This window comes from Cerasicoccus arenae (genome assembly GCF_014651635.1).
Classification (GTDB): Bacteria; Verrucomicrobiota; Verrucomicrobiia; order Opitutales; family Cerasicoccaceae; genus Cerasicoccus; species Cerasicoccus arenae.
Map to the genome: position 1 here is coordinate 57672 of NZ_BMXG01000014.1, position 49838 is coordinate 107509.

Consider the following 49838-nt stretch of genomic DNA (forward strand, 5'->3'; position numbering starts at 1 on the left):
ATTAAATTCTCATGGAATAGAGAAAAAGAAATTGGCGAAGAACTAACCATTCGCAACTCCTTGGACTTAGTGGAACATAAAGAACTCATGGCAGACGGCCCCAGCTATTTCGCCCCGTTCAAAGAGTATGAAGAATCGCTGTCAGATAAGACGAGGACACACCTCAATAAGTACACTGGCTGGCAACATTTTTACCCAGACTACTCGTTTTCACCCGGTACCTCTGGCCTCCCCTACCAAACGGTGCCCAGTGAGCAAGGCCATGAAGTGCTTGAAACAAGGCTCATCAGTCCTCTTTCCGATAACTACCAACTACAAAGCTGGGTGGGGCCTATCATTTCTCGCCTGCAATTAAGCTTCGGCATTAACGACGGTGATTACGGCTTGGAAATCATTGTGACACCTGTCCTTTCCCTCTATAATCCTTACAACACGACCATAACAATTGAGGAAAGCAAGCTGTTCATGGGTTGGAATTTGAACCCGATTATCACTATCGACGTGGCTGGTCGCAGCTTACCCGCTCCAGTGTCTTTTGGGCTACGTGAAGTCATGCCTACCGTAAGCCAGGGAAGGTCAAGCTACCGAATATATAGCAAGAATGAAGCGAAGGGAGGCACGATTACCTTTAAGCCGGGCGAAACCCGCTACTTTGGTCTTAATGTTGACCACTCATCATACGATGGACGCGAAACCGACAATGGTGTCTATCAACTCTGGGCGGACACCGACGATAATGGAAATATCATTGGCGATATTCACCAAAACGGCGACTATGTCTACATGACCAATTACGAACCTGGCCGGGGCGGCCTCGTTATCCCATTGGAACTCTCTTACCAGCACCATCCCGCAGATAATATAGGCGTTACAGAGCTATATAAGAATCAAGACGGAAACTACGGTAATAATCGCCCCACAAAAAAAAGAAACTGGGGCTTAGCTGATGAGGAAATTGCAGACCTTAGACTACTATCTCAAGACAATAGCGGTAATGCCTCGATCGGTGGTTTCACCATCAGCCTCAGTTTGACGACGGACTTCGGGGCCGGATTCAATATCGACTCTGCAGGGGCCAACAGACTACAGTCCATTTCCAAGGTATTCGCCGATTTCGACGCATCCGACTTCGGGCTTTACGAATCGCAGACTTTCAGTTCCCTCTCTGCTGCCTCCGATCAAGACCAACTCCTAGCGGTTGGCTTTTGGCTAAAAACTGCCGAAGAGTCCAATACGCCTTGGCGTAATCTCGTGGATTCGAATATCCGCGCCATAAGCGCAAATAGCGAATGGGACGGCTTCAACGATACAAATGGTTATCAGGTGCTCAGCACCTACACCACCCAAAGCCCACAAACGAGCCGCGGCATTTTGACCAACGAATACGCTGAAGTCCAGATGGATGACCCCATCCGAGCCAACGGTTTCTGGGGCAACAGTAACGATGTCACTGGCCAGAGCGAAGTCATTCTTTTTGACCGCCCACGCACGCCGCTTCTCTCGTTGGGTAATCTCCAACATGCAAATCTGGGCCGGTACAACTTCGACCCGACTTATATGGTCGCTAATTCCTACGCCAATGTGCGAATCCCTCTTGACGCCACCGAATCCTCTGCCCACAGCGCTTGGACCTACTACGGAGAACCCGGAAAAGAACCCGACTACGGCAACTTCAAGCTCTTTGACACCTCCTACTTGGTGAACGAAAAGCTCTGGGATCGCTATTATTTCTCGGGCATTGTGAGTGATGTCACTGAAGACGAATTCAATGCGTTTAAGAACGGCGAACCGATTTCAGGAAACCAGCGTTATCATTATTCGAGTGAAGTGTCCGAGTTGACCGTTGAGGAACTCGAAGCACGCGGCAACGACGATACTCTCTTTAAATCCCTCGCCGCTTATCTACAGATCGAAGGTGCCTTTAATGTCAACTCCTCCTCCGTTGATGCATGGAAAGCTTTACTTGGCGGCCTCGCCCAAGGAACCCTTCCCATCTACGATTTCAATGCAGGCTTCCAACGCGAAACAGGCGGCCTACTCATTTCACGGTTCACCTGGCCTTACCATGGCAAAGTCAACCTCGACGAAAACGAGGGTGAAGAAAACTTCTGGAAAGGCGTTCGTGAAATCAGCGAAGATGAGCTAAACAATTTGGCCCAGGCGATTGTCAACCAAGTCAAGCTACGCGGCCCCTTCCTTTCAGTCAGCGACTTTATTAACCGCGCCATCAGCGATGATGTCACCGGAAAGTCCGGAGCCTTACAAGCCGCACTGGATGACCCACAACTAGGCGTAAATACAGAATCGAAGCTCAGCGCCGTTTCGCTGCCCGCTGCAACGGACATACCCGGAAGCGGCTTCAACGATGTATTCCCAGAAACGAATATGCAAGCTGCGGGCTTTCCTGGATGCGTTTTGCAAGGTGATGTCCTCCAACGTATCGGGCCGATCATCACCGTGCGTGGAGACACCTTCCTCATTCGTTCTTATGGCGAAAGTGTCGATAAAATATCCGGCAGCGTTAAGGGCAAAGCCTGGTGCCAGGCTGTTGTGCAGCGCACAGCGATGCCAATCGAACCAGACTTAAATGACATAGCCAATGAACTGATCAACCCCAGCAGCCCAATGGGACGAGAATACAAAATTATTGGATTCCGCTGGCTCAGTGAAAACGAAATCTAAACCGCATGCATATTCGTAAATTTTATATAGGAGCATTCGCCCTGCTGTTGGCTTTGGCTACTTTCGCCCAAGCTCAGGACTTCGGGAGAGTCGTAACGACGCAGTTCAGTGCAATCGGCTGGGACAACGCCATACGCAACGTTTATTACCTGAATGGCGATGAACGCATCGACCTGACTATTCCCAATGGGGCACCCTCCTCGCTTTACGAATGCCGGGCCAATCAACCATTGGTCTTCTATCGTGACGGCCCAGCAGGCCCTGATGGTGCCACTCCTACACCAATCCCTGTCGCCAGCACCACACTTAGCGCTGCTGCCCCCCCCTCCCTACTCCTTTTCTTTGATCAAAAGAACGCTAACGTGCCATACCGCATTGTCTCGGTTAAGAACGAGGCACAGAGATCGATGCAAGACATCTACCAGCTCTACAACATCTCGCGCCACAAAATCGTCGCTCAGTTCAACGAGGAGCGTATCAGCATCGATCCTGGTAAGCAGTTAATCATCAATTCGCCCAATATCGACAAACCGAACTTTGGCGTCATGATGGCAATTCAAGCGGACCCAAAAGATTCTGGTGATTGGAAGCTGGTATATAAAGCCTTCTGGCCATACCGCACCGGACGAAGCAGCCTTGTATTCATCACGGACAAACAAGGCCGTGATGACCAAATCAGCGTGCGCCGGTTTTACGTTTCCACACCGACGCCACCAAAGTCATAGCAGCGCAAGGGATTATCCCTTGCCACCTTTCAACGGATAGATTGCAAGGTTGTCGTACTGGCAGCGATGTGCGTGATCCATCTGGCGCAAGCCTAACCACCCAGAGTGCTCCCAAATGGGACCAGCAGTCTCGCCATCGTCCACATACTCCAGCGCCAACTCTCCGTCGACGAAGTAGCGGATCGTACCTCCTCGCTTGTAAAGCCCGACGCGCTGAAACTCATCGGTTGAATCAGCAACAATTAAATCCTGGCCTGCTCCTAAGAGCGTAAAACCATGATTTTTTCTGAGATTAACACCCTTCCTAGCGCCGCTCCAATAGGATAAATGGTATCCGTCCAGATCACCACTGTGATACTGCACAAACGTCCCATCGCGTGGCGCTAGGTCGGGGTCTAGCACGGGTTCCCCCTGAGTCCCCCGTGTGTTGAAAAATATGATGGCAAGCCCTTGTGACTTGTCCTCTGGCCGAAAATCAAACTCCAGGTAGAAATCAGCGGGGATCTCTGGCTTAAGCCAAGCGACGAGGTGATTGCCCGGTGCTGGCCTAGTCTGTAAGCCTTCACTCTCCAGAACAAAGCAACCATCGATCACTTGCATGGACTCTCCACCCTCCAGCACCCAATCGCCTAAGACGGTCTCGTCCGTAAAGTTACTACGGTAAACCGGATACTCCCAATCAATCTCGGATCGGATAGTGGACTCATCGCTGGCCCAGCAAAACGACGCTGTGGCCAACAATGGAGCAAATGACAGCGCAGCTGTTCTAGTCATGGAAATATGTCTTATCGGCTCAACCGGCGACGACGCACGATCACTGCCAGCACTATGCAACCCACTGCCAACGCATAAGCTGATGGCTCGGGCACAACGACCACGTCACCCAGGGTCGTGCCGTAGCGCACTTCATCATAGGTCACAGTCAGCTCGCCGATGTTGTCATAGCTAGTGGCACCGCTATTAAAATCGATGGAAAATTCAGAAGTCGAAATGCGCATAGACTTGGTGGAATCAAATACGATCGTGCTAGAACTTGAGTTTGACGTCGAAAAAAGCGCATAAGTATCCAAGTCGACTTCCAAGCCGCCATTGCTCTGCCAATTGTCAAAACTCACTTCATCAAACATCCACGTATTTGCGGTTCCGCCTCCGGCTAGACCAACGTTTGAAAAGCTATTCACCATCAGATAATTCTGATTCAAGCTAATTGCTTGGCTCCCGCTAATCGGGCCATTGACGATATATTGCGAGCCAGACTTAATGCCGGTTTGCGAGGCACGCTTCACTGCTTCAGCCATGGAGCCCGAGGCATTTCCCGTCAAGTTTGACGTATCTTGTAGGCGTAATTCAGAGACACCTGAATTCGAGGGGTCCTGGCCCAACGTTGGGTTTACGAGAGCGCTCGCAGATACATTGACCAGCATAGTCTGGTAGATGTCACCCGTGGCCGTCGTGGAAAGAGGTATGTGCGTGTAGGCGTACTCTTTTACGTTATCGATCTTAGGCTGGACCGACTGAAACAGCGATCCACCAGTGGTTGCAAGATTACTAAAGGTCAAACCAGTGGGGACGTAGTTCGAGCTCTGCACATTGTCATTACCGGAAGTCCCTGTCACCGTTGCATAGGAACCAGAAAGGCCTGTTGCTCCACCACCAACAGCAACGCCATTGATCGGAATCGTTGAGCCACCGTAGTTGAACCCTTCATAAACGAGTGATACCGCATGCGCAGCAGGAGAAGTTAAAAGGGCGAAAGCCCCGATATAAGAGTATTGGCAAAATACACGAACTGATAATCCGATGAATGTACTCATTGTTTTTTTGGGGGAGGGTGATCTTTAAGCAATACGATGATGGCGAAGGCTTAACTAAGTAAAAATCATGATTGACCGCCTCACTGACTTAGTCAATAGTGATTTTCAATTTTATTACTTCCGCATACATCAAACTGCGCACCAATATGTCGACCCCAACTAGCAACACATTTTCCGCTCCACAAACTCAGTCTGCGAGCACATCAACCAATTCGAGCAACCGCGCCATCCTTCAGGTCGCGATTATTGGCATCTCTGGATTTGGGCGCGTTCATCATGCGATGATTGAAAGCGGAATCCAACGCAACGAATTCAAGCTCGCTGCTGCAGCAATCATCAACCAATCCGAGGAACCGGAAAAATGCGCAAAAATGCTAGCTGAAGGTGTCGAAGTATTTGAGGACTTCCAAGAAATGCTTGATCGCTGGCATGGGAAGATCGACATCTGCTTCATTCCGACTGGCATTCACTTGCATGCACCGATGACCATTGCCGCGCTGCAAGCCGGAGCCAATGTCTTTGTCGAAAAACCTGCCGCCGCCACCATCCAGGAAGTACACGAAATGCAGGCTGCCGAGCAGAGCAGCAGCCGATTTGTTGCAGTTGGCTATCAGACCATCTACGCGTCGGAAACCATGCTCATGAAGCAGGCCATTCTCACTGGAAGGATTGGCAAACTGAAGGCCGTAAAATGCATGGGGCTTTGGCCACGCCTTGAGTCATACTACAGTCGCAATGACTGGGCAGGCCGCCTCAAACTAGGTGAAGACTGGCTGCTCGATTCACCCTTTAACAATGCCATTAGCCATCAACTGAACATGATCTGCTTTCTCGCAGGCCCTCAGCAAAACGAATCAGCTAACATTGCCGACATCCAGGCCGAACTCTATCGATCACGCAAAATCGAGAGCCCAGACACTGCCTGTATCCGCTGCCACAGTGAGTCGGGCGTCCCTCTCTATTTCTTTGGCACCCACAGCTCACGCCAAACCGTAGACCCAGAAATCCACGTTGTGGGCGATGCCGGCAGCATCCATTGGACCTTCGAACAAACCCTGATCCACGACGTCAGTGGCAATACGCAAACCATAGACAACGAGTGCAGAGATGAGCTTCGTGAGCGTATTCTCGATTGTTTGGTAGAACGCACCCATTCGCCCAAAGCATTCATCTGTGATTTAGAAATCGCCAGCGCCCAAACCCGTTGCGTCAACGGCGCACATGAATCCTCTGACGTGCGCGCCATACCTGAACAGTACATTTCGCGCCACGAGGAACATGAAGGCGATACCAAGATTGAAATTAAAGGCATCGATGAGTTAATTTTCAAAGCCTTTGAGCAGGAAAAACTATTTTCGGAATTGGACTGCCCTTGGGCAAAACCAGGACAGACAATCGAACTCCGTAACTATAAACATTTTCCTTCAATTCGCCAATTTTAAGCAATCAAGCCCAAGACCTGACTGCTTTTCGGCTCAGGCTATAGGCATCACTGGGGCGATGTATCAAAGACGCTCGACACTCGGAAAAAATCCATAGGATTCAGCACACAACTTAGAGCGTATTTTCCTCTTGTTCAAAGAGTAAAGAGTTCTAAAGTAATGACTGAGTCAATTACTGTGAGTCCAAACCGAGTATCCATTGTCCGCAACCATATCCTCTCCCTACTGGAAGAGGGCACCATCGGCACCGGCGACCGTATCCCTGCTGCACGCGATATTGCCGAAACCTTGAATATTTCATTCCTCAAGGTTCAACAGGCTGTTGAGTCTCTCTGCCAAGATAGTGTGCTCCATTCGGAATCCCGGCGCGGCACCTTCGTCCAACCCAATTGGCAAACACGCGTGCTGCCGGAGAACATGTGCGTTTACAACCCGGTTGACCATTTTCCATGGATCCCCGACATGCTCCAGCTAATCTCGGATTCCATCCCAGGATTACGCAGCACATACGCCTTCAAGCGCGGAATGGTGGAGCTACGCACCACTAGCCATGTCCTGACCGAATACCACGAATACATGGACCTGTCTGAGGTGCTCGCGGAATGCTATCCTGACCGTGGCCTGTTCTTTGATAAGCCATTTCGTCCGTTTGAGATCAACGGAAAGATTGTTGGCATCCCCTTCGCTTTTTCTCCTCGGGTCATCTACTATAACCCAGCAATCTTTGAGCAGGCCGGATGCAAGCTGCCACAACAAAGCTGGACTTGGAATACCTTCATCAACTGTGTGAAGAAACTGAAAAAGGTATTGCCTGCCGAACGCATCATCAACTGGTACCCCACGCCCCACCTCTTTCTGACCTTCATCAACCGTGCAGGTGGACAGCTCTTTAATCCCAAAGCCGACGACCCGGTTACGATCGATAGCCCTGAGGTTCTTCATGGACTCCAACTCTTTCGGCAATTGGGCGAAATGCTGGACTACGCTCACCATGAAGACGAGGAATTCCGCCAAGACTTTTTTAAGGGTAAGGCAGCAATGCACCTTTCTGGGCGTCATTTCATGGATTTCGTGATCCGCTCCGACTTCGAAGACTGGAATACAGCGCCAATGCCCCTCTTTGAAGGTGGGGTCGATTACACTGCACAGGCCACTGATCTGATCTGTATCCGGAAATCCTGCAACAATCCCCAACTTGCCATGCGATACGTCAGCGAAATGCTCTCTGAACGTGTGCAAGACTACATTGGCCAGTGGAAGCATAACATCCCCATCCGCAAAAGTTCTGCCTACAAAAGCCTCGATCTGGATGATCCGCGTGATGCCCTTTTCGCGATCGAAGTCGCTAAAATATCGACCGAATTCAACCTTGAGCCACCCTATCCGGGCGCACTCATGCTCCAAGGCATCTCAAGAATTCTCCGCGAACGACTCGATCTGGAAGCCAGCCTGAAGGAACTAGCCCAAGTCGCCCGAACCATGCTCGGCATCGAAGGCATTGGCCGGCAAGGCGCTTCCTGCAAAAGCATCTTCTACGCCTCCAAGTAACTTTTTCCAAGAAAAGCATCACATAGAATTTGTGCAGATAATGTTGACTTAGTCAGATTGAGGGATGACTATTCTCACATGCTTGAAATCATTATCCCACGCGTCACACTTCAAAAACGACGACGCATCGCGTCCATTCTAGCCTGCTTCCTCCTCGGCGCTTCAGCGACTTTTGCCAGCAACAATCTGATAACCAACGGCGATTTCGCTGTCTTTACCGCGAACAAGCCTGCCTCTTGGCGTGTGCCCGCCCCTGGCGCATCAACACTGACGTATGAAACCTCCTCAAAACCAACTGGTGCCAACGGCAGCCTCCGCGTCACAATCGATACCGATGGTCAGGGCCTCGGCCAAATTCTTCAAAAATTCCCCGTCAAACCAGGTGGAAATTATCTGCTTGAAGGCTGGGTAAAAAGTGACGGCTCAGAAGGTGGACAACTTCAGATTAAGCTTTATTCGAACAAGAAAGAAATCAAGCGCATCAGCGTGCCCAACAACGGCATCGGCTGGGAGAAGCTCTCCAAGCAATTTGTGGCCGAGGGTGCCGAAGAAGCCGCCATTCTGCTGCGCTACAAACAAACGGGCACCGAGATCGGCAATACGCTCTGGTTTGCTGATATCAGCGTAACCCCAGCGCCAGCAATTGATTCTTTGGCGCAAAGCAAATAACCCCCCCCTCTCTGTCTTAGAATTGTCATTTTCCCAAATTTACCCAAACCTATGCACAACTTGAGAAACACTTTTTTACGCTTTGCCCTGTGCGCGATTGCACTGACCGGCATCGGCACTGCAAACGCAGGCAACCTCCTGGAAAACGGTGACTTCGCCGAATTTAACGGCAATACACCAATTAAATGGCAGTTGCCTTCGAGCGTCCACGCCACACTGAAATACGACACCAGTGAAAAGCCCGAGGGCGCGGTAGGCAGCCTGAAAGTAACCCTCGACAAGGCCAACAGCGGCCAAGGCCAAGTCCTACAGAAATTCCCCATCAAGCCCGGCAGCGTTTACTACTTCGAAGGCTGGGTAAAGTCTGACAAGGGTTTGAGCGGCTTCGTCCAAATCAAACTGTTTAAGGGCGGCAAGGAATACCAGCGCATCAGCGTGAAGGAATCTGGATCGGGCTGGGAAAAAGTCAGCAAAGAATTTGAAGTCCACGAAGCCGACGCCATGGCTGTCCTCTTGCGTTACAATCAGAAGGCTAGCCTAGTTGGCAAGTCCGTATGGTTTGCCAACATGTCTGTGGTCCCTGCCAATGAACGCGTTCGCGAACCCCTGAAAATCTCTCTGCTCGAAGCCATACCGACTTTTAACTCCATTGGCGTTTACGCGGATATCGTTGGCGACATGAGCCAGAACACCGAGGGCCACATGGTCTACCGTGAAAAAGGCGCTACAGAATGGAAGCCCACGCTCGGCGTTGTCTGGCACGATGAGACTAAGCAACTCCGCGGCAGCCTGCTCAATCTCAACGAAAAAACCGAATATGAAGTAAAAGTTTGGATGACCGATGAGAACCTCCCCGATACCCCCCCCCCAGCAGTAGCCACCACCACCACCTGGAGCAGCGATGTGCCAATCGGCAAAACCATTTATCTTGAGCCCGGCGTGAATACCGAGCCATTGGTGATCACTGAAAAAGGCACTGCAGATGCATGGATTCGTTACACTGGAGCACCCGATGGCACCTCTATTCTCGACGCTGGCGGTAAAGCCAATAATGCGATCAAGATTCTGGAATCCGAATACATAGTCATCGAAAACCTGACCATTAAGGGCGGCACCACGGACGCAATCGCCATTGCAAAATCGTCCGACATACGCATTCGTCGCTGTGATATTTCCAACTGGGGTAACCCCGGCACTCTGCTCCCATCCACGAACAAGAGGTGGGGCAAAGGCCCGTTCTACTTAGACGAAGCAGGCGAACGCATCAACTTGCAAGCCGGAGTCCGTGTCAGCGGAGGCGCAGAACGGGTGGTTGTCGAAAATTGCTTCATTCATAGTCCAAACGGCCGTGCGACATCTTGGGCCAATGGTCATCCACTTGGGCCGACATCCATCATACTTTCCAATTCAGAAGGCCATCACGTCATCCGCAATAACGACCTGATCGGCGCAGAAGAGCATCGTTTCAATGATACCATCGAAGGTGCCTACAATAACAAGGTAAAGGGCGGGCCTTATCGCGACACCGACGTGCAGGGCAATATCATGTTCTTCAGCAATGACGACGGCATCGAGCTCGACGGCGGTCAGATGAACGTGCGTATGTTTAACAATTGGATCGAAAGCAGCTATTGCGGTATCAGCACGGCACCAACGCTCTACGGGCCATCTTATATTTTCCGCAACTTGATCGTCCTCGAAGGCGAAGAACGTGGTGCCACGAACTTCGCGTTCAAGATCGGTGGAAATAAGTCACCCGAACCCGGAATAAACTACTTCTTCCACAACACGATTTACAGTAACAGCATGGGCCTCCGAGGGAGCAACTGGGGCAAGGGGCCAACGCCAGTCCAGACCCGCAACAACCTCTTCGGCCTCGGCGTAATCCTTTATCCACAAAAGGCACTGGGAGATTTTGACTACGACATGCTGCGAGTCAATTCCATGGATCCCGCGATCGATCCCTGGCAGGCCAATGGTGTCGTGGGTGTAGAGAAATTTAAGGATCGAGAAGCTGGCGATTACCGCCTTTCGGATAATTCCGCTGCCATAGGCAAAGGCGTGAAGCTACCCATGGTCAACGATGACCACCGTGGCTCAGCCCCAGACATTGGTGCCTTTCCCGTTGGAGCAGACCCAGTCTTCCCTGTTCGCAAGGATTCCATCTCGCTGCTCCCCATGAGCGGAACCATTGAAATGGTTATTGGCGAAGGCAACAAAAAGACCGAAAAACTCACGGTTAACGCACCGGCCTCCCTCGGCAAGCACTGGCGTGTAATCACGAGCTCGCCATGGCTCAAGGCAACACCAGAAACCGGTCCTTGTGATGGCCAACCACACGAGATCACCGTCAGCTTTGATCCGAAAAATGACAAGGACGGCCTCCTCCAAGGCGCTGTCACTGTTCGCACGGATGGCGGCTATAATCGCTCTTCATTCATCAAGGGCTACGTCAAACCGAAGAATGAGTTCATCAAAATCGCAAACGCAGTCGACCTCGAATACGCTGGCTTCACCGTCCTTGACGTAACAAACGGGCCAGTGCCGCAAGTTCTCCAAGCACCAGACCGCCGCGATGCCTCTGCCGCTTCTTATATCAAGCTCCCCGTAACCATTGACAAGGCTGGCACGTATTACATGCACGCACTGGCCTATATTCCTGGTCCAGGGTCACCCGGGCACGACAGCCTACGCTTACAGATTGACGATGGCGAAATCACCTATTGGCCTTTTGGAAAATCTGCACCATCTGTGTGGAGATGGCACACTGCCGACATCAATAAGGAGCAGTATCCGCAAAAAATCGAACTAAGCGCAGGCGACCACGTGCTGACAGTCTGGGGGCGTGAAACCTTGACCCAAGTCGCCAAGGTTGCTCTGAGTAATAGTTCCATTCCGCCGGAAAAGCGTCTCATACCCGGCTTAGCTTCTGCTCAGTAAGGATTTAGGAGCTGTAGTAGCCAACGGGCTAATTTCACATGGCGATGGGCGAATGCCCATCGCCATTTTTTGTAATGGAGTCCATATTTTAGTGAGTCGAGACCGAGGTCTTCATTGGCTGAAAACCATACAAATTGCATCATGCCCGTGGATGAGCATGCTTGTGCGCCTCTTGCAGACGAGAAACGCCTACGTGTGTATAGATTTGCGTTGTCGAAAGACTGGCATGGCCGAGGAGTTCCTGCACGATGCGCAAATCCGCTCCGTGGTTGAGCAAATGCGTCGCGTAGCTGTGACGAAGCTTGTGGGGCGATAAGTCCATGGGCAACTCTGCCAGCGCAAGGTAGCGCTTGAGCGTCAACTGGACCTGTCGCACGCTCAGCCTACGGCCTTTCTCGTTGATTAATACTGGTGCATCACGGTCGGTTGCGGTGGCGTGCTCGTTCTTAAATTTCTGCATGCAGGCTAGCGCAACACGACCAATTGGGCATAGACGCTCCTTCTGCCCTTTGCCCAGCACCCGTGCAACGCCCGAGGCGTCAATTGATCCGTAATTCAACGCCACGAGCTCGCTAACGCGCAATCCCGCGCCGTAGAGTAACTCCATCATCAGGCGATCGCGCCAAGCGATGAAAGGCTCGATGGCCTCGTTATCCATTTCGCGCATCGGTGCATCGAGCAGCGCTTTCATCTGCTTTTCGTTCAGGAACTTGGGCAGAGATTTAGGCAGCTTCGGCAAAGTCAGGCCAGCCAACGGATTAGTCGTTGCCCCGCGCTCCCGTCGCCATTGGAAAAAATTCCGCAGGGCCGAGAAATGGTTATGCACCGTTCGACGTGAGAGACCCTGTTGAGATTCAATCAGATAACCGCGTGCCTGTGCGGGAACAACCGCGCCCCAGTCTCCAGCCCAGTCAGATTTGCGCAGCCAGTCAGCAAAGCGACGTAGCGCCTGCCCGTAATTGCGAACCGTATAGGCCGAAACACGCCGTTCGCTTTCCAGACAACGTAGGAAAGCAGCAATGGCTACGGCTTCCGGGCGTTCAGACTCTGCGTTGGCGTGATCTTTCACCGTTATCCATCGTTCAAATATCCCCTTGCAGAGCAATGTCCAATGTGAGCCAACGCTTGATCTTCCCGCTAAGCCTACTTACTATCTTCACATGAAAAAGCAGGTTCACGATGCGGTTGAGGGTGTGGGTAAGAGCGTGAGCAAAGTCGGCAAAGGCGTCGGCAAGGCCGTCCACGCATCAACGGACGCAGTCACGCACGTCATGACGGACGCCGCAGGTGCAATTGGTAGAGGAGTAAAAAGTCTCGGCTCTACGGTGCTGGGCCTGGTTGAAGCCCCCATAGCGCCATTTCTGGAACGCTCCACGCCAGGCTCATCGCCAGGCATCGAGCACTACCTTGAGCGACAGTCGACGGTGGAAATCCCCGTCACCATCTCATGCATCGATTATGGCCCCGAGCTCCACGCGGTAACGCAAATCGACGACTTGGAAGCCTTTCTGGCCATGCCACGGCCAGAGGGTGCCCATGTACGCTGGCTAAACGTAGAGGGCCTGAACCCGCAAACTGTGGACCGCCTTAGAAAGCACTACAACTTCCACACGCTCGCGGCGGAAGACGTTATCCAGCCCTTACAACGACCAAAGTGCGAAGCCTACGAAGGCTATCTTTTTATGGTAATCCGGATGATTCAGATCAGCGGAGGCCACATGCGCAATGAGCAGGTCAGCATCTTCTGCTTTGGCGATACACTTCTCACAATCCAAGAAATGCCGGGCGACGTCTTCGACCCAGTCCGCAAACGCATTGAAATCAAGGGGGCGCGTTTTTTTCAAAACAAAGCCGATTACCTGCTATACGCCCTGATGGACTCCGTCGTTGACCATCTGTTTCCGCTGCTCGAGGGCTATGGTTCAGTCCTCGAAGACATGGAGGAAGAGATTGCCTCCAACCCCAAACCAGCGGCCCAACGGCGCTTGTTTGCGATCAAACGCGACCTCTCGCAACTACGCCGCACACTCTGGCCAATACGCGAAGTCGTCGATAGCATTTACCGCGATGAATCCGGTTGCATGACCGACCCAGTCAAGACCTTCATCCGCGACGTTTACGACCACACCATGCAAGTAATCGACATTGTCGAGACCTACCGCGAAACGGCTTCAAGCCTCAACGACCTCTATCAGAGCGCCGTTGGCAACAAAATGAATGAGATCATGAAAGTGCTAACAATCATGGCATCGTTCTTTATTCCAATTACATTCGTGGCCGGAGTGTATGGGATGAACTTTGAGCACATTCCTGAGCTGAATTGGCAATATTCCTATTATGTGTTCTGGGGAGTCTGTCTGAGTGCAACGACCTGTCTGGCCATTTTCTTTTGGCGCAAAGGCTGGATTGGCGGCAACGATTAAAGCCGCTTAATGCAATACGTGGCAGCGAGAAAAACAGCAGAATCTAGCGGCCCATCATTTCGCTGGCTGTATTTTGCTGGCGAGCAATGTCATGCAAGGTCAGCACACCAATCAGTTTCTGCTCGTCCTTCTCGGAGACGACTGGAACCTGGAGCACATCTTCCTTGATTAGCTTTGCCGCCGCGGCGCGGATAGAGGTATCCGGAGTAACACTGATGATATGGCGCTTGGCCAGTGCATCCGTTAAAGTGGACTCATCTCCAGCGACAACAAATTCCTCCATTTCGTGGTGGCAAATCACGCCAACCAAACGGCCTTCTCCATCGACAACTGGATAACCATGATGCTTCTGTGCCGGGGTAAGATCGTCCAGATTATCCTTAGCGTTCTTATCTCCGTTTGCCGTCACCGCATCATAAGTCATGATGGTTGAGACTGGCAAATTCCGATAGTCCTGAGCACCTTGATAGGCAGGCATCTTACGCAGGTTCATGCCGTCCTGCAGAAGCAAGGAGTTGTAGAGCGGCACACGCAGTAGTCGGCTGGCCAAGTAATAAGAAATCATATTGCCAGCCATCAAGGGCAGGATCAGTGCGTAATTGCGCGTCATTTCGAAAATGATCAGCAGCGAGGTAAACGGACAGCGGACGATGGACGCAAACAGCGCCCCCATGCCCAACAACACACAGGCACCGACCACTTGGTTGGCTTCCGGCAGCGTAAACAAGCCCGTCGATTGACTCAGCGACACTAGGCCCGTGCCAACAATACCGCCCAACATACCGCCCAAAAAAAGCGTCGGCGAAAATAGACCTCCAGAGCCGCCCGACGAATAACAGATGATGACCGCGAGGAATTTGAAGACGAACAGGATGAGCATCACAGTGACGACCAAGTTGTTCTCAAAAGCTTCCGTGAGGCTGCCATAACCAATCGAAAATACGCCCTTTTGCTCGTCCCCAAAGAGACCCGTCATGTAGTAAGCAGTCACACCGATCAGGCCCATTGCCAGACCACCCGCCGCTGGCCGCAGCCAGATCGGCATCTTGCTCTGCCTCATTTGGCCCCGTGTCCAGAGCAGGCTTTTCACAAAACCGTGGCCGATGATTCCACTTAACAGGCCAATTGGAAGCGCTACGAGCATCCACCAATTAGTGTTAAAGTCCTGATGAATATGCACCGTGAGCACCGGATCTTCCCCCAAAATCACCCGCGATACCGCCGCAGCCACCACCACCGCAATCACGATACCGCCCAAGGCCTTGGAGGAAAAGTCGTCCAAGAGTTCCTCAAACACAAAGGTGATCGCCGACAGCGGTGCGTTAAAAGCCGCTGCGATGCCTGCCCCCATGCCCACCGGCACCAAAGCCTGAATGCGCACCTTGGCCAAACCAAAAACTTGCCCGAGCTTCGACGAAATAGCCGCACACATGTGGACAGTGGGGCCTTCTCGGCCTAGCGCATTACCCAAGCCCACATAGAACACGCCCAGCACAAAGCGCCAAACGCCGTCGCTCAGCTTGATCACGCCGAATTCATTGTAAAAGGCAGACTTCGTTTGCGGAATGCCGCTACCCACCGCATTGGGTGCCCATCTGGAGAGGATAATCCCCACAGCAAGGCCGCCAATAGCGGGCGCTAAGCCTAAAATCACTGGAAACCACCACCAATGCGAGGCCTTCGCGTGCTCCGCCGATTCCCATAGCCACTCAAACACGTGATGAATGGCAAGGTGAAAGGCCACAGCCGCCAAACCGCAAAGTACACCAGCGACAGTGCACAAAATCAGGAATCGCTGCCCATCGGTAAACCGCGCCCGCATCCAGTCGGGCAAATTAAAAATCCTGAGTTTTCTCATGTAGGTTTTTTCTCAGAGGTCTCAGGCGTCTCCGCTGCGCAGCTTGAGGCACGCAGGAAGTTGAACGCCAGCGCTTCATAAAGCGCTGTTGGGCAGACCAGCCGGGAAACCTCATAAGCCAGCATAGCCGTCAAAGCTAGCGGGAGCGCAAACATTGTGACTCCAGTCATCTCCAACAGGATGATAAACGAGGTCATTGGGCTCTGTACCACGCCCGAAAAATAAGAAACAATAAACAGCAATAGCACGGCCTGCATCGGCGCACCAGTCCACTCCAACATTGGAAAAAGCGTGTGGCCCAGCCCAGCACCCACCGAAAATGACGGGTCGAAAAGCCCGCCCGGAATCGCCGTCAGCAACACCAGAAAACTCGCGATAGCGCGCCAAAGGAAGTAAAACGGCGTCACGCGCTCACCGGCCTCCATCAGACGGTCTTGCTGGTCCACGGGGATCGTTGCGAGAAAGTCTGGGCTGCCCTGGAGTAGCAATGACCGCGCCTCCACGTAACCACTGCCCAATGTGCCACCGTGCGTGAAAAACGCCAGTGCCGCACAAGCCAAGCCAATCGCGCCCGCAGTCAGCACGAAGTTCTTCTTAATCGCCCGATTCACATAGGGCATGCAAATCAACAGCGTTTTTGAAAAGAGCCCACCCAATAAGCCACCGATTACGGCAATGATCGGAATCAAAAGCCATTGCGTGAAGGAATCGAAAACAAGCGGATCTCGCCCGTAGTCCAGCTCGCCGTAGAAGTAATAATTCCCTAAAAACAACACGCAGACCATACAGGCCAAGATCACCGTGCGCACCAGCGTGCCCATGTTTTCTTTGTCGAAGCGGCGACCAATCTCCTCCAGCGCGAAGACAACGCCCGCGATTGGCGCATTAAACGCTGCCGCAATGCCTGCGGCACCGCCAGCTAAAATCAAACCCCGCTGCACAAGGTGCGCCGGGAATTTGGCGAAGCGATTACAACAGCGCATAAAGCACGCCCCGAGCTGCACCGACGGGCCTTCTCGCCCGATTGATAAAAACGCACACAACCCCAACGTCGTCAGGATCAGCTTGCCCAGAGCAATCCGCATCGAGAGCACTACATCACGCGCCGGACCGTCTCGCAGCTTGAGCGCGGCAATGGTCTGCGGGATGCCAGTGCCATCCGTGCCGCAAAAATAATGATCGCGCAGCCAGATAATTAAAATCAGGAAGCCCGGCATCACCAGAAAAGCCAGCCAAGGCTCTTCGTTGTGCCAGTCGCGCAATAGCTCGACGGTAAAGATCTCCACCCCGGCAAAATATAAGGCTCCCAGCCCAGCTGCGATCCCCCCAAGAGCAACCACCAGATACCCCCACCAAGCTTCTCGGCTTAATAGAGCATGCCGCCAGTCAATCGTCTCCTCTGTATCAGGTTCGCCCGTTGCCATAATTTAATTGCGCGCGATGACTGTTAGCGCTCCCCGTAAGCCTGTCAAAGTCAATCCCTTAACTAAACGTGGAAGTGCGCCACAACACCGATCCCACCACCACCTTTGCTCCCTCTTTCAGGACTCATATAAACCACTAAACATTCGGCAGATGTCTTTTTTCCAAAAAAAACGCTTGGCAATGTCGTCTCGAACTCTACAACAGAGCGTTTTCCTGATGGCCGTTTCACAATGGCTTCAAAAATCGGTGGGATATGCAAGTGGCTAAAGCACGCAGACTGTAAATCTGTTCGGGTAACCGTTCGCTGGTTCGAATCCGGCTCCCACCACCACTTTTCAATGCGGAATTTTCGCAAAACCTCTCCAAATGTGAGAGGTTTTTTTTTGCGACGAACTTCCGGTTCTCAGTGGCTTACTGGAATGGCAGGGGAACTGACCGAGCCACCAAATCTGGAAACTTGCATACCACGTGCGACATTGCTGCACAGTGGTAACTTCCGACACGCCTATAGCGACACATTGTCTCATTTTAGAAGCATGTAAAATTTCACATTCAATTGATTATCAACAATATATAAATTCAACAAACATTGGCGTACTATATGCATTTAATCCGGTGTAACCAACAACCATAAGAGGAAAAACATTATGCACCTAATTAAATACGACAACTTCTGGAATGACCCGTTCGCTGAAATGGACCGCTTGCTTGACCGCACGCTGGGCAACAACCGATGGACGGGATTATTCGATAGCCAAAACAACGCCACCCGCAGCTTTCGGGTCGACGTTTTTGATGACAACAACGAAGCCTACCAAGTAGTCGCTGAGCTACCAGGCGTCGACAAACAGGATGTCAACATTCAGCTCGAAAATGCCGTGCTCACCATCACCGCCAAGCGCAACGTGAAACAAGGCGAGGAAGAGCAAAAAACAGAGTTTTCGCGCTCACTGACCATCTCCGACGACATCGACGCAGACAAGGTCACGGCGAAGCTCGAAGACGGTCTCTTGCAGGTCACCCTGCCCAAAGCCGCCGCCCGTAAGCCCAAAGCGATCACGGTCAATTAAAGGCATCACCAGTAACCAATTCAACCAATAGGAAACCACTTATCATGAGCGAAACACAAATTGCCGAAAAGAAAACGTCCACGCCCGCACCCAAGCGCGCTGCATACCTGCGCCCACATTATGAAATCGCGCAGAACAAGGACGCCTACACCGTCCGGGTCTATGTGCCCGGCGTCGCCAAAGATGGCGTAAAGATCACAGTCGAGAAGGACACCCTCGCAATTGAGGCTGCCCGCAAGACGGATGCCAACGAAAATTGGCAAGCCCGCTACCGGGAAATCCCCACTGCGGATTACCGACTCCGACTCGATCTCAATGTGCCGGTGGACGCGGATCAGATCTCCGCCCAAACCGCTAATGGCGTGCTAACCATTACCCTGCCGGTCGCTGAGGCCGCAAAACCGCGGCAAATCGCGGTCAACTAAGCACCCCAGCTCCGGCAGACAATTACAGGGCCGGGCAGGTAAAACCCGCCCGGCCTTTTTCACGGTCTTGGCAACCATCCCGAATTTTGATCGCCAGCGCGGCCAAGCTTCGGAACGATTGCGTGGAGAACCCAACATGCCTGTGGATTTTAAAGACTACTATCAGACCCTCGGAGTCAAAAAAGACGCCACCGCCGACGAAATCAAGAAGGCGTTCCGTGCGCTTGCACGTGTACACCACCCGGACAAGGCCAAACCCGATGACCGCCCAGCCGCAGAGGCCAAGTTTAAGGAAATCAGCGAGGCCTACGACGTTCTCGGAGACGCGGAAAAACGCACCAAATACGACCAACTCGGTGCCAACTGGAACCAATATGGCTCCGCTGGCCCCGGCCAGCGTGGCGGCTATCGCCGTGCCGGAGGTGGCCCGCAAGACTACGATTTTCATTTTGGCGGCACCGGATTCAGCGACTTTTTCGAGCAATTCTTTAGCGGCGGCGGTGGTGGCTTCGACCCCTACGGCGGTGCTGGTCGCCAGCGTGCCCCTGCCCGTGGGCAGGACATGGAAGCCGAGATTATGGTCCCACTCAACGAGGCCTACAGCGGTGCCGAACGCACGATTCGCTTGGAACGCGTTAACTCGCAAACTGGCGAGCGTCAGGAAAATAGCTACAAGGTGCGTATTCCGGCCGGCGTCAAAAACGGCCAGCGCATCCGCCTCAGCGGTCAAGGCGAACGCGGTGCCAGTGCCGTCTCCGGCGACCTTTATTTAAGGGTCCGACTGGCCGCGCATCCGGATTATCAGGTGCAAGACGCCGATCTCATTTACACACTGGAGCTACCCGCATGGGACGCCGCCCTTGGTGCCTCCAAGGAAATTCCATTGCCCGACAGCAAACGCGTCCGCATCACCGTGCCCGCAGGTGCCCGCACCGGCTCCCGCGTCCGCTTGCGTGGCCTTGGCCTGCCGAAAAAAGACGGCAAGGGCGATATTTTCGTGGAATACGCAGTCTATGCGCCAGACCCTCAGACCGACGAAGTCCGCCAGCTCTGGGAAAAACTGCGAGAAACGGCTGAATGAAATTAGGATGACAAAACCGTCATCTTAATTGCCGCAACTATCTGCTGAGGCGTCGGTTTTCCGGTTTATGCATTACCGGATTTTCTGCCGTATTTTAGCCGCCCTTATAGCAACCACCACCTTGGCCTTGGCCCAGGACACCCTTTACGCGCCTATGGGCGTGGACGCATCAGATGGTGACTACTCAACCAAGGTCATGGTCCGCTGGGAGCCCGTCGCCTACGCCACGCAATACCGCATCTATCGAGCAATGACGAACAACATTGCCAACGCGGCCGAGTTAAGCGTCACCAATCGCCCTCATTATTTTGACACAAGCCCAACCGCCGGACAGACGTATTATTACTGGGTCGGGGCGGAAAACGATGTCGCACTCAGCCCCCTTGCTGGCCCAGACACGGGTTTACGGGCAAACGGAACAACGAACTTTGGCACCGACACCCCCCTCCTCCCCCCCCCCGAGCCCAACGGCAACGCCTTGACCGCCTCCAAAGCCTACCTCGGCAAAGCACTATTCTGGGAAGAGCAAGTTTCCTCCACCGGCACGATGGCCTGCGCCACCTGCCACGCCCCCACCCATGGCGGCACTGATCAGCGCTCAGGTGCCGACCCTACTCGCGCGACCCACCCCGGACCCGACGGCGTTTTTGGCACAACGGACGACGTCATTGGCTCACCCGGCGTGCCCCTCAATACCGCTGACGGCCTTTATACCTGGAGCGACGGTTATGGCTATAATGAGCAAGTCACTGGCCGTTATCCCCGTCCCGCCATTAACGCCGGCTACACGGATGAACTCTTCTGGGATGGCCGCGCCACCAGCAATTTCACCGACCCGTTGACCAGCCAGACAGTCCTTACCTCCGGTGCCGCCTTGGAATCCCAAGCCGCCGGACCGCTCGCTAACGACGTAGAAATGTCCCACATCGGCTCAACTTGGAGCGATGTCATTGCCCGCATCGAGGCCGCTAGGCCCCTCGCCTTGGCCACCGATATCCCCACCGCACTCGCAGCCTGGATCGATGACCGTGATTACCCAGCTCTCTTTATTGAAGCCTACGGCGACTCCGATATCACTGTCGCCCGCGTCGCCATGGCCATCGCCAGCTATGAGCGCCTTTTGTTCTCCGACCGCACCAAGTATGACCGCATGCTCATGGGCATCGAGAATTTCACCGCCTCGGAAACCCGCGGACGCAATCTCTTCGCCGGGCCGCGTTGCCAGAATTGCCACGACGGCCCCACCTTCAGCGATGGCGATTTCCACAACATTGGCGTGCGCCCCATCACAGGTAATGAAGACATGGGCCGCTATGATGTCACTGGCCGCAATGCTGATCGTGGCGACTTCCTCACCGCTGGCCTGCGTAACGTCACGCTACGCGGCCCCTTCATGCACACGGGCAGCATAGACACCCTCCGCGACGTCATTGACTTTTATAACCGAGGGGGGGACTTTGCCAGCACCGCCAACGAGCTCCGCCCTGCCGGTCTGAACGCAACGGGCATCAACGACGTCATCAGCTTCCTCGAAACACTGACCGACGACCGTGTTGCCGACGAGTCCCCCCCCTTCGACCACCCCACTCTTTACACGAACAGTAGCCGCATCCCAGTCATCGCTGACGGTGGCTATCCCGGCCTAGGAAACGTCATCCCGCAGGTGGTAGCCCTAGAGCCCCCACTGGTCGGTAATCCCAGCTTCACCGTAGGCGTGATCGATGGACGGCCCGGTGCCGAAGCTGTCTTCGTCCTCGATATCACAGAGCCCGCGACGAGTTCCATCCCCCCCCCCTCGCAAGTCGCCTGCTATTTCCCAACGACCTTGATCCAAAGTGAAGAAGATGGCTCAGGATCGGGTTCCGTTTCCGTGGAAATTCCCGATGATCCAACCTTGGTTGGCCAAACTCTCTACGGGCGCTGGTATGTCCTCGATGACGCGTCCGCCACCGGCATTGCCTGCAGCCCAACGATCACAATCACCCTCTTCGGCGAAGGCGGTATAGACGGTAAAACGGGATTCGCTGCTTGGGCGGACATGCTGCTTGCTACGCTCTCGCCTGAAGACGCTGAGGCCCTAGCCAATCCCGATGGCGACCCTCTGCTCAACATCGAGGAATACTTTGCCAACACCGACGCCACCCAACGCAACGGCAGCACACTCACCATGGGATCAGTCTCCATTGACGGCATCGATTACCCGACGCTCAGCTACACACGACGCCAGTTCTCCGCCGACATCAAGCCCATCGTAGAATATTCTGCGGACCTGCTCACCTGGATCAGCAGCAACGACATGCTGGAAGAAATCAGCGTGGTCAGTAATGGCGATGGCACGGAAACGATCACCGTCCGCAGCCTGACCTCCATCCAGAGCAACGCGCGCCAATTCCTCCGCCTCAAGCTACGCTTGGTGGAGTGATGGAAACTTACCGCGGTTTGAGCACGAGATATGACGCCTGACGGCCACGCTCAACTTCGACGAGCACCTTCTGTGGATCAGCCACCCAAGAGTCATAGACCGTCTGGATCGCATCCAGCGAATCGATGTTCACATCACCCACTTTCAGAATAATGTCACCTGAGCTCACACCTGCCTCAGCTGCCGGATAACCGGCCTGTACCCCCATAACGCGGACGCCATCGTTACTCTTCAGCTTCTCTTCACGCGCTACTGCTTTTGAAATACGCTGCACGCTGACACCCCATTTTTCAAAGGCCTCCATCGCACCGACACGACTTTCCAAAGGTTCGGTCGTAATGACCATCGTTTGCGCCTGGTTACCACGTCGCAGTTCAAACGGAATCTCACTGCCGACTGGGCGGCTCGCAATCGCGTTCTGGATCGCGGGCAACTGCTCAGGAAACCGTCCGTCCACCGTCTTGCCGTCGATCGACAGAATAATATCTCCAGGGCTCATCCCCGCTTTGCTCGCGGGCGAGCCTGGATCGACGCTCTGCACGAGCATGCCCTGATTTGCTTCGAGTTGGTAGAAATTTTCTAGGTCCTGTAGCGCAGCTGGTGTAATCCCAACATAGCTGCGAGGAACCGAATCCGCATTCAGCAAATGCGACAGCACCTCACGAGCGATATCACTAGGCACCGCAAAACCCAAATTATTCGCGCCTAGATAAGCCCGTGTATTTATCCCGATCACGCGCCCATTGGACAGCACCAGCGGACCACCGCTATTACCCGGATTAATCGCGGCGTCTGTCTGGAGCCACGTATTGAACGCACCGGTCTCATAACCTGCCCCCACCGTGCGACCTTCGAAAAAGCGATTGGTATTGGAAATAATTCCCCGCGAAACCGTGCGCGTCAGCCCGTTGGGAGTTCCTACCGCGTACACCGTTTCACCCGGCTTAAGCTGACTGCTGTCACCAAATTCTGCGTGGGAGAACGTCAACCCACGCTGGGCGACCTCCATTGGGTCGAGTTGCACCACTGCGAGATCCGTCCAATGGTCCCAACCGATCAGCTTCGCGGGAACACGCTCCAGATTATTAAGCGTCACTGAAATACGTTCAGCATATGGGTTGACCACGTGTGCATTGGTCAGGATCACACCATCACTCGTCATGATAACGCCGCTGCCAACACCACGCGCGGTTCGTTTTGAACCACCGCTAAAGGTAGTTTCCCACACGTCCAACCGCACCACACTGTCGAGTAAACGGTCAAACCCCTCACGTGTCTTGGACGAAGCCATAAGCGGCCCATCGTCTTGGTGCGCGCATCCAGACAACGCGAGCCCTAGACTGACAACAAACATCGGCCAAAACCGATTACGGCGGCAACAAACGGAAAGCATTCGACAAACATGCGCGCCTCCTCACCTGATGCAAGCCCGTTGCCGAAACACTACCGGCATAAGTGAGCCCCACGAATACCGAAACTACCGCAATAAACAGCCATATGATAATTCACCACAATGAGAGACCGTCTCCACTGATGCAAAAGGCCGCCTTGTAAATGCAAGGCGGCCTCGTCTATCGCACGGAACGAAATATATTAAGGGTTATTCAGTATAGTTCTCCAGCACCGACATCTGATTAGAGTCGACCGTGTAGTTATTCGTGGGAGAGCAATCCAATACATAGTTACTCCAATTCTCACCACCAGCCCAATAGGTTCCACTTAAGCCATATGCATGGATGTGAGCCATGAAGTTATCGAGCACTGGGAGCCAGCGAACATCGTTTTTAGGAACACCATATTCACCGAGGAAGCCACGTGCGTCCTTCTCCTGAAGCCATAAAAGGAACGGCTGAACCAAGCGAAGGCCGCGGTCGTCTGCGGGGGTCTCGCTGTCGAATGATCCATAGCTGCCATCGCCTGCTGGCCAGCTCTGGTCAAAGTATATATGAGCTTCATACATTACTTTTCCATATGCGTCCTGGATATCCAGGTTGGGATTGCTGCTACGCCAAGTGGACGCGCTGCTATAGTTTTCACCTCCAACAATGACCCAGTTAACGGTATCCACGTCGCGAATACCGTCTACCGCCGCTTGAGCTGCTGCTGGCCATAGACCACCCGTGCTGTGCGGTTCATTCATAATACCATACCCATAGATCGCAGTTTCATTTTTGTAATGATCCGCGATTTTCCGCCAAACATCCGCAAAAGCAGCATTGGGCACATTCGTGGTGCCAATTAAATTGCCGTTCAAACGAGCGTAATTATGCATGTCGAGTACGACCTTCATGCCACGCGCATTAGCGAGCGCCACAACGGTGTCCATATCCGAGAAATCAACTGCGCCATAGAGCGATGCCTGAACGCGCTCCCATTTGAAAGGAATACGAATCAAATCCAACCCTTTGCTGTGGTAGTAATTCCATTCCAAAGGATCATCTTGCCAGAATGCAAAGCCGCCAAACTCAGCGCCGGCCAGATTAACGCCCATCATCTGAACAAAGCCGTCTGAACCAGAATGATCGTAGCTCGGTTGTGTGTCGTAATGGAGGCGAAGTTTATAGTCATTGATGCGAAGACGTCCGTCGAGAGGAGAGGTAATTGGGCTGACGTTGGTCATTACCAGCGCGGTGTTCGCGTCGGCGATTAGATCAACGAGATTGGTTTCGCTAGTGGCGACAGTAATCACTGCTTGCTCAGCTACACCATCCTGAATCCATGACAGATGTATCTGCTCGTCACCTTGCACTTCGCGCCAGCGAATGGTATCAAGTTGATAGTCATGGTCGCAAACAAGCGTAACGCTTTCTCCACGATTAAAGCGCCCGAGCGTCGATTCTCCCACACCGAACCCTGTGGGCTCAAATCCAAAAATATCGGAGGTCGCGCTGGTGAAGTCTGGCGAATTGGGATTCGTAATATCGACGTCGGATTGAGCCGTGAACGTGAAGCTGACATTTGTCCCTCCATTTTCCGGAGCGATCATTGAACCGCTAATCGTGGCGTCACCACCCTCAGCATTCCAGGGCCAATCATTCCACATGCCCATAATCAAGTGTGCGCCCAGCAAATCACCAACTTCGGCGATTGTGGTTTGAAATGCGATATCGACGTAGTTTACCCGCAGTCGTCCATTCGCATAGGCACTACTATCGCTGGCGTTAGTGATTTCCAATGGCGTGCCTGCGTCCACAAATATACCATCAAAAGGCACTTCCGTATAAAAGGAACCAGCTCCCATTGGGATAGTGGCACTTAAAGGCGCTCCTTCGCTAATCCAAGAGAGATACAGAATTTCGTCACCGGTATATTCCGCCCATCGAATCGATTGAAGTTCAAAAGCCTGCTCCGTTTGGATGACGAAACTTTCCCCACTATCGAATCGGCCAACAGTCGATTCACCGACGCCAAAGCCAGTACCTTCAACTCCAAAGTAAGAGGCCGTCGCCGAGGTATAATCCGGCTGATTCGGGTTGGAAACATCAATGCCGTCAATTGGATCCAGAAAGCTAACATAAACCATTCCGTGCGTAGTATCGGAGACATTGCCTGAGAATGCCGTGTTACCCGCAGAAAGATTCCACGGGCTGCTGCTCCAGCTTTGCAAGCGATGTGTCTCGCCGACGGTAGGCACAGTAGCGCCAGCAATTAATTCCACAATCACCTGCCTAACGCGCAACCGACCATTGGCACCAGCTGAACCGTCACTCACATTAGTGATGACAAATGCCGTATTGGCGTCGACCATGATGTCAGACAGCACGGTCGTTGTGTAAAAGGAACCAGCTTCCAAATCAAGCAGTTCACTGTATTGAATCCCACCACTGGTCCACGTTAGGTGGACTGCTTCGTCGCCCTGATACTCAGTCCAACTGATACCACTCAGTTGAAAAGCGTGATCGGCTGTCAGTGAGAAGCTCTCTCCGCGATCAAATCTTCCCACACCAGATTCGGCCACTCCAAAGCCAGTACCTTCGACTCCGAAAAGGCTAGAAACTGCGGATGTATTGTCTGGAAATATTGGGGTGGAAACATCCACACCAGTTAACGGATTGGCAAAAATAAAAGTCGCGTCTGTGCCACCTTCAAAACTCGGATCGTTCTGTGTTGCGGCGAAGGAGGTGGCCCCTCCGGTTAAATTCCATGGAGCCGAGGACCAGCTTTCCATTACGATGGCAGCGTTGCCAACCATCGGGTAGAGTAACAGCCCACATACAAGCAGGTTGTTCGCGTTGGGGTACTTTTTTATCATGTGTTTTTTATTGGGGGGGGTTATGAGAATGAATTCCGACGGAACTCAGAGAGTGATAACTGGGACGGCTAGAGGAGGTGCGGAATAGCAACTCATAAGTCCGGACGGGGGGGGGAAGCTGCGATTCGCCCAATTTGAGCTGCTCCTAATTAGGTGCCTTTTATCCGTTTTTTCAAAGCGTCTTGCTCGCAATAGATTGCGACGAAATCTCTTCTTACCTCATCTCAAATCAAGAATGTCGAAAAATAATAGATGAATCTGAAAACGTATGATTTATGCAACTAATTGCGCTAAGCCACGGTTGCCAAAAGGTGGGTTCAGATAGCTTAATATTGTGCTCTGCCTATCCAATTAGGCCAAACACTTTGACTAACCAATTTATGCAGAATTCTCCTGATTTTATGTTTGGGGTAGCGGCCCGATTTGCTGAACTATCTGGAAAAGATTTATCGATGATGAAATCGGCTTGTATTGGCTGGCTTCGATTTGGTGATTTCAATTTCGACGTGAATGCATTCCTTGAAGAGCGCTCACAACCGGATGGATTTTATAAAGCCAGTGAGCGGTTGCGCGAGCTACACAGCGCCGGATTTCAATTTGTCGGCATCTCGCCGGGGCCACGTGAAATGGCTAAAGCATCACTAATTGCAGGAAGCATTGAATACTATGATGCATATGCTCGGGTGAGTCGTTTCTTTGCACAGGAATTCGGTGAACTCATCGAGTGGTGGCAAGTTGCCAATGAGTTGGATATTTGGATATTCCGGGATACCTTGACCATGGAGCAGTCTGTCGAATTCCTGAAGGTTGGTATTCGGGCGATGAAGGATGAGGCACCACACTTAAAGGTCGGAATCAACATTACCCTTTACCCATCCCTACCCGGTGAAGTCGATGGGAACACCGAAGCGCATGAGGGCGTTTTCCTCGCCAAAGGCATCTATGATGATCCCACATTGCCGGTAGATTTCGCTGGCTTTGATAGCTATCCAGGTAGCTGGCGTAAGGGCGGACCCGACAGTTGGAGTGAGTATCTCGATGGCTTCTATGAGCTGACCGGTAAGCCGATCATTATTATGGAATTTGGGTATGCTGCATCAGGTGGAATCATGACTGAAGAAGAAATCTCGCAGGAGCTATATCCCTGCGAAATTAAAAAATGGAAGTTCTCTTGGCGCGGTGAGCACAGTCTACAGATGCAAGCTGACTATATCCGGGAAGTAATGAAAATATTCAGCGAAAAACCGTTCGTCCTGGGGGCCTTTTATTATAACTGGCGCGACGCTGAAACCTGCTGGCAATGCAAGGATGCAGATTGCCCGGCAGAAACTGCATGGGGCCTTCTAGACAAAAATGGAAAACCCAAGCTTTCCTATCAAGCACTCAAGGAGTATTCGCTGACCCTTGCCTGACCCAGGCAGCTAAGAAATCACCAAAAAGCACAGGCATCCAGCCTGTGCTTTTTTGGTGCACTGACTTTCCTTCCTGCGCTACGACGTCTAAGCCCTACAAACTAATGTCCAGTTTTACAAAACGTCGTGTATCACCAAACGAAACCAGATTTATTTTTATCTGCTTTAAAACCGCACTACCATCCCCATCGGGATCCGTGTCGAGTGTTTCTTCTATGACGTTGATTCCGTCAGCTATCAGATTCACCCAGCCGGAACTGAGCTCAGTTGAAGAGAGACAGCTGTAAACAAGATCTTGTGCAGTGGAGCTCTCACGGAAGATGAATTTCAGCCAAAGGCCGCTGGAGGTGTCTTCATCAAAAACTGCATAGGGCAGATCACCTGTTTGCGGCGGATTGAGTGGCGAAATATCCAGCGCATACGCCATGGCGTTAATGACACCATCGCTGTTCGGATCTGCGGCGGGCGAGGAATCCGCTGCGCCCCAATCAATCGATTCGGCCCAACCGCCATAGGTCGGCTCCGGAGCATCGACCGTTAAGGAGAGCAAAGCGGTGCGGAGAATAGGCGCAATCGTTGCATTACCGTTCGAATTCAAGTGAGTGGAATCGGTGTTTAAAAACTTGGCCGAGCCATTGGTCAGCCAAACATGCGAGTCGGTCGGATCGCTTACGGCATCGAGCATCTGGACCACCATGTCGATTTTTCCATTCGTGACAGAAGCATCGAAAAAGGCATTCAGTTCATCCCGTTTTCCGCCGTCACCCCAACCGTTATTGGGGGTCTGGTTTTCCTTCGTTGCCCAAGAATCCGTTGATTCGGCTCGTGGGAGCAACTGCGCACGCAATATGTGCTGAACTCCCGCATTTCGACAGAGGGTCCATATGTTCTCTAAGCGGCTCTGGATGGTACTAACGCTGCCTCCTCCTGTAGAGCCCAGATCATTCGTGCCGTATTCTTCGACCACGACATTCGCATACTGTAAAAACGGACGTTGGCGAACAGCCGTATTCCATGTGCCCGCAGCAGCACCGTGGCGAGTTAGATTAAAAGTGGCAATCGTGTTCTTCCCCTCAGAGTCAACGGCTGCACGATTAAAATAACCAAATCCAGAAACCGAACTATAAGAGCTGCTCGCGTCACCTGATCCATCGAGAATACTGTCGCCTATACCAATGACAGCAAGGTGGCCGGGGTCGGTATAACGACCGAGGAAGACTACAGGCAAGCCGCGCGTCCGAGCACTTTGTCCAGAAATGGATGGTACCGTTCCTGAAAAATCAATTGTGCCTGGACCATTAGCCGGATTGTAAACAATGAATCTTGAGCCGCTGTAGCCAGTTGGATTACCCTGGCAGACCTTCCCGCCCGAAGGCATACTGCCTTTGATATGCAGCCAGAAAATTTCATCTTTCTGAGGGACCCCTCCCGTCCAGACACTCGAATCAATGGGGTCTGCTGGCCAGAATGGCTCGGTGGAAGCTGCGGGCATAATAAGTTCCCTTGAGCCGTCAAATGTAATTGGCACAACCTGGCCGTCCAATGCACGTTCGAGCCAAGCATGTTCAATTGTTACATCGTTTTCATTATCATATTCAACAGAGTAGTTGAGGAACCAGTTCATGAACCCAATTTGCATTTCTGCCACCGGGCCGCCAAGTTGATGCGGTGTACGATGCCAAAACGCAGTAGCAGCCGGATCTGACGATCCGTATTTAAACACCCCTATGCGTCCACCCGTAGCGACGACGAGTAGAGGCTCTGTGGCTTGTGCATTTGCACTGATAAATACGGAAGCGGCCAGAAGCATAGCAACCAGTAAGTTCTTTTTGAAAAAGAGGTATGTCATTTTTGGGTATGGTAAGCGTACAATCATCACTCAAAGCACTGAGTAACTGACAAGTGAAACATAAAAGGGGGGGAATGTACATTAGGTCTATGGGGAGGACGCGTTTGAGACAAGTTAGTGACTATGCAATATGTTGCGTTGATTTCCGCTGATTGATACGCATGATATGCTTTACCCGTGAGTTTACCAGAATCCCAAAATCCCCATAATACCCGAATCACGATGAAAGATATCGCTGCAAAGGCAGGTGTCTCTTCCTCGACTGTATGCCGTGCACTAAGCTCGAATCCGCAAATTCCGGAAAATACCCAGAAGCGTATAAAAGAAGTGGCGGAATCTATGGGCTACCGACCAGATCCATTGCTATCGGCATTTGCATCACGGCGTCGTGGCAAAAAAATAGATTCAAACATTACCACGATTGCTTATCTGACTAATTTCAATTCGCGCAACGAGTGGATGAATAATTCGTTTTATAACAGTTGTTATACTGGGGCAACCTCACGGCTGGAAGGACTCGGCTACAAGCTTGAGCATTTCTGGCTGGGAGAAAAGGACATGAACGCCGCTCGCCTGAGTAAGATTCTGTACAGCCGAGGCATTCTCGGTTTGTTTGTGGCCCCAATCCCGGAGGTCCGACAGCACATCGAAATGGAGTGGGAACGCTTTAGCTCCATCACGACCGGCTATTCGTTTCTATCGCCAAACCTACATCGTAGCGCGGCTCATCACTTCCATGCCATACAAGAATCACTGCGAAATCTTTGCGACGCTGGCTACAAACGAGTCGGCTTATGCTTGTATGCCGACACCAGTCGTCGCGTTGATGAATTATGGTTGTCCGGTGCGCTATTGGCAGAAAATCGCCGCTTGGATGCGGCCAATGGCAGTCAGAAAAACTTTCAAGTCTTTCACTTTTTATTTAATGATAACACGTTGAAGGATGTGCCCGATTGGTGTCACCGAAATAAGCTCGATGTCCTAATCAGCGATAATCTAATTGCGATGCATGAGCTACAAAACGCTGGTTACAATGTGCCAGGCGACATTGATTTCATGACCCTAAACTGGGAAGAATCCGATCCCGACATTGCGGGGATTGACCAACGCCCTTGGCACGTCGGGGCAGCTGCGATGGACATGGTTATTGGCGCGATTCAACGTGGAGAACGTGGCGTGCCTAAGGTTCCACTGACCACCATGGTGGAAGGCGTATGGAAAGACGGCGTCAGTCTGCTCAAGAAACGACCTGGCGCATAGGGCTTAAATAAAGCCCCGACGTTCCTCCAGCATCTGCCGAATTTCGTCTGACCGAGCACGACTAAGTGGATAAAACCAAATGGAGAAAAGCGCCACTCCCCACATTATCGCTGGCAAGATCAAATAGAGAATAAACATGCGATTGATGACCGCATCTGGCTGAACTGACAAATCTGCGTTGTATCCCGAATAGGCTAAAACTACCCCGCTGATTCCCATCGAAAGCGTTAGGGAGCTCTTGATAAACCATGAGTAGAATGCGTTGATCGAACCTTCACGACGACGGTGGGTGTTGACCTCATCGTAGTCAGCCACATCGGCCTTCATCGAAGGCAGGAATAGCCAGACGGCACTGATCGCACTGGATTCAAAGAAGCCAGATACTATTTGAAGATAAGGCATTTCGGGCGTCATTAGCACAATGTTTAATAAATGACCAAATATGCAGGTGCCCAACATGCTGATAACGGCGATTCGCTTGTCGAATCTCTCGCCGAGCCACGTAAAAAAGGGCAGCAAGCAGATACCCGTGATTGAAATAACGCTGCCCTTGAGGCCTGTGATTACACCTGCTTTTATCATGTCTCCGTCGCACACGTAATAGATATTTACATAGGCACCCAAGCCACTGATCGACGTATAGCCCATGACCAAAAAGAATGATGCAGCGATCAGCGACCAAAGTGGCTTACAGGTGATCGATTCCCGTACACTTTTCCAAAATGGTTCAGATTTTTGAGTCTTCGCCTCTTTATTATAATAACGCTCTTTGACAAATATCGCGGGAAGAATGCCAAGCAGGATAATCATTCCGGCAAAAAACCAACTGAGAATTTCCATCCCGATGACGATCGGTTTATCGTCTCCAACGTCCCCCGCAAAATTCCTCAAGAATGGTTGAATGAAGACCGCAAAATCTTGAACCCACTGCGGCTTGCTGTCGATTTCGGTAAAATCTCCTTTCGCCACGGCTCCGATGAAAACAATCACGACAAATGCCCAACCGGTAACGAAAGAAGTGACTTTTCCGATAAATGTCATGACAACCGTTAAACGAGTCCGCTCGTCATAATTCGGCGTCAATTCGAGCTGCAATCCATAGTAGGGCATCGACCAACAAGTGAAACTGGTAAAGTAGAGCAAGCAAATGAAGGTCAGGTAGATACCGGCGGCTTTGTCCTTGGCGGTCAAGTCTACGTGGTTTAGCAATGGAATCGAATCGAAGACCGCTACGAGCCATGAGGTGCCATTAACAATGTCACCCGGCAGATGCCAAACAAACGGATAAATGAGCGCGGTTGTAATGGCAGCGATGAATATATATGGCCGACGGCGGCCCCAACGAGTACGGGTGTTATCCGATAGATTACCCACGAGAGGATCTGAAATCGCATCCCACGCTCGAACAATCATCAGAATGACACCAAGGACCAAAGGACTAATCCCAAGACCAATATTAAAAAAGGGCATCCATAGTGTGCTAGTAATCAGGTTACCAGCAATGAACTCAGTATTCTGGCCCAACCCGAAGGCAACTTTTTGACCTAGCGGTATACGATCCTTCTCGGGAATTATTGCCAGACTGCTCTTTAGTCGTTTAAATTTCATGGAATAAGCAAGATTGAGAAGGCGTTGATTAAAAGCGCTTTTTACACGGCGTTTGGTTATATTGAAGGAATGTGCTTCCACGAACAGACATCGGGACGATCTGCCTCATAGAGTATCGAGAGCTGCCGCCGAAGCTGGACTCATTCATAACACTGAAACATGCAATTTCGGCGACTGAATCGGCGCGCGGCAGAAAGTGGAAGGGAATTCCACATTTGACCAGGGTAGACAAGTAACTCACTATGCAACTAGTTGCGAATTCGACTCATTAAGACACGCCAACCATCACAAAATGCCACCCATGCAACTTATTGCGTGCATTGTTTATTGAAAAAAAAACGTAAACGTCTGATAATTCCGTAGTATTAAATTTTAGCCCCCCCCCATCGGCCTCATCGCCTTATAAATCAACCCTAAGACACGAAGCATCCCCATGAAACAAGCACTAATACTCTCGGCCTTGTTGTCGACTCTCCTCCCGGCTGCACTCAACGCTCAGCTTTATTGGGACACCAATGGCGCAACGCCCGGTGCCGGCAATCCCGCTGATGGCATATGGGATACCGATACGACACCTTTCTGGACCACTGATTCCTCGGGCTCAATTGCCACGGTTGATTATACAACTGGCGGCAGCACTAATGTCATCTTTTCGGCTGGCGCGGATGCAGCAGCAGCGAATATTACAGTCTCTAGCACGCAATTAATTTCGAGCCTTACCGTTAAGAACGGTAATGTCATTTTCTCGGGCAGCACTCTTGATGATACTGGCACCACAGTGGATGTCGTGGTCGATTCCGGCGCAAGTGCAACAATGAATAACACTGGCTCCTTTAACGGAAATTTCAATGTCAACGGCACACTCTTGGTTAATGCAATTACCGCTGGCGGCCCAATGACTAAAACAGGCACTGGCACCATGACTGCCAACCGACTCGATGCAGTCCTGACCGTTAACGAAGGCACGTTAATTTACACCGGTAGCGTTTCAGCCAAGCTAAAGAATACAACCGTCAACTCAGGGGGCACGCTCCGCCTTACCGGAAACGCCTTCGATGGCACGAAGCGCAGCTTAGCCGTTAATACGGGTGGTCGGGTTGAATTCGGCTCAGGCTTAACTCAGACAATTAGCTTATTCACTGGCGGCGGAACTGTTTCCGGCGAGGCCAATTCGATGTTGCGCGTTGGTGGTGACAATAAAACCACGACCTTCAGCGGTGCGATTGTTGACCAGCTCAACATCGCCTCAATCGGCTCCGGTGCCTTCACCCTGGACGACACCTCTTCCATGGAATTCACCATCGGCGCAAATGGTGTTAACAATTCTATTACAGGCGATGGCGTAAATGACACCACCACCAATCTCGAGGGTGAGTTCATCTTTAATCTCACTGGCGCTGATTTGACCGATGGAAACACCTGGCTCATCGTTGATGTTAATAACCTGAACGAAAACATTACGGAAACCTTTAACGTAAACGGCTTTACGGAGTTATCCAATATTTGGACCAACGGAAGCGGATTCGCCTTCTCTGAGACCACTGGCATCCTGTCCTACACGTCTGTTCCAGAAGCATCCACTTACGCGCTTATCTTAGGTATCGCGGCCTTTGGTTTGATTGTTCGTCGTAAATGAATCAAGGTTGGCGTTGGACTGTGACGATCGTGTGAACTGCGTCTTTCGTCTTTGATCTGGATCGCAATGCTGCTAGAGCTGCCGTCCTATGAATTCGATCGTCTCTCGCAACACCGTGCTCGTGTTAATCGGCCTCCTTGGTCTAGCCTTGTCGGGCTGTCATTCGGCCAGAGAATTTGACTACAACGGAGCCAAGCTCGACACCGTCAATGCGGTCTCGATTGACAACCGCACCCCTTACCCGCTTGAGCGTGACACCTGGCGGCTCGGGCCCACTCGCGAAGCCATGGTCAACGGCGAGGAAATGGTGTTCGGTGCCAGTGAAGATGGCTCGACCATCATTTTCAAAATCCCCTTCTACGCCTTTGGCAAGAAGTCCCAACTCATCAAGCAATCCACCGAACGCTCGACCAAGGCCCTGACCGCCATTAGCAAAGACCTCCAAAAAGATGGATTTATAATAACCAAGCGCATCGCAATCGTCGACTCAGCCAATGTCATCGGCTACAAAATCGGCGGCCCGGCACGCATCACTGGCTTCTACATATTCTCCCAACCCGGTGCCTACGACGCCTTGCTGGCCACCCTCGATGCGCAAGCCGCACCTGCCGCTCCTGCTGAGGCCACGGAACCCAAAGCGACAGAAGTTGAGCCAATCACGGAAACCAGTGCGGACGAATCCCAGCACTCCGAACACGAGATCGAGGAATAAAACCGGCCAAAGCAGGATTACGGTGTTTCAGTTGGCCTCACAGATCTCCTTGAGCTTAGCCAAAGCGGGTTGCCATACCCCCTCAAAAACCTTCTCGTGGCCCGGCATTATCTCAATGTCGACCATCACCGTCGTCACTCCATTGCCTTCGCTAAAGCTGTAGTTCTCATAAGCGGGTGCCCACGCCTTAACCTTTGGGCTCTCGGTGTCGACCACGCCTTCGTTGATAACGCCCAAGTGCTCAAGCGATATAAATTCGTATGGCCGATTCACCATGACGCGTGAGATCATGCCATCGCCTTTCGGAGTGAGAAAACGGATTTCGGAGCCTTCCTCCCAGTTGCCTTCGTAATACGAGCCTACTGAGAATACCGCAGTCCATTCCTTAAAAGGCTCGGGACTCAACATTTTTTCCCAAACATTTTCCTTGGGAGCTTCGATGTGAATCTCAAAATGCAACTGATTCATGCCGCATTACTACTTGCCATAAGTCAGCAAGACAAGAGTGCTTTCGAGTATTTCCGCCTGAATCAGCACATTCTTAGAATCACGGATTCCATCGTATCAACGCGCTGCTTCGTTTCACAAAATGATATTGCTAAGGCAATTACCATTCGATGAAATTAGGAATCACGCCGCCCCCATCAACGTGTGACTGTTATCGAAAAACACGCACTGTACGCGTACACGAACCTGTTCTGCAAAAAAAGAAATGATTACCCAAGGCCAAATCTATGAGACGAACACGGATATCCCAATAATCTGCATGACATCATGGAGAGCCCCGTTCACAGGAGGGCATGATCGAATACTGAAAAAAGGAGAGAAATTTAAGGTCTCTCATGATCCAGCCGAAAAGGCATCAGCGGTCTATTGCGATCCTCTCCGCTATAAAGAATTACATAAGAAAATGGTTCCAAGGGGCGATAGAATGAGATTTTGGGTTTATGCTGGATACTACTTTTGTATTAAGCTAGAAATCATTAGAAACGAGTGTAAGCTTGTCGAAGAATGAGAACACCGAACTAGGTAGTGATATCAACTCCGTTACGCGCTCCGCGCTTCAGTATTGAGACACTTCCACGTTATCCAATAAATGGCCCCCCCCCACTAATCTGCTGAAAGACGAATGAACAGCGGACTAGGCGCGGGTAAACCGCCCGCATAGGCGTAGGTGACTTCGTCGTGATAGTAGTCGATGGGCATCGAAGCCACCACCTCGAAGAGAGGCTCCAGAGGCGTCCAGTCGCTGGCGAGCGTCGTCGAGTATTGCGGACTAACCGTCAGGAAGCCGTTGCTCTTTCGCATGAGCACGTGAAAGGTGGTAGTAGCGGCGGACCAATTGAAATCTATAGTGAAATTTGGCTGGTCGCTACGCTGTGGGTTTCCCCCGAGGGCGTATTCCAGCAGGTTCGAGAAACCGTCGGCGTCGGGATCAGCGGCTTGGCCCCAAAGGGTGTCAGCCTGCGCTGAATCCAGGAGGGCATCCGCATTAAAATTGATTGCTAACCATTCCAGAAAATCACGCGTACCGGACGATTGAATGCGCAGGGCGTCGACGATCACGTAGCCATTGGCCCCCGTATTGTGGATGCGCACCTCCATCTCCTCCCCCCCCCTCAGCGAGACCGACGCCAAGGCGTTCCATTGCCCGCCGTTCGTTTGCTGGTTCAGGGTAAAGCTCTGCGAACCACTGGGCGAAATGACTTCGACTAGCGTATTAGTTGCGCGATTCGTCCCGCTCGTCCAACGCATATCAACCGTGTAGGAGCTACTTAACCCAGCCGTAAAAAGAAAGGTCACGGATTTTGTTCCTTGGCCAGAGTTGAGATCATGGATGTAATCCGAGCCAATGTATCCCGAGGTGCTGCTGGAGTGTTTCCACTCCCCCGTTACAGTCACCGCAAGAGTATCGTCGTTGTCGATTACCTGGCCGCTGTTGCTTTGCAAATTGCCGTCGATGTAATCAAAGACTCGTTCCAATTTTTCGCGTGCCGCGTCGCTCTCTGGCGTCGGCGTGGTGACCTCGGTTTCGATTGGTAAGTCGCGAGAATGCAAAAGCGTGCCGTCCTTGTTAAGGCGCCACTCTCCATCGAATATTGATTGGCCATTCGCGATGCCCTGGTGCACCCACTCGCGCTGCATGCCTTCCCTCCCCTCAAGCTGTGGCGCAATGCTCCGGCCTCGGTAGTGGATCGAGCTGGGAATCTCAACACCCGCCAGCGCGCAGACCGTGGGGAAGACATCAGTAATGTCGACCAAGTCATTTTCCACTCCCACTGGGATGGTCGACGGCCCCCACACAATGAACGGCACATGCGTCCCGATGTCGCTCAGGTCTCGCTTGCCACCAGAGACGTTACCATCGACAGTTTGGCGCGTAGCCCCGGTATCCGTGCCGTTATCTCCGATGAAAAATACGTAGGTATTCTCGCGAATGCCAAGCGTCTCCACCTCGTCTAATAATTCGCCGACCAGCATATCCATGTAGTTGATCATGTTGCCCAAAGAGCCACCCCGCCCCACCGCCTTATCCGCCGGTGTCGTCACGATCGGGCTATGCGGTAGTACCATGTTGTGGACAATCATGAACGGCTCGCCGTCTGCGTTCGCCGTCGCCATTCTCCCTTTTACATACTGACCCATAACATCCGGGCCAAACTCGTCCGCGATATCGTTGCGCACGGCACCGTCTTGATTGTAATACGGATTGTAGTAACGCGAAGTCTTCGCGGCACCGTCCCAGATCTGCCAGACACACCAAGAGTCGAAACCCGCGTTAGCAATGTGGGCCGGGTGCTCGGTCAGTGTGGCGAGCTGCCATTTGCCCGTGGTCGAAGTCTGGTAGCCATCAGCCTGGAACAGTTGGGCAAAAGTCGGCATTGCGGTGAAGTCCACGTATTTCGACGTGCCAACATGCACCGGCAACACATCGGTTTGGCCATGGTCCGCGGTGTAGAGGCCCGTGTGCAGGCTCACGCGCGTCGGAGAGCAAACCGGGCTCGTGTAGGCGCGGGAAAAACGTAACCCCTCCGCCGCCATCACATCAAGCTCTGGCGTCTCGTAGCTCAAGCCACCATAACAACCAAGTCCCTCATAGCCGAGATCATCCGCAAGGATGATTAGAAAGTTCGGGCGGGCATCGTTCGCAGCATACCCAGTTGATAGCAACATGAACGCAAACAAGGAGAGCGTCAAAATTCGAGGCATATTTTTAAGATTAAAATGGCGCGTTGGGATTTCTCCAACGCGCCATGTATGTAAAACTTATACTTGGCGACGACGTATCGACACAACAGCCAACGCACCCAAGCCAAGGATCAAGGCCCAAGTATGAGGCTCTGGAATCGACACGATCTGCACGGAGTTCAGGAAACCACGATTTGCAGAGCCAACTGGGCTACTCGAAGTCGCTTTTCCGCCATCGCCGTTAGAAACGATGTTTATCGCTTCTCCGGCGGCCAACGTGATTGTGAACTTCCCATAGTTGCCATCCGTTTCACCGGCTTCTATCCACGATTCCGTGCTTGCCGTGCCGTTAAAGGTGACGCTCTCGCTATTGTAACCCGAAAAGTCAAAATTTTGTCCCGCCGTGCCAGTCCCTGCATAAAAGGTATATGGAAGTATTCCAGAGCTTTGGCCGTTCGTGTTGCGACCCGTTACATAAATTTCGTATGTACCTGCGGCCAAGCCAGTAATCTGTAAGCCGACTTGTAGGCGATCCGCCGCAGTGCCATCAAAAATGCCGCCAGTGGCAACCGAATTACCCACATAAATACCCGTATTGGTATCGCTGCCCAAGTTGCTGGACTTACCAACTTCACTAGATAGATCAACTATTGTGCTGGTGGCCAAATCGGCGATGCCCAAATTATATCCAACTCCCGTAGAGGCGCTACCATCAGCCCAAAACAAACCGGAGGCGACGTCGCTGTTTGAGCGATTATTCCAAGTCGTATCGGAGAAAGAAGGATTCTCAGTATTGTAAGGGCTATTCGTCAGGTTAGCTCCAGTTGGAGCGCCCGTAGCCCGAAAGTTGAGCATGAGCACTTGTGCTTGAGCTGTCATCAGGAGACCTGTGCCAAGAACAACTGAAACAAAGAGATTTTTTCTAGGGACTTGCATAGTAAATAAATCGATGGGGTTAATATTGAAGCCTACCCATTCAATATGGCAGGGCCCGGACGATGCCACAAGGCAACAGAGTAGCACTATTAACGCAAAATTTGATACTCGTTAATCATCCATTCCCCGTATTAAGGACTCCTACCCTCAATCGTATCTTCGCCACTCTTGGCTGAATTTCTCTCGATATTCCCGCGGAGAAAGCTTCGTCTGAGCACGAAACCAACGGGCAAAATAATTCTGCGATGTAAAACCCAAGTCATTCGCAAGCAACTTGATCGGAGTAACGGAGCTGGAAAGTAACGAGATGGCCGCGTTTAATTTACGACGGTCCCAATATTGCTTAGGCGTTTCGCCTAACCCCTTGATAAAAAGCCGGTTCAGTTGGCTGACGCTTAGACCAGCAGCCTCGGCGATGGTCGCTTCACGCAGATTTGTCGTCAGTTTCTCTGAATCCAAAAACCGCAGCGCACGCTGGGTTCGCTCGTCGATTGTCTCCAAGCTGTCAAGGCCCGCATCCACTTTTTCACAGATCGCCGTCAGACAGCGCAGCCATGCAAAGAAATTCTCTTGAATGAGCAGAAAGCCTCCTAAGTCGCTCCATTCCTTCCATAGCGATACGTAAGCAGCGGGCGTCGTCCGTTTGACGCTGGTCAGCAAATCGTCGGAATTGCGTTTCAATTCTGGATGATCTTGATCTTGAAAAATTTTTGGCATTCCTGAATCGAAAAACGAACGTCCATCTGGTCGCGACAGAACAAAGCGGATCGAAATGATATCCGAATCCAATGCAAAATCGCGACAGAGCAATTTTTGCGTAATAACCACCCAACTCCCAGCCCCCACCTCAAGCTGTCCGCTTTCCGTTTCAATCGTGAGTGAGCCTTTACGAATAAAATAAACAGGGATACCTGGCTCAATGTCCCTTGGTAGACTGATATTACGAGGAAGAATAACCCCCTCATAAGCCCAAAGCAGCTCTACGCGCAGACGTGACCAATCACTGATTCGTGCGGCAGCGCTACTCGTCATCTGCGATGGGCTATCCATGGGACATTTCGTGATCATTCATCCATTAGCGAATATCGTCCTCCCATTCAATCTCTTCCGCCGCGACCTTCTTTTTACGCAGCAGACTGCCAATGAAGACGGCGCTCTCATAAAGAGCATAGAGCGGACCAGCCGTAATGGCTAAAGTAAATGGGTCGCCGCCAGGCGTCAGTAAGGCCGCAATCACGAGAATGATAAACATCGCGTAGCGGCGCGATTTACGCAGTTGCTCCGCCGAAACGATATCCAAGTAAATAAGCAGAATAATCACCAGTGGCGACTGAAACAGCAGGCCAAGCCCCAGCGAAGTCCATACAACGATTCCGTAATACTTAACGGGCGTCCAAAATGAGGCGAAGTGGAACATGGCCTCGAACTTCAATGACATGTAGAGGTAGAACGGCACCAGCAGAAAAAAGGCCGTCAGCAACCCGGCAAAGAATAATCCAATGATCGATAAAAAAACCGGGCGCAAAATGCGCTTCTCCTTCGAAGTCAGCCCTGGCGCAACGAACTGGATCATGAAATACAACATGAAAGGCAACGCCAGCGCGATTGAGCCGAAGAATCCTAATTGGATCAGAAAAGCGAAAACATTATTTGGGCCATCCGTGCGCAATTGAATATCTTGCCCTGACTGGCCCATCATCTCGTAGGCTTGGACAAGCGGCCACTGAAGCACATCGGAAAACCAGACCGCCCCGGCTAGCACTAGGCAAAAGGAGAGAAAAAACGCGACCAAGCTCTTGATCAAAACCCAACGCAATTCCTCCACATGATCCCAAAATGCCATCACGCTACCTGCCTCATGTTCAGGTTCATCATGTTCGGGTGGCATGAGTTCAGTGTTCATCTCAGATGGTTTTTAGCGTTACGGATGCGTAGATAAGAGCAACCTTAGACGGCAAATCGTTGACAGGGTTTACAAAACCTCTTTTGTGTCACGTCTTTTCCGCTTCGTCACAAGCGACTCGGTTGAGAAATACTCGCACAAAAAGTAAACCCACATATCACACAGGATGGCAACTAAAACGAAGAAGGCGAAGAAAGCCGTTACAAAAAAAGCCGCAAAGGCTAAAGCGGTGCAATACGTCTACGAGTTCGGTAGAAAAACCCAGGGCAATTCCAAAATGAAGGAACTGCTCGGCGGCAAGGGCGCGAATTTGGCCGAGATGGCCCGCATCAAGCTGCCGGTTCCTCCGGGCTTTACCCTAACCACTGAAGTTTGCACCTACTTCTACGACAACAAGCTCAGCTACCCCAAAACTCTCGTCGCAGAGGTCAAGGCAGCCGTAGCCAACGTAGAAAAGCAGACCAAGAAGATTTTCGGCGACGCTAAGAACCCGCTGCTCTTCGGTGTACGCTCCGGTGCTCGCGAGTCGATGCCCGGCATGATGGACACCATCCTGAACTTGGGCCTCAACGATAAGACCGTTGTTGCATTGGCTGAAAAGTCTGGCAACGAGCGTTTCGCTTACGACTGCTACCGCCGCTTCATTCAGATGTATGGCGACGTCGTTATGGGCGTCCAGCCTGCTGACGAAAATGCGCACGAGCCCTTCGATGAAGTCATGGATGGCCTCAAGAAGGAACTTAAGATCAAAAACGACAGCGATCTGACCGCAGACGACCTCAAGGAGCTCATCAAGCGCTATCAGAAGCTCATCAAGCAGGTCACCAAGTCCGCTTTCCCACAAAACGTTTATGAACAGCTGTGGGGCGCTGTGGGCGCTGTGTTCTCCTCTTGGCAGAACGAGCGTGCGATCCTTTACCGCCAGAAGTATGGCATCCCAGCTGCATGGGGCACCGCCGTCAACGTTCAGGCCATGGTATTTGGCAACTTGGGCGATACTTCAGGAACCGGTGTAGCCTTTACCCGCGACCCCGCAAATGGTGAAAACGTATTCTACGGCGAGTACCTCATCAATGCTCAGGGCGAAGACGTCGTTGCTGGCGTTCGCACGCCGAAGGAAATTTCTAAGCTTGCTGAAGAAATGCCTGACGCGCACGCCGAACTCGAAGAAGTTCGCGCCAAGCTCGAAGCACACTTCAAGGACATGCAGGACTTTGAGTTCACCGTTGAAGACAATAAACTCTACATGCTCCAAACTCGTAACGGTAAGCGCACCGGCCTCGCCGCTGTTCGCATCGCTTACGAAATGGTGAAGGAAAAGCTGATCGACGATGTCGCTGCCGTGAAGCGCATCCCCGCCGACTCGATCTCCAGCCTGCTCGTGCCGATCTTCGACCCAGCAGAACTGAAGAAGGCCAAGCCTTTGACCACGGGTCTTCCCGCCGGTCCTGGTGCCGCTTCGGGTCACGTCGTTTTCTCGGCTGCTGCCGCTGAAGCCCAAGTCGCCAAGGGTAACAAGGTCGTTCTCTGCCGCGTAGAAACCTCTCCAGAAGACCTCCGCGGCATGATTGCTTCGGAAGGTATCCTGACCAGCCGTGGCGGTGTTTCCTCGCACGCTGCTCTCGTTGCTCGCCAAATGGGCAAGGTCTGCGTCTGTGGCGCACACGAAGTCGTCATCGACTACGGCAAGAAGACCCTCACCGTGGGCAAGACGGTCCTACGTGAAGGTGACTTCATCTCCATCGACGGTACTTCCGGCCACATCTTCGCCGGTGCCATCCCGACTGCTCCTTCGGAAGTCAGTCAGGTGTTCAATGGCAAGCTCAAGCCTGCCAAGAGCTACACCTACCAAATGTTCGACCAGATTATGAAGTGGGCTGACAAGCACCGCACGATGGGCGTCCGCACCAATGCAGACACCCCCGCGCAAGCCAAGCAAGCCATTGCATTCGGCGCAGAAGGCATCGGCCTTTGCCGCACTGAGCACATGTTCTTCGAAGGCGACCGCATCACGTTCATGCGTGAGATGATTCTGGCCACCGAAGAAGTTGACCGTCGTAAGGCACTCAAGAAGCTTCTCAAGTTCCAACGTGACGACTTCAAGGGTCTCTTCAAGGCCATGGAAGGCCGCCCAGTGACCGTCCGTCTCCTTGACCCGCCTCTACACGAGTTCCTGCCGCACGACGACTCCGCTCGCCGCGCTATCGCCGAAGCTATTGGTGTCACACCGGAATTCGTCAGTGACCGCGTTAAGGCTCTGCATGAGCAGAACCCAATGCTCGGCCACCGGGGTTGCCGCCTCGGTATCACCTATCCGGAAATCACTGAGATGCAGGCGCGTGCGATCTTCGAAGCTGCTGCAGCTTGCCTGACCGCAAAGAAGAAGATCAAGGTTTCCCCGGAAATCATGATCCCACTCGTCGGCTTTAAGAAGGAACTTGATCTCCAAGTCGCCGTCGTCCACAAGGTCGCTGCCGAAGTCATGGAAGCCAAGAAGGTGAAAATTCCTTACATGGTTGGCACGATGATCGAAATCCCTCGTGCGGCCCTCACGGCCAACGAAATTGCGGAATCAGCTGAGTTCTTCAGCTTTGGCACGAATGACCTCACCCAGACCACGCTCGGTATGAGCCGTGACGATGCGGGCAGCTTCCTGCCGGACTATAAGGAACTCGACATCCTTCCGCAGAATCCGTTCGACAGCATCGACCAGACTGGTGTCGGCCAACTCGTCCAGATGGGTGTTGATAAGGGTCGCGCGACGCGCCCTGAGATCAAGCTCGGTATCTGCGGCGAACACGGCGGCGAGCCAAACTCAGTGAAGTTCTGCCACCGCGTCGGCCTCAACTACGTGTCCTGCTCACCGCCTCGCGTGCCGGTCGCCCGCCTTGCTGCCGCTCAGGCTGCCTTGGCTGACAAGAAGTAAATCTGCCACGCAAAGCAAATTGCTTTACAAAGTCCCGGTCGATTTCGGCCGGGACTTTTTATGCCCTGTAATCCTAGAGGCACTGACAAGCCAGAGACAGTAGCATAAAGCATCTAACGCCCACAAATCATCCCGGCGAACAGGCCAAAAGCTCAACTTGCCCCCCCCCTCGGTTTTTACTCCGGCTCAACTGCGAGCTTTAGGAAGAGTAGCGTCGAGCCTTCCTTGGGCGTAATCTTGGTTTTGGCGCTAAAGATCCGTACCTCACCCTCTTCACCAATGCAGAACAGCAGCATAGCGCGCGCGCCGTATTCTTCGTCGAACGCGGCCATGTCGAAATTTTCCCGCAAAGTGATGTGCTCAAAAGTGGCACCAGCGGCTAACTGCTTTTCAAAGAAACTATAGGTAGCCTCATCGGAGAAAAGCGGGTTCATTTTCTTCGCTTGGTTATCCTGAGGATTGGTCTGCTTCTCCGGCAGCAGATGATAGATGTCTGCCCGCTCAATATAATCGTGAAGCGTAGTTTGGGCGAAAGCATTGACCTCGTCATTGGCCGTCAAGGCAACGGCGTGCCCAATATTGGAGAAATCAAGTTCCTCCAGAAATTCCTCAGAAAAGACGTTACCAGAATGCGCGATTAGCTCCTGACGACGGGCCCGGTGGACATGAAAGCGGTTGGAGTCGATAAGGACGACATCGCCGCCGATCTTATTCAACTCCGTTGCCATGCTGATCGCCCAGTCATGGGCCCCCACAAAGAGAACGCCCTGTGGATCGGGATTGGACAAGCCTAGGCGAAACGACATAGGCGCAGCCAGTAATCCGTAAAAACCAACCGTGCCCACCACAACGAGCAACATAACGGCCATCATATTCGCTGCCTCTGGCACGCCCGCGTTCTCCAGTTTTAGCGTAAAGAGTGATGTCAGCGCCACAGCCACAATCCCACGGGGGGCGAGCATCATGAGCAGCACGCGCTCCTTCCAATTCGTCCCCGAACCAATTGTTGAGACCAGCACCGCCGCTGGGCGCACAATCAAAATTAGCCCCGCTAAAAAGAGCATGCTACCCCAGTTGATCGCATCCACCGTCTTCGGGTCCACACGTGCGGCCAACAAGATGAAGAGCATGGAGATCAGCATGATCTGCAAATTCTCCTTAAAGGCCGAAATATGCCGTACATCGAGAAGCCTCTGGTTGGCCAAGATGACCCCGAATAAAGTGACCGTCAGCAGACCAGATTCCTCTTGGAGGTGATTTGACACGCCAAATGCTCCTAAAAGCAAAGCCAGCACCACGAAGTTATGCAAAAATTCCGGCAATAGCTTCACCTTCACCAAGCCAAGGAGCAGGCCACCACTGATCCCCGCCAACCCAATGCCAATCGCAACCGTCTTGAGCAAGCCCATGATAATGATCTCGCCGCCCTTGGCTCCATGCCCTGCAATAAGCACCTCAAAAACTAACACTGCCAAAATGACGCCAATCGGATCATTCAGAATGCCCTCCCACTTGGCCATGTACTTTACTTTGCCTCGAGGGCGTATTGTACGCAGCATGGGCCCGATTACGGTGGGACCCGTCACTGTAAGCAAAGCCGCAAACAAGGCACTAAGCATCACGTCAAAGCCCAGCAGCGTCTTAGCCATCACGAAGACCAGTGCCCACGTTACCACTACGCCGAGTGATACTAGGCGGACGATCGTTAGGCCAGACTCTCGCAAGTCAGAAAATTTGAGCGTCAGCCCTCCTTCAAATAGAATAATAGCCACTGCCGCAGACACGATGGGAAACAACAAGTCGCCCAACACTTCGTCTGGATCTAAAAACCCACAAACCGGCCCGACTAGAAAGCCCGCGCCCAGCAGTAGCAAGATCGCCGGAATTTTTAATTTCCAACCCACCCATTGTGCGATAGCGCCTAAGACGACAATCCACGCCAGGCTTCCGTAAATTGACACCTCCATCGCTGCATAAGGCTTTGATTTCCAAGTCTCAGCGCAACAACAAACATAATTAATATTTTTAATTGCATGACATCTCAGGATTAGATCTACTAAACGACAATCATGGAACACGGAGTCTTTCACACCTTAATGAGCAACCCGCTCATCGCGCTATTTGTCATTATTGGTAGCGGCCTACTGCTGGGCCAAGTGACAATCAAGGGGGTTAATCTCGGCAGCTCTGGCGTGTTGTTCACCGCACTATTGGCGGGTCATTTACATTTTGAACTACCAGCCGCGATCGGCTCAGTCGGCCTGGTACTGTTTGTTTACTGCGTGGGTATCGGAGCGGGTGGTCGTTTCTTCTCGGCCATTGCACGCGAGGGTAGCCAACTGGCCTTACTCGCGCTACTCATTGTATCAATAGGCACTGCGTTGGCCTATGCGCTGGCGATGATACTCGATATACCCGCAGACCTAGCGGCGGGCATTTTCGCAGGCTCGCTTACCAGTACGCCCGCCCTCGCAGCCGCCAGTGAAAGCCTGACAGGTGCCGGTGAATCCGCTTTGGTTATCGGCTACGGGATTGCGTATCCGTTTGGCGTGGCGGGCGTAGTCATCGTTATCCAGGTGCTGCCCAAGGTACTAAAGTGGGACCTCAAAAAAGCCGCTGTTGAAGCCAAGGACCCCCGTGAAGCCGAGATGCGCGTCGTCAATGTTCTGGTGGAAGTCACCAACCCAAACCTTGAGGGCAAACGCATTTCGGAATCTGGTTTAGCGCAGTTCAATGCCTGCCAGGCCTCGCGAGTTCAGCGGGGCGAGAAGCTTGAGCCACTCAGCTACGATGATGTCTTTCATCAAGGTCAACGCCTGATGCTTGTAGGGCTCAGCAAGGAAATCTCTATTGCAGTAGACTACTTGGGCCGGCGTTGCGACCAGTCCCCCCTCCGCGACGTGGAAACCGAAAAGGGCGAATTGGTCGTCACCAGTAAAACTGTGACGGGCAAAACACTCCGCGATTTGGCCCCGCTCAAGAATCACGGCGTAGTTATTACGCGAATTTCTCGGCTCGGCCTTACTTTCGTGCCCAACGCAGCAACCGTGATCGAAACTCACGACATACTGACGGTCGTAGGCCGCCCCGAAGCCCTCAAAGAATACGCCGAGACCGTTGGCCACCGGAGCAACTCCATGGGTGAAACCGACCTACTGTCGCTCTCCCTCGGCTTGGCACTGGGGATCATCGTGGGGCTGATTCCGATCACGCTACCCGGCGGCAGTCCGCTGACGCTTGGCTTAGCGGGTGGGCCGCTAATTACAGGCCTGGTGCTCGGCCATTTTGGGCGAGTCGGGCGGATAGTGGGGCATATTCCACGTCCCACTCGGATGCTACTACAAGACCTCGGCTTGGTTCTCTTCTTAGCTGACGCTGGCGTCAAAGGCGGCGGCGCGATGATCGAAACCTTACAGCAATATGGCATCACGCTATTCCTGATGGGCGCAGTCCTCACGGTCGCACCAATTGCAATCGCCCTGCCCTTGGCCACGAAATGCTTCAAAATGAACATCTTACAGGCTCTGGGTGGCATTTGTGGCGGCATGACGTCTACACCGGCCTTAGGTGCCATCACCGCGAAAACTGATTCCCAGTCTCCAGTGGTCAGTTACGCCACCGCCTATCCAATCGCTCTCATCATGATGACTGTTTTCGCCAAAGTCCTCGTCGAGGCACTCTCTTAACGAAAATCATCCTCTCTGACGTCATAAATTGAACGTTGGCCCCCGAATTCGCCAAAATATGTTGGGGACACTTGGAAGGAATAAAGCATGCGCAATTATTTAAGACTCAGCCACAGCAATGATCTCAGAAACCATCAGCATCTATCTCGGCTACAGCATCGCGACCTATAGCGAAGTATATGACTTCAAGCACCTGCTCGTACTTGCCGTGTCGCGAGTGGCAATGGCGGAGACATCTTGGTCTCACTACGCAAACTGTTCCACCTTATACGTTAGTCTGGAAGGTTGGTTGATGAATTGATACAGGTTTGAAGCGTGACAGTTGTGGTCGGCGCATCGAGAGCGAGGCTGAGCGTGAACGTTTGCTGGAGGCTTATGGTGTCAGTGGGCTGACGCAGAAGGCTTTCGCTGAGCAGCATGGGCTTGCTTACAGCACGCTGGTTTACTGGCTCAAGTTGCGTCGGCGAAAGAAGCCGGGCGAAGGCGAGTCCAAGTGCGTGAGTCTTTTCAGGAGGTGTCGATGCTTTCAGCTTCACCATCGGTTTTGGAGGTTCGTTTGCCTGATGGGATGGTGCTACGCGGCGGCGATGCTGCATCGTTGGCTGCTTTGGCCAAGGCGCTTCGATGCTAACACTGTCCCATCAACTCCGGATCTTTGTGGCGGTAGAGCCGGTGGACATGCGTAAGCAGTTTGATGGTCTTTGGGCGGTGGCGCGTGATCACCTGGGTGAAGATCCCAAGTGCGGTGCGTTATTTGCCTTTACGAACAAAAGCCGTAATCGACTCAAGCTGCTTTATTTTGACGGCACTGGCGTGTGGGTGTTGGCTAAACGCATTGAGCAAGGTCGGTTGACCTGGTCGTTGGGCAGCGATAAGCGTAAGCTCACGATCAAGCCAGCGGCGCTGACAATGCTGATCGAAGGCATTGACCTGAAGGATGACATGCAAAAGGCTTGGTATGAAACTTAGACAGGCTTTGCTTTGCAAAGTGAGTTGACATTGATGCGTTCATCATTGGCATGGGCGCATGTCCAACGCCGAGTTGATCCAGCAGCTATAGTTGGAAAACAATCTTCTCAAAGAGCAAGTGTCTTGGCTCAAGCAGCAGCTCTTTGGTTCGGGTAAAAGCGAGCGACTGGATGCCGCGCAGCTGCGCCTGCAACTCGATGAGTTGGAGCGTCAGTTAGAAAACTCTGCAACGCAGAGTATTGCTTACGAGCGTCGCGTTCCCAAGGTGGGCAAGCACGAAACATCCGCCGAACGTTTCAAGGATCTGCCCGTGGAAGAGACCATCGTGATCGAGCCGGAGGAAGTCCAGGCCGAGCCCGAGTCCTTTGATCAGATCAGCCAGGAAGAAACGTTTGAGGTCGATATCCACCCGCCGAAGCTCTTCAAGCGCTGCATCGTGCGGCCCAAGTATCGGCGCAAGGCGGATCGTTCTCAGCCGCCGGTCATCGTTACGGCTCCCCCCGCGTGTGATCGACGGCAGCTACGCCTCGGCGGGCCTGCTCGCGTGGATCGTGTTAAGCAAATACGTGCAGCACATGCCGCTCAATCGGCAGGTTGCGCCACTCTTCGATTTGTGCGTAAATCTTCTGGTTGAGGTCGCTGACCGTGGACGGCCCAACCTTCACGCCCCAAAGCGCCTCGGTGATATCCTCGACCCTATGGGGAGCAGGTCAATTTGGCAGTCCAATGAATAGCTCAATTGCGCGGAGAATCCCGTTGCTATCACCCTCTTGAACGTAGCTTGTTGCGGAATAGTTCCTAATTACTACTGCGACACCAGTATTTTTCAATTGATGTAATTACGTAAACTGAACCGAAAATTTAATTAATCTTAGAGGGCGTCTAAAAATTCTTCTTGTTTGCGATTCGTTTGATCATGAGTCGCGTCATGGCGATATGAATCATCGCCACAGACGAGTCGGTGTTTGTCTCGTAG

Annotated in this window: 35 protein-coding genes, 1 tRNA gene and 2 pseudogenes (1 of these 38 only partly in view); 22 read left to right on the forward strand and 16 right to left on the reverse strand. The window is 52.4% G+C overall.

What is annotated here, in order from left to right; all coding sequences use genetic code 11:
- Together IE065_RS11870 and IE065_RS11875 are read left to right on the forward strand one after the other, a co-directional pair.
- Nucleotides 1-2682: the 3' portion of a hypothetical protein gene (locus tag IE065_RS11870; protein ID WP_189515311.1), read on the forward strand. 1119 nt of this gene lie to the left of the window's left edge; 2682 of the gene's 3801 nt are visible here — the last part of the coding sequence; the start codon falls outside the window, past its left edge; it ends in the stop codon at nucleotides 2680-2682.
- A gap of 5 nt (nucleotides 2683-2687) precedes the next feature.
- On the forward strand, nucleotides 2688-3407 hold the full coding sequence (locus IE065_RS11875; protein WP_189515313.1) for a hypothetical protein: 720 nt from the start codon (nucleotides 2688-2690) through the stop codon (nucleotides 3405-3407).
- Nucleotides 3408-3419: 12 nt separating this feature from the next.
- Here IE065_RS11875 and IE065_RS11880 read toward each other — a convergent pair whose 3' ends face one another.
- Nucleotides 3420-4181: a DUF1961 family protein gene (locus IE065_RS11880; protein ID WP_189515315.1), complete on the reverse strand. Its 762-nt coding sequence runs from the start codon at nucleotides 4179-4181 to the stop codon at nucleotides 3420-3422.
- Between the two features lie 11 nt (nucleotides 4182-4192).
- Entirely contained in the window at nucleotides 4193-5221 is a 1029-nt protein-coding gene (locus IE065_RS11885) for a hypothetical protein (RefSeq protein ID WP_189515317.1), read from the reverse strand.
- Between the two features lie 146 nt (nucleotides 5222-5367).
- Here IE065_RS11885 and IE065_RS11890 point away from each other — a divergent pair, with 146 nt between their 5' ends.
- From IE065_RS11890 to IE065_RS11905, 4 genes are all read left to right on the forward strand, one after another.
- Entirely contained in the window at nucleotides 5368-6663 is a 1296-nt protein-coding gene (locus IE065_RS11890) for a Gfo/Idh/MocA family protein (protein WP_189515320.1), read from the forward strand.
- A 159-nt stretch (nucleotides 6664-6822) separates the two neighbouring features.
- On the forward strand, nucleotides 6823-8211 hold the full coding sequence (locus tag IE065_RS11895; RefSeq protein ID WP_189515329.1) for an extracellular solute-binding protein: 1389 nt from the start codon (nucleotides 6823-6825) through the stop codon (nucleotides 8209-8211).
- A gap of 78 nt (nucleotides 8212-8289) precedes the next feature.
- Complete coding sequence (locus IE065_RS11900; RefSeq protein WP_189515331.1) at nucleotides 8290-8880, forward strand: carbohydrate binding domain-containing protein; 591 nt, start codon at nucleotides 8290-8292, stop codon at nucleotides 8878-8880.
- A 60-nt stretch (nucleotides 8881-8940) separates the two neighbouring features.
- The gene (locus IE065_RS11905; RefSeq protein ID WP_189515333.1) at nucleotides 8941-11820 is read left to right on the forward strand and encodes a hypothetical protein; all 2880 of its coding nucleotides are present in this window, start codon (nucleotides 8941-8943) and stop codon (nucleotides 11818-11820) included.
- 139 nt (nucleotides 11821-11959) lie between these two features.
- Here IE065_RS11905 and IE065_RS11910 read toward each other — a convergent pair whose 3' ends face one another.
- Nucleotides 11960-12889 (reverse strand): tyrosine recombinase XerC, encoded by a 930-nt coding sequence (locus tag IE065_RS11910; protein ID WP_200163220.1) that lies wholly within the window; start codon nucleotides 12887-12889, stop codon nucleotides 11960-11962.
- Between the two features lie 91 nt (nucleotides 12890-12980).
- Here IE065_RS11910 and corA point away from each other — a divergent pair, with 91 nt between their 5' ends.
- Nucleotides 12981-14243, forward strand: coding sequence for a magnesium/cobalt transporter CorA (gene corA, locus IE065_RS11915; RefSeq protein ID WP_189515335.1), 1263 nt, complete (start codon nucleotides 12981-12983; stop codon nucleotides 14241-14243).
- A gap of 43 nt (nucleotides 14244-14286) precedes the next feature.
- Here the strand turns inward: corA and IE065_RS11920 are convergent, their stop codons facing one another.
- Nucleotides 14287-16101, reverse strand: a complete 1815-nt coding sequence (locus IE065_RS11920; protein WP_189515337.1) for a chloride channel protein — start codon at nucleotides 16099-16101, stop codon at nucleotides 14287-14289.
- Nucleotides 16098-17525 carry a chloride channel protein gene (locus IE065_RS11925; protein ID WP_189515339.1) on the reverse strand — a complete coding sequence of 476 codons (1428 nt, stop codon included), beginning with the start codon at nucleotides 17523-17525 and terminating at the stop codon, nucleotides 16098-16100. The genes IE065_RS11920 and IE065_RS11925 overlap by 4 nt, the downstream gene beginning before the upstream one ends.
- A 246-nt stretch (nucleotides 17526-17771) precedes the next feature.
- Between IE065_RS11925 and IE065_RS11930 the strand changes: the two genes are divergently transcribed.
- From IE065_RS11930 to IE065_RS11950, 5 genes are all read left to right on the forward strand, one after another.
- Nucleotides 17772-17857 (forward strand) — tRNA-Tyr (locus tag IE065_RS11930).
- Nucleotides 17858-18173: 316 nt separating this feature from the next.
- Complete coding sequence (locus IE065_RS11935) at nucleotides 18174-18596, forward strand: Hsp20/alpha crystallin family protein (protein WP_189515341.1); 423 nt, start codon at nucleotides 18174-18176, stop codon at nucleotides 18594-18596.
- 44 nt (nucleotides 18597-18640) lie between these two features.
- Entirely contained in the window at nucleotides 18641-19021 is a 381-nt protein-coding gene (locus IE065_RS11940) for an Hsp20/alpha crystallin family protein (RefSeq protein WP_189515343.1), read from the forward strand.
- Between the two features lie 136 nt (nucleotides 19022-19157).
- A complete protein-coding gene (locus tag IE065_RS11945; RefSeq protein WP_189515345.1) occupies nucleotides 19158-20102 on the forward strand; it encodes a DnaJ C-terminal domain-containing protein in 945 nt (314 codons plus the stop codon).
- A 67-nt stretch (nucleotides 20103-20169) separates the two neighbouring features.
- Entirely contained in the window at nucleotides 20170-22524 is a 2355-nt protein-coding gene (locus tag IE065_RS11950; RefSeq protein WP_189515347.1) for a cytochrome-c peroxidase, read from the forward strand.
- Between the two features lie 7 nt (nucleotides 22525-22531).
- On the opposite strand, the gene IE065_RS11955 is transcribed toward IE065_RS11950, so the two are convergent.
- Together IE065_RS11955 and IE065_RS11960 are read right to left on the reverse strand one after the other, a co-directional pair.
- Entirely contained in the window at nucleotides 22532-23917 is a 1386-nt protein-coding gene (locus IE065_RS11955) for a trypsin-like peptidase domain-containing protein (protein WP_200163219.1), read from the reverse strand.
- 207 nt (nucleotides 23918-24124) lie between these two features.
- Entirely contained in the window at nucleotides 24125-26776 is a 2652-nt protein-coding gene (locus tag IE065_RS11960; RefSeq protein ID WP_189515349.1) for a glycoside hydrolase family 5 protein, read from the reverse strand.
- Between the two features lie 452 nt (nucleotides 26777-27228).
- Here IE065_RS11960 and IE065_RS11965 point away from each other — a divergent pair, with 452 nt between their 5' ends.
- Nucleotides 27229-28188, forward strand: coding sequence for a glycoside hydrolase 5 family protein (locus IE065_RS11965; protein ID WP_189515351.1), 960 nt, complete (start codon nucleotides 27229-27231; stop codon nucleotides 28186-28188).
- A 94-nt stretch (nucleotides 28189-28282) separates the two neighbouring features.
- Here IE065_RS11965 and IE065_RS11970 read toward each other — a convergent pair whose 3' ends face one another.
- Nucleotides 28283-30037: an SGNH/GDSL hydrolase family protein gene (locus tag IE065_RS11970; protein WP_189515353.1), complete on the reverse strand. Its 1755-nt coding sequence runs from the start codon at nucleotides 30035-30037 to the stop codon at nucleotides 28283-28285.
- A 222-nt stretch (nucleotides 30038-30259) separates the two neighbouring features.
- Between IE065_RS11970 and IE065_RS11975 the strand changes: the two genes are divergently transcribed.
- Nucleotides 30260-31297: a LacI family DNA-binding transcriptional regulator gene (locus IE065_RS11975; protein WP_189515355.1), complete on the forward strand. Its 1038-nt coding sequence runs from the start codon at nucleotides 30260-30262 to the stop codon at nucleotides 31295-31297.
- Between the two features lie 3 nt (nucleotides 31298-31300).
- Here IE065_RS11975 and IE065_RS11980 read toward each other — a convergent pair whose 3' ends face one another.
- Nucleotides 31301-32905 carry an MFS transporter gene (locus tag IE065_RS11980; protein ID WP_189515357.1) on the reverse strand — a complete coding sequence of 535 codons (1605 nt, stop codon included), beginning with the start codon at nucleotides 32903-32905 and terminating at the stop codon, nucleotides 31301-31303.
- 433 nt (nucleotides 32906-33338) lie between these two features.
- Between IE065_RS11980 and IE065_RS11985 the strand changes: the two genes are divergently transcribed.
- Entirely contained in the window at nucleotides 33339-34541 is a 1203-nt protein-coding gene (locus tag IE065_RS11985; RefSeq protein WP_189515359.1) for a hypothetical protein, read from the forward strand.
- A gap of 88 nt (nucleotides 34542-34629) precedes the next feature.
- On the forward strand, nucleotides 34630-35253 hold the full coding sequence (locus IE065_RS11990; RefSeq protein ID WP_189515361.1) for a hypothetical protein: 624 nt from the start codon (nucleotides 34630-34632) through the stop codon (nucleotides 35251-35253).
- A 27-nt stretch (nucleotides 35254-35280) separates the two neighbouring features.
- Here IE065_RS11990 and IE065_RS11995 read toward each other — a convergent pair whose 3' ends face one another.
- From IE065_RS11995 to tatC, 5 genes are all read right to left on the reverse strand, one after another.
- The gene (locus tag IE065_RS11995; RefSeq protein ID WP_189515369.1) at nucleotides 35281-35721 is read right to left on the reverse strand and encodes an SRPBCC family protein; all 441 of its coding nucleotides are present in this window, start codon (nucleotides 35719-35721) and stop codon (nucleotides 35281-35283) included.
- Nucleotides 35722-36363: 642 nt separating this feature from the next.
- The gene (locus IE065_RS12000) at nucleotides 36364-38463 is read right to left on the reverse strand and encodes a sulfatase-like hydrolase/transferase (RefSeq protein WP_200163218.1); all 2100 of its coding nucleotides are present in this window, start codon (nucleotides 38461-38463) and stop codon (nucleotides 36364-36366) included.
- 57 nt (nucleotides 38464-38520) lie between these two features.
- Nucleotides 38521-39321, reverse strand: coding sequence for a PEP-CTERM sorting domain-containing protein (locus IE065_RS12005; protein WP_189515372.1), 801 nt, complete (start codon nucleotides 39319-39321; stop codon nucleotides 38521-38523).
- Nucleotides 39322-39525: 204 nt separating this feature from the next.
- A complete protein-coding gene (locus IE065_RS12010) occupies nucleotides 39526-40428 on the reverse strand; it encodes a helix-turn-helix domain-containing protein (RefSeq protein WP_189515373.1) in 903 nt (300 codons plus the stop codon).
- A gap of 25 nt (nucleotides 40429-40453) precedes the next feature.
- Nucleotides 40454-41281, reverse strand: a complete 828-nt coding sequence (tatC, locus tag IE065_RS12015) for a twin-arginine translocase subunit TatC (protein ID WP_189515375.1) — start codon at nucleotides 41279-41281, stop codon at nucleotides 40454-40456.
- A 166-nt stretch (nucleotides 41282-41447) separates the two neighbouring features.
- On the opposite strand from tatC, the gene ppdK reads away from it, so the two are divergent.
- A complete protein-coding gene (gene ppdK, locus IE065_RS12020) occupies nucleotides 41448-44207 on the forward strand; it encodes a pyruvate, phosphate dikinase (protein ID WP_189515377.1) in 2760 nt (919 codons plus the stop codon).
- Nucleotides 44208-44383: 176 nt separating this feature from the next.
- Here ppdK and IE065_RS12025 read toward each other — a convergent pair whose 3' ends face one another.
- Complete coding sequence (locus tag IE065_RS12025; protein WP_200163217.1) at nucleotides 44384-46174, reverse strand: cation:proton antiporter; 1791 nt, start codon at nucleotides 46172-46174, stop codon at nucleotides 44384-44386.
- A gap of 102 nt (nucleotides 46175-46276) precedes the next feature.
- Between IE065_RS12025 and IE065_RS12030 the strand changes: the two genes are divergently transcribed.
- From IE065_RS12030 to IE065_RS18050, 5 genes and pseudogenes are all read left to right on the forward strand, one after another.
- On the forward strand, nucleotides 46277-47893 hold the full coding sequence (locus IE065_RS12030; protein ID WP_189515381.1) for an aspartate:alanine exchanger family transporter: 1617 nt from the start codon (nucleotides 46277-46279) through the stop codon (nucleotides 47891-47893).
- Between the two features lie 118 nt (nucleotides 47894-48011).
- Entirely contained in the window at nucleotides 48012-48194 is a 183-nt protein-coding gene (locus IE065_RS12035; RefSeq protein ID WP_189515383.1) for a hypothetical protein, read from the forward strand.
- Between the two features lie 61 nt (nucleotides 48195-48255).
- The gene (gene tnpA / locus IE065_RS18395; RefSeq protein WP_425491909.1) at nucleotides 48256-48579 is read left to right on the forward strand and encodes an IS66 family insertion sequence element accessory protein TnpA; all 324 of its coding nucleotides are present in this window, start codon (nucleotides 48256-48258) and stop codon (nucleotides 48577-48579) included.
- Nucleotides 48518-48862, forward strand: coding sequence for an IS66 family insertion sequence element accessory protein TnpB (tnpB, locus tag IE065_RS12045; RefSeq protein ID WP_189515387.1), 345 nt, complete (start codon nucleotides 48518-48520; stop codon nucleotides 48860-48862). The genes tnpA and tnpB overlap by 62 nt, the downstream gene beginning before the upstream one ends.
- A gap of 118 nt (nucleotides 48863-48980) precedes the next feature.
- Nucleotides 48981-49169 (forward strand): annotated as a pseudogene (locus IE065_RS18050) (hypothetical protein); the annotation flags it as partial.
- A 575-nt stretch (nucleotides 49170-49744) separates the two neighbouring features.
- On the opposite strand, the pseudogene IE065_RS18305 reads toward IE065_RS18050, so the two are convergent.
- A pseudogene (locus IE065_RS18305) lies at nucleotides 49745-49838 on the reverse strand (IS5/IS1182 family transposase); the annotation flags it as partial.

Bases quoted from the DNA above. Each gene is read 5' to 3' on its own strand.
- IE065_RS11875 (WP_189515313.1), top strand. From the start codon at position 2,688: ATGCATATTCGTAAATTTTATATAGGAGCATTCGCCCTGCTGTTGGCT.
- IE065_RS11880 (WP_189515315.1), bottom strand. From the start codon at position 4,181: ATGACTAGAACAGCTGCGCTGTCATTTGCTCCATTGTTGGCCACAGCG.
- IE065_RS11885 (WP_189515317.1), bottom strand. From the start codon at position 5,221: ATGAGTACATTCATCGGATTATCAGTTCGTGTATTTTGCCAATACTCT.
- IE065_RS11890 (WP_189515320.1), top strand. From the start codon at position 5,368: ATGTCGACCCCAACTAGCAACACATTTTCCGCTCCACAAACTCAGTCT.
- IE065_RS11895 (WP_189515329.1), top strand. From the start codon at position 6,823: ATGACTGAGTCAATTACTGTGAGTCCAAACCGAGTATCCATTGTCCGC.
- IE065_RS11900 (WP_189515331.1), top strand. From the start codon at position 8,290: ATGCTTGAAATCATTATCCCACGCGTCACACTTCAAAAACGACGACGC.
- corA (WP_189515335.1), top strand. From the start codon at position 12,981: ATGAAAAAGCAGGTTCACGATGCGGTTGAGGGTGTGGGTAAGAGCGTG.
- IE065_RS11920 (WP_189515337.1), bottom strand. From the start codon at position 16,101: ATGAGAAAACTCAGGATTTTTAATTTGCCCGACTGGATGCGGGCGCGG.
- IE065_RS11925 (WP_189515339.1), bottom strand. From the start codon at position 17,525: ATGGCAACGGGCGAACCTGATACAGAGGAGACGATTGACTGGCGGCAT.
- IE065_RS11935 (WP_189515341.1), top strand. From the start codon at position 18,174: ATGCACCTAATTAAATACGACAACTTCTGGAATGACCCGTTCGCTGAA.
- IE065_RS11940 (WP_189515343.1), top strand. From the start codon at position 18,641: ATGAGCGAAACACAAATTGCCGAAAAGAAAACGTCCACGCCCGCACCC.
- IE065_RS11945 (WP_189515345.1), top strand. From the start codon at position 19,158: ATGCCTGTGGATTTTAAAGACTACTATCAGACCCTCGGAGTCAAAAAA.
- IE065_RS11950 (WP_189515347.1), top strand. From the start codon at position 20,170: ATGCATTACCGGATTTTCTGCCGTATTTTAGCCGCCCTTATAGCAACC.
- IE065_RS11955 (WP_200163219.1), bottom strand. From the start codon at position 23,917: ATGCTTTCCGTTTGTTGCCGCCGTAATCGGTTTTGGCCGATGTTTGTT.
- IE065_RS11960 (WP_189515349.1), bottom strand. From the start codon at position 26,776: ATGATAAAAAAGTACCCCAACGCGAACAACCTGCTTGTATGTGGGCTG.
- IE065_RS11965 (WP_189515351.1), top strand. From the start codon at position 27,229: ATGATGAAATCGGCTTGTATTGGCTGGCTTCGATTTGGTGATTTCAAT.
- IE065_RS11970 (WP_189515353.1), bottom strand. From the start codon at position 30,037: ATGACATACCTCTTTTTCAAAAAGAACTTACTGGTTGCTATGCTTCTG.
- IE065_RS11975 (WP_189515355.1), top strand. From the start codon at position 30,260: ATGAAAGATATCGCTGCAAAGGCAGGTGTCTCTTCCTCGACTGTATGC.
- IE065_RS11980 (WP_189515357.1), bottom strand. From the start codon at position 32,905: ATGAAATTTAAACGACTAAAGAGCAGTCTGGCAATAATTCCCGAGAAG.
- IE065_RS11985 (WP_189515359.1), top strand. From the start codon at position 33,339: ATGAAACAAGCACTAATACTCTCGGCCTTGTTGTCGACTCTCCTCCCG.
- IE065_RS11990 (WP_189515361.1), top strand. From the start codon at position 34,630: ATGAATTCGATCGTCTCTCGCAACACCGTGCTCGTGTTAATCGGCCTC.
- IE065_RS11995 (WP_189515369.1), bottom strand. From the start codon at position 35,721: ATGAATCAGTTGCATTTTGAGATTCACATCGAAGCTCCCAAGGAAAAT.
- IE065_RS12000 (WP_200163218.1), bottom strand. From the start codon at position 38,463: ATGCCTCGAATTTTGACGCTCTCCTTGTTTGCGTTCATGTTGCTATCA.
- IE065_RS12005 (WP_189515372.1), bottom strand. From the start codon at position 39,321: ATGACAGCTCAAGCACAAGTGCTCATGCTCAACTTTCGGGCTACGGGC.
- IE065_RS12010 (WP_189515373.1), bottom strand. From the start codon at position 40,428: ATGGATAGCCCATCGCAGATGACGAGTAGCGCTGCCGCACGAATCAGT.
- tatC (WP_189515375.1), bottom strand. From the start codon at position 41,281: ATGAACACTGAACTCATGCCACCCGAACATGATGAACCTGAACATGAG.
- ppdK (WP_189515377.1), top strand. From the start codon at position 41,448: ATGGCAACTAAAACGAAGAAGGCGAAGAAAGCCGTTACAAAAAAAGCC.
- IE065_RS12025 (WP_200163217.1), bottom strand. From the start codon at position 46,174: ATGGAGGTGTCAATTTACGGAAGCCTGGCGTGGATTGTCGTCTTAGGC.
- IE065_RS12030 (WP_189515381.1), top strand. From the start codon at position 46,277: ATGGAACACGGAGTCTTTCACACCTTAATGAGCAACCCGCTCATCGCG.
- IE065_RS12035 (WP_189515383.1), top strand. From the start codon at position 48,012: ATGATCTCAGAAACCATCAGCATCTATCTCGGCTACAGCATCGCGACC.
- tnpB (WP_189515387.1), top strand. From the start codon at position 48,518: ATGCTAACACTGTCCCATCAACTCCGGATCTTTGTGGCGGTAGAGCCG.